Raw genomic sequence first — 52889 nt, 5'->3', positions numbered from 1 at the left:
CGCATCCGGCCTCGACCACGCATCGCCAGCTTTCCCCGGCGGAACTGGCGCAGGCCGGCGTGAGCGAGGATACGGTGCGCCTGTGCATCGGCATCGAACATGTCGACGACCTGATCGCGGATCTGGAGCAGGCGCTGGCACGGGCCTGAGCGGCGAAGCCGGCGGGTCGGGCGGCTGGCCGGGGCTGGCAACGGCCGCTTGCCGCAGTCACGGCGGAAGAGGTCTGGTCGCCGGCATGCGCGATGCGACGGACATCGCGCTGCGTCCGGCGCCGCTCGCGAGCGGCATTCAGATAAAGCGCTCCCGCAGCATCGCGACGCCCGCGCTCGCCGGCAGGCGCAGCTGCTCGCTGGCGTACGCGCTCACCGCACTGTCGACAGGATTGACCTCGATGACCTGCGCACGCCGTTGCCGCGCGCGCAGCGGCAGCGACGCGGCCGGATGCACCAGGCCGGACGTGCCGACCACCACCAGGACATCGCAACCGTCGATCGCGGCGCATGCGCGCGCCCACGCGTCCTCCGGCAGCGCCTCGCCGAACCAGACCACGCCAGGCCGGAACGGGCCGCCGCACAGGGGGCAGGCGGGTGGCGTCTCCCGGGCCCCATGCCGACCCCGCCGTGCTTGAGCGATTGGTGGCGGAATGGGCGCCGCGGGGCGTGCGCTCCATCGACTTGCCTAAAGCCGAACTCCCGGTGTGGCAGGCATATTTCGCCAACGGCGAACGCGCCTACTTCGGGCCGGACGACGGCACCTTGCTGCTGCGACGTGGCCCCGACAACGACGTGCTGATGTGGCTGCACGAATGGCATGTGGCGCTGCTGGCCCACGACACGGGCAAGCAGGTACTCGGCATTATCGGCTGGATCTCGCTGGGGCTGCTCTTGAGCGGTTTGTACCTGTGGTGGCCCAAGCCTGGGCGCTGGCGATCGCACTTGAAGGTACACGCACAGCCCCCGGCGCGAAGGTGGGCGACCTGGCACCGCAGTAGCGGCGCTTTGTTGCTGCCGCTTCTGCTGATGGCCACTGTGACCGGTGTAGGGATGGTCTATGGCAAGGGTTTCCATGCCGTGCTGACGGCGGCGTTCGGTGGTGCCGCGCCGCCCACGCCGGTGCTGGCGGGCACAGTGGAGAAAGTGGCATGGGATCCTGTGCTGAATCAGGCGCTCCACGCACTTCCAAGCGCCCGTCTGAGCCGCGCGTCCAATGATTCCTCTGGCGTGATTCGCAAGCCACTTTGCGTGATCGGCTAGCAAACGAAGGTGGGATGCCAGTGCGGGATTCGGTGAGGGATGTCCGCTCTTGGCCGTAGCGGGACACCCGCGCGGTGTCAGGCTTCGACCCAGCCTAGCCAGCCTCCCTTCTCGCGGTAGAACAGGTAGGGCGGAGCGGTGTTGATCGATACATTAGCAACCCTCATGTACGCAAGGTTATGCCAAGTTGTAGTGAATCTTCGCGTAAAACTGAGGCGCGCCTCTTGGCAACGAGGCGATCAACTCTGCCATAGCATCAGATAGCAAACGCGCGGCGCGGCGCGTCTCCGGTGGAGGGCTGTCATCGAGCTTATCTTCGATGAGCCCTCGATGGAAATACTCGGGAGCATTGCTGAGAAACGATTCGCGTGCTGCGTTCTTGGTGTTGCCAGCGCCGACCATCAGAGTGACGCCTTCGCCCGTTGCGTAATAGTCGCAGTACGCCAAAAAGATTGATTCAGGTTTCCTTTCTGCTTCTTCAGTCGAGTCATGAATCGGCATCGAGATGACTCGGATTGACTCGGGGTCAATGCTGGAGCGGTTAGCCAGAACCTTCAGTAACAGGTCTGAGCGGCCATCTGCCAATGCTGCCGCTGGGCTTGCCCCAAGCTCCTGATCATAATCTAAGAGAAAGCGACCGAGTTTGCGCAGAAATGGCTCAGTGTCTTCCGGGACGCTAAAGATGCGCTGGCTGATCATGTAGTGCTTCGGGAAAGCATCCATGAATGCTTCAGCGACAATGCCTTCAGCTTTTCGAAGCGCGCTTTCAAATTCTGAGTCTGAGCTGTCCATGATCTAATTCCGCTGTATTGGGGTGTGCAGGTTCGCGACTTCTAAAGTGGCTCGCACGGGACTATTCCTCTGGCCAGGATAGTCGTGTAGATCGCCTCAACGGGCCGTAACGAAGGTCTTCAGACCATGCAGGGCATTCACTTGGTGGTGCCAGTCCGATGCCAAGTCCGGACGAGTGTCGGAATATGGCCATCGTCGAGACGTCTTCTATGGTTGGGAAGTGGCGAGCGATGACCACCGCGCTACGCCTAATGTCAACGGACAATCTCTTATCCCTTGCCAACTCAATCAGGAAACCTCCAGCCCATAGCAGGGCCCTTGTTCGTTCGTCTGGCATGGTCATTGCGGACCCTCTTAGATGCTTGCGTTCGAGAAGCATCTTTCAGAGCCGTCGCACAAGGTGCGATCATGCTTCCGCTGCGTATTCGCTGCAACGCGCGGGTTGGCTAAGTTGTGGTTTACTGAGTTGGAATAATGATGGGTGTACGCACAGGATCCTCTGAAATCCGGTGCTGCGCCAGACCCCATCTAGGGAAGATAGAACTTTATTTCCCTGTGGGTTCGCCCCCGACAGCTGTGCCACGATAGAACTTTAGGAGTTGCACCCATTCGGCGGTGACCGCGAATCAATTAGTTACATTCGTTTCAGGATGAGACTTTGTTCTACATCCATAAGGAGCACAGCCTGCAATTGGGGATGCAGATGTGCCTCGGGCTCCTCAATGATCAGGCCTCGATAGCTGGCTTGCGGGTTCTTGGTCAGCTCGCTGAGAACGACCGCCATGAAGATCAGATTGTTGAATCCGAGCCCGTTTTGCTCAAGCTCGAACAGATCAACGGTAAGGGAGAGACGCGAAGCCAGGCGTTGGAAATCGCTGACGCTAACCCCCAGCTCGAGCAGCTGGGACAGCTGTGGCCCCAACATCTCGGAATGGCGAGTGGTTATCGCCTTATGGGTGCTCACAATCGGCGCTTTCGTCTTGAGCTCATCATCCAGCAGCTTCAGTGCCTTATTGATCTCGATCTTGCCATCGTCATCAACGAGCAGCTGAAACAGTCGGGACAGCTGGCTTGTGCGGCCGGGTCTAAGAGCCTGAGAAGCATCGCGCAGGGGCTGTAGATAGACGCCACGAAGGTTCTCCATCATGTCCGTTGTCAAGCCGACATCATCATGGTCTCCGCACCAGCGCTTCGCTCTAAGTCGCCCCGTCTTATCCGCCTCGGAGAAGCTGATGGTGATATGCGCCTCCATCTGCCCGTCCTTGGCAGGTTTCAGGGCAGTCATGAAGTCAGCTTCATCATCGGGGCTCAACCCTCGGAAGATGTACTTGAACACGATGTTGCCGCTAGGCGATCCTGTCTTCGGCCTATGAATATCGTCCGAGTCCAACCGCGGGTACGGTTCATCGTGCCCGGCAAGGAGAGACCTCAACGCATCGACAATGGCGGTCTTGCCCGCGTTATTCGCACCAACCAGAACGTTCAGTCCACTTTGGAAGTGCAGTACTGCGTTGTTGATCTTGCGGAAGTTCGAGATAGACAGCTCTGCCAAGTACACCCTGATGTCTCCTTGTGCTCATGGCGGCGTAGCCGCCTCCTGTCCCTAGCTGCAGCACGACGATGGCCGGCTGACAGCCCCTATCTACCTGGGCAGATTCTAATCAAATCAGGGGAATTGGACGTTCCGGCAACCCTCGTACGCGCATCGCCTTTTGGTTCCCCGGCCCCTCAGGCAAGTAAGGGGCGACGTCGGATCCGTCCCCCAAGCGAAGGCAGGGGGGTACGTCTGGTAGCAGTGCCTTTCAGCGCACCGACGCGCGATGAAGTGGCAGGCCCTATTCGGTCAATGCAGTGATGGCGCTTGTACATGGTGGCGGAGTTTGATTGGCGACGGCCCTCATGAAGGACAACAGTTTGTTATTGCAATTCGTAACACTGATGTCCCCGGATCGCCAATTCTTTCGGGAACGGCCTGGCGTAGCCTTCTCTTCCAGCGGTGCTGCCCATCGGCTGCCCTGAGTCAATCAACTTCTCATATCTGGAAACTGGGCTGTGGCCACCAATCGAATTTGCAGTGTTCTCGGAATTTCAAAGCCTGTCATTCAGGCCACGCTCTCATGACTGACGGATGCGCGCCTGATGGCCGCCGACGGCCTGCAGGGCTGGCCCCAGCGCAAGCGTCGCGGGCGGTGCGCAACTCCGGCCATGACAGCGCCGGGCGTGGTCAAACTGCTTGAACGCGATTTTCTCGCGCTGGAGCCGGAAACCAAGTGGGTGACAGATATTACCGAGATCAAGACCCGACAGGGCAAGCTGCATCTGTACGACCAGCGCATCGTGGGCTGGTCAATACACGATCGACAGGATCGCCAGATGGTGACCCGGGCTGTGCAGATGGCGGTGTGGCAGCGTCAAGGAAGCGATGAGGTAATCCTGCATTCGGATTGAGGCAGCCAGTTCCGCAGCCGCGACTACCAAGGGCATCTAGCGGCTAACGGGCTGATCTGCTCGATGAGCGCTGTGGGTCATTGTGGCGACAACGCGGCCTGCGAAGCCCTCTTTGGGCCACTCAAGCGTGAGCGGATCTATCGAACGAACTGCGCCACAAAGTATGCAGCACGAGCGGATGCGTTTGACTACATAGAGCGACGCCCTAACCCAAGGATGCGACGAAGGGTCGCCAGGCAGGACCAGAAGGTTGCAGCTCTTTTAGAACCGTCCGTGATATCGGGGTAGAACCCCGCGGTTGAACAACCCGCTCGGCTGCGCAGGGAAGTGATGTCTTCTTCTGGCCTTCTTCAGCGGCACGGGAAGGGATCACCGGAAGCTCGGAAGGCCGGAGAGCGCATGGCCTTTGTAATAACAACTGCGGTCCGGGCGCACTCTCTAGCGATCTCTGCCGAAATGGCGAATCTCTTCAGAACTTCACTTGCTACGCCCCGCTCGCGCATGCCGCTCTTAAGCAGGGTCATGGACAGGGCCATAATTCTGCTCGCCATGTTCCGACCCGCAAGAAGGTCCTGGCCAGGTTGCCTCTGAAGATCTAGGTAGACGCTGAATGACGGCGCACGGTGGATAGAACTTTTTCGTTTAGAAACCAACAATAAGCTAAGGAACTGCTGGCTAGGGAACACACGCGTATTGGCCTTGCAGAGCGCGTGGAGCACGACTTCGAATTTCCTCGCCTGAGCCCCCCAGTCCTCTAGATCAAAGGCGATCTCACCGTCCACCTCATGGCTTGGAAACAATGAAGTCGATGAGGCCGGAACTGGTTCGGTCAAAATTCCGATAATGTCAACAGATTTGATGGCGGATAGGTTGAGTAGCGTTCTGAAAGTGGTAGTAGTTCGTCTGAAGCGAATTGCATCCCTCCAGAACCTGTTATGAACGATCTTCAGCCTATCCAATGTCCCATCTTGAAGGAGCCCATCAAAGAAACGTTGATAGTTCTCCGCAGGAATAACCACATCAGGGTTGGTTGCGGTCCAGCGTACGACGTCCTCGATCGAGGCGTTGGCCCAGGACTGAAGTGCGCTCGGCCTCTCGTGCGTGGTTGCGCGCGCTAGGCTGCAACCGCAATAGGCGCACGAGGCCGCGTTGCCCCTTCGCAACTGTTGACTGTTGCCGCATTCTTGGCAGCGATCAATGATTCTGACTGAGTGCAAGGAGCAATGCGAGTAGTGAAGGAAGTTCCAGATGAGCCTCTCACTTAGACCGTTACTCTCGCCAGCCTCCAGCAGGCACTCAGGACACCAGCGGCGATTGATGCCAGCAAGGCCGCCATCCCGCATCTGCAGGACATTAATGAAAGGCGAGAGCGTGCAGCCGACCAGGCGTTGGTTAGTCAGCTGCTCTAGCGCGCGCGCGCGGTTAAGGCTCACCTGCCCTGGTCCCACGAAGCTATTTCGCTCACTCAGTCCATTTCTTGGCTGACCCGCAACTTTGTCAAGCACTCCTGCGAGGTGTGTCTTTGTAAACCCGGTCGTTTCGCACATCCTCTGGAAGTACCCTCCAAGTGACTCAGTCTGGGCGGTGGCTCCGTCGATCGGTGCAATTGGCGGCAGTGCTGTCCACCGATACCGCATGTGTGCCGTAGTCATTTTCGCTCTACTCCCCCGTACCCATGCGCTTCAGGAAGTCAGCAATTCTCTTCTCACCATTCAAGGGCCTCTGATCTGCAAGCTTGTTGAAGGCCAGCACGCTGCTCCACACGGTTCCAAGCTCCTTCTCGCTTGAGGAGCTGGCGTGCAAGTGCGCTTCAGTGATGCTGTTCGCTCCCTCATTCTTTCGGCGGAGCTCAGCCCTATGGACGACGTCGATAGTGGGGCCGAACACGCCAGCACCATTGGCGTACATCAAATCAGTATTCTTAACGAGGAGCTTGGGATCGGACAGGTTGAAGCTCTGCCCGATACCCTTCAGCACTGCAACGAAATCCCGCTCGTCTTGGGAATTCTTCAGGTTATACGGCCGGATGTAGACGAACCGGGATCGATTCCAGACGTCGGGGTGTCCCGCCCACAAACTCTCCGCAGTGTGGGTAGCCAGCATCACTATGACGCAGCCGATTTCTTCAATCAGTCGCACAAGGTTCGACATGTACCCATAGCTGGTTTGATGAAGATGCACCATCGTCAAGGTTGCCGCTTCTTCCAGGAAGATGTACTTAAGTTGACGTTGTTTCGCCACAGATTCGAAGCTGTGCTGCAATCTCGGCTGCGACTGCGTTGCCCTCACTCTCTTCCACAGCTGATTGTTTACCTCTGCCTCCGCCTGGACATGGTGCGCATCAGTACTGACCGATCGGTCCTTGTTCTCCAGCCAGCCGAAGTCTGGTTCCACCACGGCGTGATGGAGGCGCAGCGTGAGATCCTTGGAGTTGAACTTTCCCCGATCATTGGCCATTGCACGCACCGATATCAAAGGAAGCGTGCCAGCTGGCCAGAGGCTCTGCTTCCCGGCAAGGACGGGAAGAATAGCTTGTCTGATCTCACTCTTGCCCGAGCCAGAAGGAGCCAATGCCCAGACGAACGTACCTGGGCGCGCACCTTGGATGGCATTCAAGAGTTCGGAGTAAGCCGTCCTCATGCGGCTATGATTCACAAAAGGAATTCCAGAGTTGCTGTCCACTATCGGTTCCTGTGAATTTGAATGACTGGCGCGGGCTTGCCCCCAATTGCACAAGCTACGGCGACTCAATATCGTCAAAGTCATCCATCGCTCGCTTCTTGATTCCGCGCAGAGCGATCTCGTCAAGAGCGTCATTTGATTGAGAAGGGAGGCTACTGGAGTCCGCCTCCCCCGGCTTGGGTTGAGCCGCGGTGTTGGGCTTCGCGTTCGCGGCTGCCGTACGCATCGCCTGAGCGTGCCTCGCGCTCTGCTTTGCTTCGCGGAGCGATGGCGCGTAGAGCTGGTCATACATACCTCTGAATGACCGCTCAATCAGGGTGGAATTAGCTAGAGGCCCGATCAAGTTGCAGAACGCCTTGAACAGTCCACGATTCGTCCTAACCCAGATGAAGCTCGGGTCCTCCGGGTCTGTTCGAAGCTGCTCAACATCGAATGACGCGTCGAGCTCCCTCAGTTCATTGGAGTGAAAGTACCGACCATTCACCTCGAACCCTCGTCCGGGTACATACTTGTTATTGCTGTGCGGGATCGCGGTTCTGAAGAGGAATTCTTCGTCAACCAATGCGTGCAGGCCGGCACTAGGAAAGAGAAGATCTGCGTGGGCTGCCCGTTCGGCCGGACTTGCGAAGCCTTGTACAGGGACGCTCGGGAAGTGCTCATAAAGCGTTTCCCTGGCAACCGTATGAACGGTTTCAAAGCGGTGCTTGGCAGTTTTGTAGCTCTTGAACTTCCCATCCACGCCTCGGCCCGCCTTGTCGGGATCGGTGCTACCGACAAGCTCATGGCTGACCTGGGAATTGAACCTTCCAAAGTAGCGTTCTACGTCCGAGTTGAACCTCGAACCTGCCGTTGGGCAGATATGGATTGAGAACTGATATCGCAAAGCCAGAGCAGTGAGAAAGTGTGACTGATTCTCCGTTCCTCGATCGACAAAGATGCTGTTGAACAGTCGTCCATGTCTGCGGACGTAGTCACGTATCAGGATGGCCAAACCATCGCGCCGTGCTGGCCCGAAGACAATGGAATGCGCCATCGGCAGATCAGTCGCCTCATCTGTCCCTAGATAAATCAGAGGGGACTCTGCGCTTGCTTCCATTCCATCGTCGCTCACCACCCTCACGTCGACTTTGGTACTGTCCACGTGCAGGACTGCATGTTTAGCTAAGGCTGTACCCGACCGGTCGCGCGCGTCCGAGCGCGGCCGTTGCTTTTGGTAGCCACGCATTCCCTGCGTTGCAAGGACCTTACGCAGCTCCAGGCGCGGATCAGCGAGCCTGCGTTCGAAGGCCTGGCGGCTCTGTGGCGACTCGCCGTCAGATTCACAGGCCTCCTTGAGCGCAGCGTATGCGTCCTTCTTCTGTGAATACTTGCCTGCGGCGTATGCGCGAATTGCCTCAGCCGTCCGCTTCTCCTGAACGGGGGTAAGCCGGCTCATTCGGTTTCCGCTTGCATGAAACCTGGTAAGGCACTGCTCGAGTTCGTTGTCACCTCTGCTTCGCGCCTCGATCACCTTCCGCGCTATCTCACGCAGGTGTTTGGGGACGGCTGTACCCTTCGCATGCGCGGATTGAATCAATGCGAGCCGCTTTTCGGCGTTGGTGGCGTCGACTAGCGTCGCCGTTGCGAACGCAGAGTTCAGTTGATTGCGAGAGTGCCTGGCAACCTCAAAGAAGTTGCTTCCTATCTCAATAGCCTGAGCCTGATTCAAGGTCAAAAAGAAGTTGCTCGTGTCCGTGAGCGGAACATGCTCAACTGGACCGAAGGCCCAGCGGGTTCCAAGCAGAAGCGCCGCTTGGCTCACGTTGAATCCCTCGATAGTCTCGATCATCCAATCGAGGCTCTTGGGGCCGTCGGCGAGATGCGCATGGATGCGTCTGCCCAAGGCTTGAGCCTCGTTGGCGGGTACCATACGCACCTCGTTATAGATGACCTGCAGGTTCCGGAGTGGCGTGTCGACGCGGGAGGGACTGAGCCACAGGACGTGCTCCATGCCGCGCTGCCTTGCCCAAGGGCCATAGGCAAGGTTCTGAAGATTTCCATCGACGTCGACCCATTCACCGGACTTTGCCGCAAGCAAGCTGTCACGAGCGGAGCCGGCCTTGCATTCGACCAGCTCAATGCGACGGGTGCGGACGACCAGAAAATCCAAGGTGCCGCTCCTTACATGATTGCCAAGTCTCACTCCCTTACAGGCAACCTGCGGGAAGTAGCCAAGCACATCCGGATCCAGCTCCAGAGTCAGCGCGAACATATGTTCAACGGTATGACTCTCCAGCGTGATGAGCTGGCCACACTTGACTGAGTTGAAGTGGGTCACAACGTTGTTCAGCGCGCCTTTTCCTGGCTTCCGCGCTGGACTCGAGCTAGCCATCTCAAGGATGTGCTGTCGCTGTTCGACAGTTAGGCCCTCATGCTCCCGCAGACGCTGGGCCAGTTCTTCTTGATTCATGGAACCCTGCCTATCTACTGGGAGGCGGGCAGCCGCCTCCCTCCCGGAATGCCTAGGGGTTGATTCTTATCGGGGTAAGGGGGTAGATTCGGCATAGCGGTTCTCATCGCTGCGCCTTAAACAGACCCCGGCCTGCCAGCCGGGGTTTGTCTTTTCTGCCCCAGAGAGTCTTCTTAGCTCATCTGGAGGACCTCCATGGGCAGATTGGGATCATTGAGCGGTCCGCCGACTGGTTACGGGATCTGCGCCGCGTGATGCATTGAACAACCATTGGGCGAGATCCCTGGATCGGATCATGCGCCCCTTCCTGCCGGGAATGGTCGAGGTTGCTATTCCCAGGCGGTTGTCATACGCCGCGCGCCTGGCCGCGCTGATGCTGTTGTAGCCAAGCAGCATCCACACTTCTGAGAGCCGGACATAGAGCCCGTACTCCTCCGCCACCTGCTCGGCGAGCTGGTCAGGAGTCGTTGCGCGAAGTGCTAGCGTTTGTATCGACAAGGGCACCATGTAGGCGAGCATCACTCACTCTCTTTCATATTGCAAACAGCGAGCACATCTTCTTGCTTGTGGGGCGCAGATTATCTGATCACGTATCAGATCATCTGATATGCATGCTGCTACAGCGGCTGGCATGTCAGATGATTTAGTACGCAATACAGTTTGTGGATTGCGCTAGCATGGGCATGCTGCCGACTGTTGAAAGAGATGTCGGCGCACCTGTAGGCGTGGGGTTGTGCTGCGCCACGATGTGCCTCTAAGGGAGGTTGATTGGAAGATGAGTACATGATGACCATCCCTACAGATGAGCTCAGTCGCGAAGAGCTTTCAGGCTCAGCATTGAGAGCGTTCTTCAACCTCGCTGCGCGATGGCAACTGTCCGGACCTCAGCAGAGAGCTTTGCTTGGAAGCCCACCCGATGCTTTTTATGAGGCATGGGCGCGAGGGGCCTACGAGCATATCGATGCCGAGGTCCTGGTGCGGATTAGCTATCTACTCGGCATTTACAAAGCTCTTCATATCCTTCTGCCTGACCCCGTTCAGGCGGATGGCTGGATAAGGCGACCTAACATGGCGCCCATGTTTGCTGGTAACACCGTGCTGGATTTTATTTGTCGCGGAGGCTTGCGCGAACTTCGGGATGTGCGATCTTACTTGGATGGGCAGCACGTCAGCACCTAGGCAAGGGGTGCCATTTACCATGGACGCTGGAATACGGTCGTACTGCTGACTGTTGTTCATGCGCACCTGAAGCGGTCTGACTTTCGTGCAGGTCTGGCTAAAGATCAGAGGGATGTATGAGACCAACCATTCTTGCAATGGACCTAGAAGGAACGCTGATCTCAAATGCGGTCAGCCAGATCCCACGCCCTGGCCTGTTCGCGTTCCTGGAAGCGATGCGGATCAAGTTCAGTCAGCTAGTACTCTTTACGACTGTTCCGGAGTCAAGAGTGCGAGAAATCTGTAGGCTTCTCGTGGCGGAGGGTGTGGCCCCGAGCTGGTTTGGGAAGCTTCACTACGTTTCATGGTACGGACCAACTAAGGACCTGCGATTTGTTACATCTCACGCCGGGGAGGCCCTTCTGCTAGACGATCATGCGCCTTACGTACACCCCGGTCAGGAATGCTGGTGGGTAGAGGTCCCGTTGTTTGGCTCACCCTACGCCAACGATGACACGGGGTTGGATCTGGCGCGGTTAAGAATCGATGAGCGACTAGCTCAGCTCTCGCTTGGGGGAGGGCATTGAAGCAGCTCGGGAAGACTTCAAAGTTGAAAGGTTTCGCTTGGGGTGCAGTCAATTCGAATGCTATGACAGTGTCGCGCTCTCCCCCAATGACATACAGAACTTCCTTCTTGCGCCGCGCATGTGCCCGATGCAGCCGACACTAAACCGGCCTTGAAACGGCGCTAACAATGCGCGATGTGGAGGCTTAGGCAAAGGCATAGCGCTTCGCTGCGAAAGGGAGCGCTTGCAGCGGACATCGGCTTTTCGTCAAGCGGGGATAAGGTGGCTCGGTCGTCGACAAGGTCTCAACCATGTCTCAACCCAGTCGTTTGCAGGACTTTATGCCCGCTACAACGCCCGGACAGATAAGCGGGAGATTGATATGCAGCAGAACAGTGCGATGGAGGGGGTTGCCGCGCGGTGGCCAGAGCGGATCTGGGTGGTACGGCATGGCCAAAGCGCCGGAAACGTTGCGCGAGACCACGCTGAGGCAAATAACATCACCTTAATCGAGTTGGAACACCGCGACGCGGACGTGCCTCTCTCCTCGCTGGGGGAGCGCCAGTCGCAAGCACTGGGTGCTTGGGTACTGGGACTTGCCGAGCACCAACGCCCGCAAATCGTGCTGACTTCTCCATACATGCGTGCAAGGCAGACCGCCCAAGCCGTGGCCGACGCGCTTGGCCCTGGCCACCGTCTAATCATTGATGAGCGCCTGCGTGAGAAGGAGTTCGGCGTTCTGGACCGCTACACCTCCAGTGGCATCGTCGCTACCTTCCCGGAACTGGCCGCGCAGAGACGGCTGGTTGGAAAGTTCTACTTTCGCCCACCGGGCGGAGAAAGCTGGTGTGATGTCATCTTGCGGCTACGCGGCGTTGTCGGGGATCTCCAACGGAACCACGCCGGTGCACGCGTGATGATCGTCGCGCACCAAGTGATTGTGAATTGCATGCGATACCTTCTAGAAGGCATGGACGAGGATGCCATCCTCGACCTTGACCGCGAAGGCGATGTGCCCAACTGCGGGGTCACCGAGTACTACGCTGCTGAAGGTGGGCAGCTTGCCTTGGTGCATGCCAACTTCATTTCGCCTGAACTGGCCGAGGCCCCAACCACCGCTTCGTCGGATCAGCCCGCTGGAGCCAAGTAAGGTACAGCGTCGGGACCCGACCACCTAACCGCCATCTCTCTGCAGACATGCTCGCTACTCGTGCAGAACGTCCGGTTCTGGCCAGAAGCGGGCACTGAGGCAGGTTTCGGCCCGAGCGATGCTAGCCTCCAGTTTCGACTCCAGGGAGACCTCCGCTGAAGGGCTCGCTCCCGCCCTGTTCGTGGTGGGGGTATGCATGTGCTTGATACCCGGACGCAGCGGACATAAGATCGAGCGGTATCAGGGGATAGCCTGCCACAAGGTGCGCTGTGAATAATTCATTTGACCGGACTCTAGGGTCCGGCTACTAGGTAGTCAGGGTCTATGGCAGTAACTAATCCTCTGACAGAATAAGAGCTGGTCGCGCATAGGCGAGGCAAGTGGTCTGTAGCCGGAGTGCCGCATCGCGGCTGGACTTGCGTAGATATTGAGGATCTTGGAGAGCCGCAGATCGATTGCGAGATGTGCGAGTCGCAAACCATCCGCTACGTCCATCACATGGAGCACCCAGATTACCCGAACGTTCTCGAGGTTGGGTGTGTATGTGCCGGCCACATGGAAGGCGACCTGGCGGCCTCGCGAGCCCGTGAAGCCTCTATGAAAAGCCGCGCAGCAAAGCGCAAGCGTTGGACTGCGCGTGCGTGGAAAGTTTCGGCAAAGGGGAATCCGCATATCACTTCGGATGGATTCCGCATTACCGTTTACCCGCGCGGCGGAGAATGGGCCTGTACCTTGGCTGCGCTAGACGACTCAACTGTCCTGCACGCTCGCCGCAACTACAAGTCTCAAGCGGAGGCGAAACTCGCTGCCTTCGACCACATCACTCGTCTTCAATCCAAAGCTGGCGCATAGCAGTCCATTCAAGTTGAATCGCCACAAGGTTTTGTGGACTGTGATTGCTAGCATACGCGTAGGTTCCGGCCGAAAGCAGACGAGCTGGCGCCGACGACGCGATCAGGAATGCTAGGGCCCCTATTCGACCCGAAGCGAACACTGCCATGGATGCGAGGTGGCTACAGACAGGCGATCCACCCAAAGGGTGCGGTCCGGGTTGAGCATGATTTCCACGACGTCGGGGTCTTCGAGCGCGGTGGCGTTCAGCGGCCCCATTGCCGTGCGCAGCATCTGGATGCGCCGGTCGAGCGACGTGGCGCTCATGGATTGGGGAACGGCGCTCATGACGCACGCTCCCGTGCTTGAGCGGCTGCCGCTGCGTCCTCCATCCGCATCGGGTCGGGGTGCAGTTCCTCCACCACGTCACGCGCCAGGCTGCGCCCGCGCATCAGGTGGCGGCCAAGCTGCTCGGTGAACTGCTCGAATCGCGCCTTGCCCTGCGCGCGGGCCGCGTCTTGGTGCGCTTCGGGAACCGGCGTGCTGACGGTGAGGTAGTAGCGGATGAACAGAGCCAGCGTTTCGATGGCGATGTTCTGATCGCGCTCCATGCGCTCGGCTTGGCGCGACAGCCGATCCAATCGCTTGGCGATGGCTGCCTCGCGCTGGTCGGCCGCGTCCGGCGACAGCCAGGACGCCAAGGCGGCGGCGACGATGCTGGATTTGGACACGCCTTATCTGCTGCGGGTGGTCGTCAAGAACATGGCTCACTACTCTCGCTTCGTGCTCGACACGCTGCTCAAGCACCCCAGCGTGCAGGACTGCAAGACAAGCTTCGTGCTGGATCGGGTAAAGAGCACCACGGCCTTGCCCCTATGAGCATTCGGCCGATTGGTGTAGCGGGGATGCAAATAGCGCTTGACCTTCCAACCTTGGCAAGGACCAGACTTCAAACACCCAAACCCGAAAGGAGTTTTCCATGCAATTCCATCTCGAAGACATGACCTGCGGCGGCTGCGCCCGCACCGTTACGAAAACGATCCAAACGATCGACCCCAACGCTAAGATCGTCACGGACCCGCCGACCCGCCGTGTCGAGGTCCAGACCTCGGCCTCGCAAGAGCAGATCGCCGCGGCCCTGAGCGAAGCTGGCTTCCCGCCGCGCGCGTAGTAACACCGCGTCGTGGCCGGCCTGCACACAGGACGGCCGATGCGAGCACGTGCGCTGTGCCGTACCTGGCGCGGCGCTCAGTGCATCCCAAGGTAGGCGACCTTGGCCCACATCCACAGGGCCATCGCCACCATCATCAGGTTCTCGGTCAGGGACACGAAGCCCAGCGGCACGTTGCTGTCCCCGCCCACACAGGCGCACTTGAGTTCCCGGCGATCGACATAGACCGCCTTGAAAACCGACACGGCCCCGACGGTCCCGATGAACAGCGCCAACGGAATCGACACCCACATCCCCACGCCCGCGACCATCAGGACGCCTGCGATGGCCTCCGCGAACGGGTAGAAATAGGCATACCGAACCCAGCGCTTGGCCAGCAGGTCGTAGTTGAGGAACATCGTCGCGAAGCCGTCCACGTCCTTGAGCTTCTGCAGCGCCAGGAGACACATGGCAAAGGCCACGAACCACTCTGCCGCCTGAATGCTCCAGAGCTGGCCGAAGGCCGCCCAGCTCGCCGCCAGCGCCATCGCGGCCGCCATGGCGAACAGCGCGATCACAGGGATGTAGGTCACGGCGTTCTTGTCCTTCACGGACATGCCGAAGAATTTGCGCAGGTCGTCGTAGCCGCCCACGCGCCGCCCGTTTATGAAGACCTGGGGCGTGGTCTCGACGCCATGCTCCTTCTTGAACGCATCCGTCTGCTCGCGGCTCGCCAAGTGTTTGTCCTCGACCTCGTAGCCCTTGCGGTTGAGCAGATCGAGCGACTTCAGCCCGTAGGGGCAGGTATGGCCGGGCATGACCATCCGGTAGAGCGTGGCTTGTTTGGGCGCAGACATGCTGGACTTCTCCTGTGGGACTTTTCACGGGCCGGCCGCAGCGCCGACTATCACGGATTGAAGGACTTTGACGACATTTCCAGCCTAACCGGCGGTGGTGCAAGGGGGTGTAGACATCTGGCTCGCGGGTCGGTCGTCAGGCTGCAACGCCGTCAGTCCTCCGTCTGCCAGAGCAACCCCGCCGCAGGCCGGCGCGCCCGCGGCGGCACGCTGGGTCCTAGTGGTTCTCCTTGGCATGGTTGATCGTGTATTTCGGGATCTCGACGGTCAGGTCCTCGTTCGCCACGATGGCCTGGCAGCTCAGGCGCGATTGCGCCTCTAGCCCCCAGGCCCGGTCAAGCAGGTCGTCCTCGCACTCCTCGACCTCGTTGAGGGAATCGAACCCCTTGCGCACGATGCAGTGGCAGGTCGTGCAGGCGCAGCTCATGTCGCAGGCATGTTCGATCTCGATGCCGTTGTCTAGCAGCGCCTCGCAGATCGAGGTGCCGACCGGCACGTTCAGCTCGGCGCCCTCGGGCGCCAGTTCAGGATGGGGCAATACGGTGATCTTGGGCATGTCTCTCCCGGCTGCTCAGTGCGCACGCGGCTTCGTTGCCGCTGCGTTGCCACTTGTACGCCGTGGCACGGCGCCGGTGCGCGCTTCGGGCTCGTCGTCGCTGGTATCGAGTTGCTCCAGCGTGTGCAGGATCGGGCAGTCGGGCCGTTCGTCGCCGGCGCAGCACCGGATCAGCGCCTTGAGCGTCTCGGCCATCTCCAACATGCTCGCGATGCGCCGGTCCAGCTCGGAGATGTGCTGCTGCGCCAGGCGCTTGACGTCGGCACTCTGGCGCGACTTGTCGTTCCACAGTCCCAGCAGGTCCGTGATCTCGGCCACCGAGAAGCCGAGGTCGCGCGCACGCCGGATGAAGTGCAGCCGGTGTACGTCGTCCTGGCTATAGGCGCGGTAGCCCGAATCGTTCCGGTCGGCCGGGGGAATCAAGCCGATCTGCTCGTAGTAGCGGATCATCTTGGCCGAGACCTTCGAGGCCTTGGATGCTTCACCGATGTTCATGGTGTTCCTCCTTTCTCAATGAGCGGTATCCGCCGCCAGCGGCGGCTGGAAGCGGCGCAGGCGCAGCGCGTTGCCGAGCACGAACACGCTGGACAGCGCCATCGCTCCGGCCGCGAAAATTGGGGACAGCAGCACACCGTATGCGGGGTATAGGACGCCAGCAGCTACCGGGATCAGGGCCGTGTTGTAGCCAAACGCCCAGAACAGGTTCTGGCGGATGTTGCCGATGGTGGCCTTGGACAGCGCGATGGCGTTGGGCACACCCTGCAGGTTGCCGGACATCAGCACCACGTCGGCCGACTCCACCGCCACGTCGGTGCCGGTGCCGATCGCCAGGCCCACGTCGGCCTCGGCCAGCGCCGGCGCATCGTTGATGCCGTCACCCACGTAGCCGATCTGGCCGTGGGTGGCCTTTAAGCGGCGCACGGCTTCGACCTTGCCCTCGGGCAGCACTTCGGCCACCACCTCGTCGATGCCCAGTTGCTTGGCGATGGCCTGCGCGGTACGCGCGTTGTCGCCGGTGATCATCGCCACCTTCAGGCCGAGCTGGTGCAGCGCGGCAATGGCCACGGGCGTGCTGGACTTGATCGGATCGGCCACCGCGATGATGGCGGCCAGTCGGCCGTCGATCGCGGCGTACAGCGGCGACTTGCCCTCATTGCCCAGGCGCTCGGCCGTGCGAGCGAAGCCGCTCACGTCCAAACCCAGCTCACGCATGAAGCGATCGGCACCGACCTCGACACGCGCGCCGTCCACGGTGGCACGCACACCCATGCCCGTGACCGAATCGAAGTCGGTCATCGTCGGCAGCGCGATGCCACCTTCCACGGCCGACTCGACGATGGCGCGTGCGATCGGATGCTCCGAGCGCGATTCGACAGAGGCGACCTTCGCCAGCACCTGGTTGCGGTCAAAGCCGTCGGCAATCTCCAGGTCGGTCAGGACCGGGCGGCCCTCGGTCAGCGTGCCGGTCTTGTCCACGGCCACCACCTTGGCGTCCTTGAGCAGTTGCAGGGCTTCACCCTTGCGGAACAGTACGCCCATCTCGGCGCCGCGGCCCGTGCCGACCATGATGGAGGTCGGCGTCGCCAGACCCATGGCGCACGGGCAGGCAATGATCAGCACCGCCACGGCATTGACCAGCGCGAAGGACAGCGCGGGCGACGGGCCGAACACCAGCCAGACCAAGAAGGTCAGCACGGCGGCCAGCATGACGGCGGGCACGAACCACAGTGTCACCTTGTCCACCACGGCCTGGATCGGCAGCTTGGAACCTTGCGCCTGCTCGACCATGCGGATGATCTGCGCCAGCATGGTCTGACCGCCCACGGCGGTGGCACGCAGCGTCAGCGCACCCTTCTGGTTGACGGTGCCGCCGACCACGGTGCTGCCTTCCGCCTTTTCGACGGGAATCGGCTCGCCGGTGATCATCGACTCGTCCACGAAGCTGCGGCCCTCGGTCACTTCACCATCGACCGGCACGCGCTCGCCGGGGCGCACTTCCACGATGTCGCCCTGCGCCACGTCGTTGATCGGGATGTCCACGATGCGGCCGTCGCGCAGCACGTGCGCCTCCTTGGCCTGCAGGCCGACCAGGCGCTTGATGGCCTCGGAGGTGCGGCCCTTGGCCCGTGCCTCAAGAAAGCGGCCCAGCAGGATCAGCGCCACGATGACGGCGGCCGCCTCGTAGTACACGTTCACCGTGCCGGCCGGCAGCAGACTGGGCGCGAATGTGGCGACCATCGAATAGCCGAAGGCCGCGGCCGTGCCGACCGCGACCAGCGAGTTCATGTCGGGACCCAGGCGGAACAGCGCCGGGAAGCCCTTCTCGTAGAAGCGCCAGCCCGGAATGGCGAGCACCAGCAGGGTCAGCACGAACTGCAGATACCAACTCTGCTGGATGCCGATGGTGGAAGCCACCCACTCATGCATGCCGGGAATCATGTGCGAGCCCATTTCGAGCACGAACACAGGCAGCGCCAGCACGGCGGCCAGGGTCAGGTCGCGCTTGAGTTCGGCGCGCTCGGCGTCCTTCTTCTCGGCGGCTTCCTCGTCGGCCTGCGCGCCGGTATCCACCGGGTTGGCCTCGTAGCCGACCTTCTCGATGGCCGCGATCAGGTCCGCCACGGCGGCCACGCCGCGCACGGTGGCACGCTCGGTCGCGAGGTTGACCGTGGCCTCGGTGACGCCGGGCACGGCCTTGAGTGCCTTCTCGACGCGGCCCACGCAGGAGGCGCAGGTCATGCCCTCGACCGCCAGTTCGACGGTGCCAGCCGGCACGTCGTAGCCGACCTTCTCGACCGCCTGGATCAACGCGATGCGATCGACAGGACCGGCCAGGCGGATGTCCGCCCGCTCGTTGGCGAGATTGACGGAAACGCTGTCCACGCCCGGCACCTTGGCCAGGGCGGCCTCGACTCGGCCGACGCAGCTCGCGCAGGTCATGCCCTCGATGGGTAGGCTGATCGCTGCTGCGGTGGCACGAGCATCACTCGTTATTGGCATGCTCATGGTTGTTTCCCATAGTTGATATTCGACACGGGGGGAGCTTGGGGTTTACCATCGTGGGAAGGTCAAGCGCTTTTTTCGGGTACTGTCAGGTTTCAGAAATGGCCCGGCGCACGGGGGAAACGAGGGGCCTTGGTCGCCAGGCTCGCCCTGGTCCCGGGCTGTGCGCGCGCTCAAGCGGTCGCAGCCTCGTTGATCCTGAAGGGCACGAACAGCCGTTCGAGGGTAGGAATTTTTGAGAGATGACTCCACGCAAACCAGTCAGTGCCCCACCGAAGGGCCCAAGCACCGATCTGGCCTCCCTGTCACAGAATGACGTGACCATCCTGGCCGAGACTTTCCGGCTCCTGGGCGATCCGTCGCGGCTCAAGGTCATGCTGTGCTGCATGAAGGGGTCCACGTCGGTAAGCGACATCGCGGAAGCCGTCGAACTCTCGCAGTCGTTGGTCAGCCATCACCTTCGACTGTTGCGTGGAGCCCGTCTGGTCAGGGGCGTGCGCCAGTCCAAGCAGATCTTCTATGAGGTAGCGGACAAGCACGTGAGCCAGGTGCTGCTGGACATGGCCATCCACATCGTTGAGGACAACAGCGACGACTAGCCTTGGTGCGAAACAGCCCTTACCGCGTCCCGTGAGGCCTATCCTTTCGGTCAGATCCGGTGCAAGTCATCCACGACCAGCACGTGATGGTGCCCGCCTTGGTTCGCGTGCTGACGCAAGTGGGGGTGATCCGCCGACAGGTTCGGATGGTCATGGGCCAAGTCCGACGGGTCGCTGGCCGGCCACAGCCGAAGCGCCAGCGCCACGCCAGCCAGGCCGATCAAGGACATGACGACGAACGTCGATTGCAGCCCCGTGGCCGCGCCGAAGCGTCCGGCCAGCGGGTAGCAGATGAGCCAGCAGGCGTGCGACAGCGCGAAGTGGGCCGCGAAGATCGCTGGACGGTCCTCGGCGTGGGCCGAGCGGCGCAGAAGACGGCCGGATGGCGTCTGCGCCACGCTGTAGCCAAAGCCGATCACCAGCCACAGCGGCAGCAACAGCACATAGCTCGGCAGCAGTGCGCCGATCGCCGTGCCCACGACGAGGACAGCGGCGCCGGTGAGCATCGCGGGTCGGTCGGCTACTTTCTCCAGTAGGGACGGCAAGACGAAGGCGGCCACCATCGAGCCGCCTCCGAACGCCGCCAGTGCCCACGCCACCTCGACTTCGCCCAGGCCGAAACGCGCCTTCACGAGCACCACCGTGTTCACGAACACCATCGCGCCTGCCGCCGAGACGGCCAGGCTGATCGCCAGCAGGCCCCGCAGGCGTGGCGTGGCGAGGTAGATGCGCGTGCCGCGCGTCGTTCGCTCCCAGATGCCGCGGCGCCGGCCGGGGACGGACGTGGGCAACCGCACGCTGACCACGAGAGCGGCTGAAACGAGGAAACCGAGCACCGTTCCTGCGAACAGGTTGTGAAAGTTGATGACGGTCAGCAGCGCGGCGGCCAGCATCGGGGAAATCAGGCTTTCCAGGTCGTAGGCCAGCCGGGACAGCGACAGCGCCTTCCTGTAGTCCTCTTCGTCGGGAAGGATGTCCGGGATGGTGGCCTGGAAGGTCGGCGTGAAGCCGGCGGACGCCGCCTGCAGAACGAAGATCAGCAGGTAGATCTGCCAGACCTCGGTGACGAAGGGCAGGGACAGCGCGACGGCCGCTCGCACGAGGTCCAGCGCCACGAGCAGCGAGCGCCGCGGGAGCCGGTCGGCGAAGGCCTGCGCGACCGGCGCGACCCCCGCGTACGCCAGCATCTTGATGGCCAGCGCCGTCCCGAGCACCGCGCCTGCATCCGCGCCGGCCAGCTCGTAGGCCAGCAGGCCGAGCGCCACCGTCATCAGGCCGGAGCCGACGAGCGCAATCACCTGGGCGGTGAACAGGTGGCGGTAGGTGCGGTTCTTCAGCACGGAGAGCATCGGACGGCCTCAGAGCAGTTTGGTCAGCGCCTTCATTTCGGTCAGAACGGAGTCCTCGTCATGGGACAGGCAGTGGTCGATGTGGTCGTGGATCAGGACGCGCTTGGCCGCCGTCACCGCGCTTTCCACCGCCGCGAGCTGGCGGGCGATGTCGAGGCAGGTTTCTCCCCCTTCGATCATCCCGATGACGTGCCGCAGATGCCCCTCGGCGCGCTTGAGCCGCTTCACCAGGTCGGGATGGGTGGTGTGCTTATGCATGTCTTCCATGCTGAAATCATATCCCCCCAGGGGGGATATTGCCACTGGATGTTAGATCAACGGCTGCTTGCCAGGCGTGGGGAATGGTCGCCGAGCCAGGCTAAGGCAATTGCCCGGAGCGGCATCCCGGCCGTGGTGAGACGCGGACACAAATGTGCAAATCAATTCACATGAACACATATTCATGTGTTATATTTTGAGCCACAGTCAAAGACCCAGTTTCCCGAGGCCCCATGTCCCAATCCCACGCACATGACCATGGTCACGATCACGATCACGACCATGATCATGACCACACCCCGACCGTGACCAGCGCCAACGAGCGCAAGGTCCTGCTGTCCTTTTTCCTGATCTTCGGCTTCATGGTTGTGGAGGCCGTCGGAGGCGTGCTGTCGGGCTCGCTGGCCTTGCTGGCCGACGCGGGCCACATGCTGACCGACGCCGCGGCGCTCGCACTGGCCTACGCAGCATTCCGGTTCGGCCGCCGCGCGGCCGACAGCAAGCGCACCTTCGGCTACCTGCGCTTCGAGGTCATCGCCGGTTTCCTGAACGCCGTGACCCTGTTCGCGATCGTCGCCTGGATCGCCTACGAGGCGTGGGAGCGGCTGCAGGCGCCGCCCGTGATCCTTGCCGGCCCGATGATGATCGTCGCCGTGCTCGGCCTGCTGGTGAACGTGCTCGTGCTGTGGATCATGACCCGCGGAGAGACCGATCACGTCAACGTGAAGGGGGCCATCCTGCACGTGATGGGCGACCTGCTCGGCTCGGTCGGCGCCATCGTCGCTGCGATCGTCATCTACCTCACGGGCTGGACGCCGATAGATCCCATCCTGTCGGTCCTGGTGGCGGCGCTGATCCTGCGCAGCGCATGGAAGCTGCTCGCCAAGTCGATCCACATCCTGCTGGAAGGCGCGCCGGAGGATGCTTCGCCGGAGAAGGTGGAGCAAGGCCTGATGGGCGCCGTGCCGGGCCTGGCGGCCGTCAGCCACGTTCACGTGTGGCAGCTCACCTCCGGGCGCACGATGGCCACGCTGCACGTTCGCCCCAACGTGGACGAGGAAGCACGCGCCGTGGTCAAACGCGTCGAAGCGGTGCTTCGAGAGCAATTCAGCATCGAACACGCCACGGTCGGGATCGACTGGAACTCGGGCACCGACGAGAACGTCTGCAGCTTGCAGCCCACGTCGGAGCGTCAGGACCACAGCGGCCACGATCACAGCGGTCATGACCACAGCGGTCATGACCACAGCGGCCATGATCATGGCAATCACAAGCATGGCGGCGGGCACAGCCACGGCCATGACCACGACCATTCCGCTCCTGGTCACAGGCATTGAGGCCGCGCGAGCCGGCTCGCACTCCACTTGAGGATTTGCATCCATGACGTCCCGCGAAACCACCAGCGCCGACACCGCGCAATGCTCGACCACCAGCCACGACGCGGCGACCGATGCCCTCGCAATGTCGCAAAGTGACGTCGCTGTTCTGGCCGAGACCTTCCGCCTGCTGGGCGACCAATCGCGATTGAAGATCCTGCTGCAGTGCATGCATGGCTCGGTCGCCGTGGGGGACATCGCCGAAGCGCTCGACCTGTCGCAGTCTCTGGTCAGCCATCACCTGCGGCTGCTGCGCGGAGCGCGCCTCGTGCGCGGCGAACGCCAAGCCAAGCACATCTTCTACAGCATCGCGGACCAGCACGTCAGCCAGGTGCTGCAGGACATGGCGGTCCACATTTCCGAGGACAAAGCCGACGACTGACCAGGCCCAAGCACCCAGGCGAATGGCAGGTTGCGAGGCGCCGGTACCCACGCCGCCGGTTAGCCTCAAGGACGTCCTCGATGCGGCCTGGGCGCAACAGCCTGAATCGCGGGCCCTGCCTGGGCGCCGGGATGCCGCGCAGGCACAGCAATGGGCGGCGGCAGCTTGGACGCCTGAGCCTCCCGCGCTCGCAATCACCCACAAGACCGACCGGTTCAACCGCATAACGGCATTCGTGAGCTGGATGTCGGAGTGGCCACGGCGACGACGCGGGGTTCCCCACCACCTTGTCCATGCAGCCTGCCCGCTAGGGCAACCCAAAGGGCTTGACCTTGCCTTCGTTGTAACGCCCAGCCTCCACACAAATTTCTGCAGAGCGCTTCGGAAGGGCCGGAGTCCTGCATCCAAGAAAGGGGCACTTCCATGCGTAAAAAAATCAGAATCGTTGTGGTGGCAGGCGTCATCGCAGCCGTCGGGGGCATAGCGATTGCCGCCCGCGACGCCAAGGACGAGGGCAAGGCCGCGGCACCCCCGGCGGACGCGCCGATGGCGCCGCAGGTGCCCGTGGCCGAGGTCATCACCCGCACGGTCGCGCCATCGGCCGAGTACACCGGCTTCCTGGCCGCGCCCAAGACCGTCGAGCTGCGCTCGCGGGTCGGCGGCGCCGTCGATGCTGTGAGCGTCCCCGAGGGCAGACTGGTGCGCAAGGGACAACTGCTGTTCCAGATCGACCCCCGGCCGTTCCAGGTCTCGCTCGACACGGCTGCGGCGCAACTGCAACAGGCCGAGGTGCTGGCCAGTCAGGCCCAGGCCGACTTCGACCGCGCCGAGCGCCTGGTGGCGACCGGCGCTGTCGCGCGCAAGACCTACGACGATGCCGTCTCCGCGCGCAGTGCGCGCCAGGCCCAGGTGCAAGCGGCCAAGGCCGCCGTCGCTGCGGCGCGGCTGGATCTGTCCTACGCCCGCGTCACGGCGCCCATCGCCGGGCGCGTTGACCGCGTGCTCGTGACCGAGGGCAACCTGGTCAGCGGCGGTGTCGCCGGCGCGGCCACGCTGCTGACCACGGTCGTGTCCATCGACCCGCTGCACGTGTACTTCGACATCGACGAAGCCACGTACCTCAACGTCGTGAGCCGCTCGCGGCCCGCTGCGGGCGCCGGCGGCAAGGCCTCGCTGCCCGTGCAGGTCGGGCTGACCACGGACAAGGGTTTCCCGCACAGGGGCGCGCTCGACTTCGTGGGCAACACCATTGACCGAAGCACCGGCACGATCCGCGTGCGCGCCGTTGTGCCCAATCCGGATGGGCGCATGGCACCCGGCATGTTCGTCCGGGCCAAGCTGTCCACCGGCGCGGCGCGCGAGGCCGTCCTGATCGACGATCAGGCCGTGGGCACCGACCAAGGGCGCAACTACGTGCTGGTTGTGGGCGAGAACAACCAGGCCCAGTACCGGCCCATCGAACTGGGGCCGGTGGTGGACGGGCTGCGCGTCATCAACGGCGGCCTGCAGGCCGGTGAGAAGATCATCATCAAGGGCCTCGTGCGCCCCGGCATGGCGGTCACGCCGCGCATGGTGCCCATGCAGGCGCCCGCGGCACCGGCCGCAGGCGCGGCCGGCGCGACCAAGGCTGCGGCAAACGCTCCGGCTCCCGCTGCGGCGCCTGCCAAGGCCGGTGGCGCGGACCCCGCCAAGGCTGACGGCGCGGCCGGCTCGGCGGAGGCCCGCAAATGAATTTCCCCCGCTTCTTCATCAACCGGCCGGTCTTCGCCATCGTCCTGTCGCTGCTGATGCTGATCGCGGGCGCGATCAGCTACTTCCAGCTGCCGCTGAGCGAATACCCGCAGGTCACGCCTCCCACGGTGCAGGTCACCGCTAGCTATCCCGGTGCCAACCCGCAAGTGATCGCCGATACCGTGGCATCACCGCTGGAGCAGGCGATCAACGGCGTAGAAGGCATGATGTACATGCAGTCTCAGATGTCCACCGACGGGAAAATGGTGCTCACCGTCTCCTTCGAGCAGCATATCAACGCCGACATTGCGCAGATCCAGGTGCAAAACCGGGTCTCGCGGGCGTTGCCGCGCCTACCGCCTGAAGTTCAGCGCATCGGTGTTGTCACCGAGAAAACGTCGCCGGACGTTCTCATGGTGGTGCATTTGCTTTCGCCTGGAGGTCGATATGATCCGCTGTACGTCTCCAACTACGCCACACTTCATGTGAAGGATGAGCTGGCTCGTACGCCAGGCGTCGGCGATGTCCTAGTCTGGGGCGCCGGGGAGTATTCGATGCGGGTCTGGCTCGAACCCGCCAAGGTCGCTGCTCGTGGGCTGATCGCGAGCGACGTGGTTGCCGCCATCCGCGAGCAGAACATACAGGTTGCCGCTGGTTCGGTTGGTCAGCAGCCGGATGCCTCGGCGGCGTTCCAGGTCACGGTCAACACTCTGGGCCGACTGTCGAGCGAGGAGCAATTCGGCGAGATCGTCGTGAAGACGGGCGCCGACGGCCAGGTAACTCGCCTGCGGGATGTCGCCCGCATCTCGATGGGGGCCGATTCCTACTCTTTGCGCAGCCTGCTCAATGGCGAGCCGGCGGTGGGGATACAGATCATCCAGAGCCCGGGCGCGAACGCGCTGGATGTGTCTAGCGCGGTGCGCGCGGCAATGGACCGACTTCAAGCCAAGTTCCCCGACGGCATTGAGTATAGCGTCGCCTACGACCCCACGGTCTTCGTGCGCGCCTCGCTCCAGTCCGTCGCCGTCACGCTGCTGGAGGCCATCTTCCTGGTGGTGATCGTGGTGGTGCTGTTCCTGCAATCCTGGCGCGCGTCGATCATCCCGCTGATCGCCGTGCCGGTCTCGCTGGTCGGCACGTTCGCGGTGATGCACATGTTCGGTTTCTCGCTGAACACACTGTCGCTGTTCGGACTGGTGCTGTCCATCGGCATCGTGGTGGATGACGCCATCGTGGTGGTGGAGAACGTGGAGCGCCACATAGCGCTGGGCGAATCACCCAAGGACGCGGCGCGCAAGGCGATGGATGAAGTGACTGGCCCGATCCTGGCCATCACCTCGGTGCTGGCAGCGGTCTTCATCCCCTCGGCGTTCCTGTCGGGGCTGCAGGGCGAGTTCTATCGCCAATTCGCGCTAACCATCGCGTTCTCGACCATCCTGTCGGCGATCAACTCGCTTACGCTGTCGCCAGCGCTGGCCGCCATCCTGCTCAAGCCGCACCACGGCGCGGCCAAGCCCGATCGCGTCACGCGCATCATCGATGGCGTGTTCGGCGGCTTCTTCCGCCGCTTCAACAGCTTCTTCGACCGCGCCTCGAATTCCTACGTCGGGGGCGTGCGCCGCGCGGTGCGCGGCAGCGCCATCGTGCTGCTGCTCTACGTCGGCTTCCTGAGCCTGACCTGGCTGGGCTTCCACAAGGTGCCTGCGGGCTTCGTGCCCGCCCAGGACAAGTACTACCTCGTGGGCATCGCCCAGCTTCCGACCGGCGCCTCGCTGGATCGCACCGAGGCGGTCGTCAAGGAGATGACCAAGATCGCACTGGCTGAGCCGGGCGTCGAGAGCGTGGTGGCCTTCCCGGGCCTGTCGGTCAATGGACCGGTGAACCAGCCGAACACCGCGCTGATGTTCGCCATGCTCAAGCCCTTCGATGAGCGCAAGGACCCGTCGCTGTCGGCCTTCGCCATCCAGGGCAAGCTCATGGGCAAGTTCAGCCAGATCCCGGACGGCTTCGTCGGCATCTTCCCGCCGCCGCCGGTGCCGGGCCTGGGTTCTATGGGCGGCTTTAAGCTGCAGATTGAGGACCGGGCGGGCCTGGGTCCCGAGGCGCTTGCACAAGCACAGGGCCAGATCATGGGCAAGGCCATGCAGGCGCCCGAGCTGGCGAACATGCTCGCCAGCTTCCAGACCAATGCGCCGCAGTTGCAGGTGGACATCGACCGGGTGAAGGCCAAGTCGCAGGGCGTGTCGCTGACCGAGGTGTTCGACACCCTGCAGGTCAACCTTGGCTCGCTCTACGTCAACGACTTCAACCGCTTCGGTCGCACCTACCGGGTAATGGCCCAAGCCGATGCGCAGTTCCGCATGCAGGCTGAGGACATAGGCATGCTCAAGGTGCGCAATGCAGCGGGCGACATGATCCCGCTGAGCGCGATCGCGACCATCGAGCGCAGTTCCGGCCCCGACCGGGTGATGCATTACAACGGCTTCCCCTCGGCCGACATCAGCGGCGGGCCAGCGCCGGGCTACTCATCCGGCCAGGCCACCGCCGCGATTGAGAAGATCGTGAGCGAATCGCTGCCGGACGGTATGACCTACGAATGGACGGACCTGACTTTCCAGGAAAAGCGAGTTGGCAATACTGCTATCTATATCTTCGCGCTGGCGGTGCTGCTCGCCTTCCTGTTCCTGGCGGCCCAGTACAACAGTTGGTCGCTGCCGTTCGCTGTGCTGCTGATTGCACCCATGGCGCTGCTCTCGGCGATCGCCGGCGTCTGGCTCTCTGGGGGGGACAACAACATCTTCACGCAGATCGGTTTCGTGGTGCTGGTCGGCCTGGCCGCCAAGAACGCGATCCTGATCGTGGAGTTCGCCCGCGCGAAGGAAAGCGAAGGGGCCGATCCGCTGGCAGCCGTGCTTGAAGCCGCGCGCTTGCGGCTGCGCCCGATCCTGATGACGTCGTTCGCCTTCATCGCTGGCGTGGTGCCGCTGGTGCTGGCCAGCAGTGCGGGCGCCGAGATGCGCCACGCCATGGGCATCGCGGTGTTCGCCGGCATGCTGGGCGTGACGGTATTCGGCCTGGTGCTGACGCCGGTGTTCTACGTCGTGGTGCGCAAGCTGGCGCTGCGCCGCGAAGCGCGCCATGCCCGTGTCGGCATGACCGACCAGCACGCATGACGGCCAGGAGGACATACGACATGAAAACATCTTTCGCATTCACACGACCCGCCAGGACGCTGGCGCCGCTCGCCCTCGCGGCGGCGTTGACTGGCTGCTCCATGGCACCGAAGTATGACCGGCCCGCAGCGCCGATCGACACGGCTTATCCCTCGGGCGCGGCCTATGTGGAACCGGCGGCCGCGACGCCCGACGACGCGATCACGGCCGAGATCGGCTGGCGGGACTTCTTCCGCGACCCGCTGCTGCAGCAGTTGATCGGCATTTCACTGGAGAACAACCGCGACATGCGCAAGGCCGCGCTCAACGTGGAGGCGGCTCAGGCGCTGTACCGTATCCAGCGTGCCGAGATGCTGCCGAACCTGGGCGTTTCCGCCCGCGGCGCGTCAGAGCGCGCACCGGCCGACCTCAGCACCACGGGGCAAAGCGACGTGCTCCGGCGCTACGACGTGGCCGGGGTGACGGCCGCCTGGGAACTGGACCTGTGGGGCCGCGTCCGCAGCCTCAGCGACCGGGCGCTGGCGTCCTACCTGGCCCTCGACGAGACCCGCATCGCCACGCAGATGAGCCTGGTGTCCGAGGTGGCCAGCGCCTACCTCACGCTGCGTGCCGACCAGGAACTGCTGCGCCTGACGAGCGACACCCTCGCCACGCAGAAGCGCTCCTACGGGCTGACCACCCAACTGGTGGAAGCGGGCAACTCCACGCAGCTCGACCTGCGCCGCGCAGAGATCGCGCTGCGCACCGCCGAGGCCAACCATGCCGCCTACACGCGGCAGGCGGCCAAGGACCGCAACGCGCTGGTGCTGCTGTTGGGCCAGCCGCTGACGCCGGAGCTGTCCCGGCAGCTTGACGAGGCCATGGCGCTGCCGGACGACATCGTGCCGACCGGCCTGCCGAGCGGCCTGCCGTCCGAACTGCTCGCGCGCCGGCCGGACATCCGCGCCGCCGAGCAGATGCTGATCGGCGCCAACGCCAACATCGGCGCGGCGCGGGCCGCGTTCTTCCCGATGATCAGCCTCACGGGCTCGGCGGGCACGGCCAGCGCTTCGCTGGACGGCCTGTTCGATTCGGGCTCGCGGGCCTGGAGCTTCCTGCCGCAGATCACGCTGCCCATCTTCCGCGGCGGCGCGCTGCGCGCCAACCTGGACGTGGCGCACGTACAGAAGCGCATCGAGATCGCCAACTACGAGAAGTCCATCCAGGCGGCCTTCGCCGAGGTGGCCGACGGCCTGGCGGGCAAGCGCACGCTCGATGAGCAGATCCGCGCGGAGCAGCTCCTGGTGGCGGCCAGCCAGAAGGCCTACGAGCTGGCCGAGCAGCGCTTCCAGGAGGGCGTGGACAACAACCTCACTGTACTCGACGCGCAGCGCACGCATTACGGCACGCAGCAGACCCTGGTGCGCACGCGCCTGACGCGGCTGAACAACCTCATCCATCTGTACAAGGCGCTGGGCGGCGGCTGGACTGAGCACACGGTGCAATCGGGCGCCACGGCGCAGCAGCCCGCCCGGTCGCCGGGATGAGGGCCGGCGCGCAGCGGTGGCGTCCCCCATCGCTGCGCGCGGAGAGCTGGATGAGGATTGGTGAACTCGCGCGCTTGACCGGCACGCCCCTGAGAACATCAGGTTCTACGAACGGGAGGGCCTGCTGCCCGCTCCCGAGCGGTCCCGCAACAACTACCGGCGCTATGGCCCGGCCCATGTCGAGCGGCTTTACCTGATTCGCAACTACCGCGCGCCGGGCATCGGCCTGGATGACATGCGCAACTTGCTGGGCTGGACGCATCGCGAGTCCCCGGAACCCGAGCTGCTGACGCAGGCTGTCCGGGACCATCTCGCCTGTGTCGAGGAACGCATGGCGCAACTGACCCGGGTGAAAGAGCACCTGCTCGCATTGGAACGGCAGGCTGTTCCTTCTGCCGCTCGGGAGATTTGCGAGGAGCGACCAGGCTGCGGCGGTTCATGAGCATCGTATGGCCGAATCATGGTCTAATAACTGAACATATATTCATGCGTGTAATAATTCCGGCCAGACAAACGAACAAGAAGGACCGCCCATGACCGACCAGAGCATCACGCGCCGAAACATCGGCGTTCTCACCGCCGCGCAGGCGCTCGGTGGCGCCAGCGCGCCCATCGTGATGTCGCTGGGCGGGCTGGTCGGCCAGCAGCTTGCCAAGGACTCGGCCTCGATCACCTTGCCTGTGAGCCTGTTCGGCCTGGGTCTTGCCATCGGCACCTTGCCTGCGGCGTTCATCATGCGGCGCCATGGCCGCCGCAACGGATACGTGGTCGGGGTCGGCTTCGGCGTGGCCTCGGGCCTGATCGCCGCGCTGGGCATCATGCTGGCCTCGTTTTGGATCTTCTGCGCCGGCACCTTCCTGGCGGGCTTCTACGGCGCGTATGTGCAGAGCTACCGCTTCGCAGCCGCCGACACCGCCGAGGACGCGCTCAAGGCCAAGGCGATTTCCTGGGTGATGGTGGGGGCTCTCGCGGGTGCCATCATCGGGCCGCAGTTGGTGATCTTCACGCGCGACGCGGTAGCGGGCACGCCCTACGTCGGCAGCTTCCTCAGCCAAGCGCTGCTGCCGCTGATCGCCCTGCCGATCTTGCTGATGCTGCGCACGCCGCGCCAGACCCCGGCCGAAGCCGCCGCCGACAGCGGCCGCACGGTGCTGCAGCTCCTGGCGATGCCGCGCTACGCGCTGGCCGTGGCCGCAGGCGTGGTGTCCTATGGGGTGATGGCGTTCGTGATGACCGCCGCGCCGGTGGCGATGGTCAACCACGGGCATTCGGTGGACAACGCCGCCCTGGGAATCCAGTGGCACCTGCTGGCGATGTTCGGGCCGAGCTTCTTCACTGGGCGGCTGATGGTGCGCTACGGCAAGGAGCGCGTGACCGCCGTGGGCATGGTGCTGCTCGCCGCCTCCGGGGTGGTGGCCCTGGGCGGGCTCGGCCTGTCCCACTTCTGGGGCTCGCTGGCGCTGCTGGGCATCGGCTGGAACTTCAGCTTCATTGGCGCGACGGCGATGGTCACCGATTGCCACACCCCGGCCGAGCGCAGCAAGGCGCAGGGCATGAACGATTTCTTCGTCTTCGCCGCCACGGCGGCCGTGTCGTTCCTCGCGGGATCGATCCTGCACAACTCGGGCTGGCAGGCGGTCAACTGGATGATCTTCCCGGCCCTGGCGCTGATCTTGGTGCCGCTGCTGTGGCAGACCGCGCGAAAGCCGGTGCGGCTAGGTCCGGGCTGATCGGGCCGATGCGGAAGGTGTTCCATCTAGCGGTCACCTCAGGCGCTACATCACCTGCCTCCACCGCTGCAGCTTCGACAGCGCGTTGTCGTAGGCGGCGGAAGTGAAGGACTGGATCTTGCGCCGAGGGTTTTCATCGGCATCAACGGCGAAATGAGGGCCTTGACCTTCCAACAATGGGAGGCCCTACAGTGACTCCATCAACCTCATTCAAGGAGTTTTTCATGAGAGTCAACAAGTTCAGCCTGTTGTTCATTGCGGGCGCCGTCGTGGTCGCCATCGGCCTGAGGGCCGTTCAGAAGAAGGTGGTCCCGTCGGGTGAAGTGATGCAGGCCAATGCGAGCGGAGGTCACCATGGGCACGCGATGCCCTCCAGCGCCTCGGCCAATGACAGTCCTTCCACGACCGCGTATCGCGCCGTGAACGACCAGATGCACGCGGGGATGGGAGCGCAGTTCACTGGAAACGCCGACGTCGATTTCATGCGCGGCATGATCCCGCACCACCAGGGCGCGATCGACATGGCCAAGGTGGCGTTGCAGTACGGCAAGGACCCGGAGGTCCGCAAGTTGGCCGAGGAGGTTATCTCTGCGCAGGAAGGCGAGATCGCCATGATGAATAAGTGGCTTGGAGAACGCGGCCAACAGGCGGGGACCGGCAGCTCGGGCGACGCCTCGACGACCGCCTACCGTGCCGGCAATGACCGCATGCACGCCGACATGATGATTGACTTCAGCGGCGATGCCGATGTGGACTTTATGCGCGGCATGATCCCGCATCACCAGGGCGCGATCGACATGGCCAAGGTGGCGTTGCAGTACGGCAAGGACCCGGAGGTCCGCGAGTTGGCTCAGGAGGTTATCTCTGCGCAGGAAGGAGAGATCGCCATGATGAAGAGCTGGCTTGCCGCTCGGGGAAAGTGAAGGCACGACCATGAACCAAGCCAGCACCCCGCGCATCATCATCTATAGCACTCCAGCCTGCCCGGACTGCCGGGTGCTGAAGGAGTGGCTGTCCCAGCAGAGCATCGTGTTTGAAGAACGCGACCTGACCGACCCGAAGATTTCTGCGGAAGCCAAGTCACGAACCGGCGTGCGCGTGGCTCCGATCACGCTCATCGGTAATGAGGTCTTCTATGGCACCTTTGCGAGCCAGAAGCCGGGGCTGATGAAGGCGCTCGGCCGTTCGACAAGTAGATGAAGGGTCTCAAGAAATACTTGGCCCGCGCTGCCGTCCAAGCTCCCAAGATACGCCGCCACCGCGCACCACGGCGGCGATATGCTGCCCCAGCCGCTGCTCGATCATCGGCCGCCACGGCACCAACCTGAATCCCATGCCGTCGTCCAGCATCGCGTAGCGCCCGCTGGCGAGCATGACGCTGCGCCGGTAGATGCCAGCCACACGCTGCCCGTCGGCCACCGGGCGATGCTCCAGGCCGGTTTCAGCGGCAATGTCCTTCGCGGCCTGTGCCAGTTCCCGGTTGCGCAGCGTGCCCAGCAGGTTGCGCGCCAGGATCACGCGCTGCCCGCGCCGCTCGGCCAGCGCCTGTTCGGCCAGGAAGTCGGCGCGCTGTTGCATGGCCTGGCCTCGCCACCAAAGCCTAGGTCGCCCAGGCCCGAGCCGCCGCCGATCAACTGCTGGTCGAGCCACGTGGCCCCGATCACGCGGGCCTGCCGCTCGATGGGCAAGTGCGATTTCAGCTCCACGGCCACGCCGCCCAGGCGCTGCGCGTCGTACTGGCGGCCACGCTCGGCCAGGTCGTCCGGCACCTTCCATAGCCCTTCGGCAACGCTCCACAATGCCGGCCCGACGCAGGGCCCATTTAGTAGATGGAGTGCCGCCGGTCTTAGCCGCATGCAGCGTTAAGGCGGGCTTGATATTAAGGCCTCTGAGAAGCGTCGGAGGTAGCCTAGCGATGTCAGCTTCTGGCATGAAGCAGCCGTGAACTTCAAGAGGAGCGAGGCGCGTCAGCGTACGGCCCGTAGCGGACGAGACTCTAGCGATGTCGACCACTACTAGTCCTGAGTCGCTAAGGCCAACCGCATGCTTCGTCCGACTCCCCGCGAACCCTCGTAGGGCACATAAAGGGGCTCCTTACTTGTTAAGGACCGACAAGGTTGGACCGATGTCACGGCGGCGCTTGCCTCCTGGGCTGTTGGCGAGGGCCAATCAGCCGCGGACGTCAGCTCTGCCCCTAAGTCACTGCAACCATAGGTTCTCAGCCCTTGCGCAACCATAGGTTCAGCCAAAACGCAAACCTATGGTTGCCCGTCTACTGTCGACCAGCGCCAGAGTTCCCTGAACAGCAACTTCATTCATGTACCGGTTAGTTCAATATTCAGGGCTGATTTCGCCAACAAACGGATAATTCACACCTGTCGACCGCCTCTCCTCTCTCCCCCTCCCGGGAGGCGGTCGACGAAACCAAAATAATTAAAGGTGTGTCCCGATGAACAAGAATTCGCTGCTTGCCCTGGGTCTGCTGGCTGCCCTGCCGTTCGCTGCATCGGCTGCCGATGGCCTGTCGTACAACTACGTTGAAGGCGGCTATGTGAACACCGATGCCAAGGGCGGCGACGCCGATGGCTGGGGCGTGAAGGGCTCGGTGGCCGTCCACCCGAACTTCCACATCTTCGGCGACTACAGCGCGCAGGAAACCGACCGCTTCAAGAATGACGTCGACCAGTGGCGCCTGGGTGTCGGCTACAACTACGGCATCGCACCGAACACCGACCTGGTGGCCCGCGTGGCCTATCAGAAGTACGACGAGAAGCGCGGCCTGGACTTCAATGGCTACTCCACTGAAGTGGGCGTGCGCACCGCGTTCAACCCGTACCTGGAAGGCTACGCGCTGGCCGGCTACGAAGATTTCAGCAAGAAGCACGGCTACAACCCGGACGGCGAGTTCTACGGCCGCGTCGGTGCCACCGCCAAGTTCAACCAGAACTGGGGCCTGAGTGGCGAAGTGAAGCTGGCCAAGGCGGGCGACCGCGAGTGGTTCGTCGGCCCGCGCTTCACCTGGTAAGAAACGCTCTGTCGTTAGTGCGTGTAACTGGCGTGTGACTCTCTCTCTCTCCCGCACGCCATCGAAGCCCGGCCTCGCGCCGGGCTTCACTTTTCTGCGCCCCAAGCGGCTGGCGCGCGACTGAGAACCGCTCCGTCGCAGCGGAAGCCGTTCCGCTATGATCGCCCGCACATCGCCGCGCCATGCGCGATGCGCCCGCCTCAAGCCCGCAGGAACTGCCGTGAATTCCCAGCCCGCACCGATCACCGCCCTCAATCACACGCTCGACAACGAGCCGCAGCAGATCACTGCGCCGTTGACCCACTCGGCCGCCTTCCTGGTGCTTAAGGTGAAGGATGATGCGGACTCGATCGCGAAGGTGCGCGACGTGCTGGCCAGCACCGATGACCTGATCAAGAACACGGCCATCCGGGAGATCGAACGGACCTTCACCTGCAATGTGGCGATCGGCCACCGTGTGTGGCAGCCGCTGGTTGGCAGCACGCCGCCGCGCGAGCTGCATCCGTTCCGCGAGATCAAGGGCGCCACCCACACCGCGGTGTCGACCCCGGGCGATCTGCTGTACCACATCCGGGCACGCACGATGGACCTGATCGTGGCGTTCGAGCGCAACCTGCTGATGGCGTTCGGCGATGCGGTGGAGACGGTCGATGAGGTGGCCGGCTTCCGCTATTTCGACGGCCGCGACCTGCTCGATTTCGTTGACGGCACGGCCAATCCCGAAGGGTTGTCGCTGCCGGAAGCCACGATCGTCGGCGACGAGGATCCCGCGCATGCCGGCGGCAGCTACGTGGTGGTACAGAAGTACCTGCACAACCTCGACGCATGGCGCGCGCAGAAGACCGAGGTGCAGGAGGCGATCATCGGCCGCACCAAGCACGACAACACCGAGCTGGACGATGCACCGGCCGATGCGCAGAAGTCGCACAAGACGCTGTGCACCATCGAGGACGCCGACGGCGAGCACGACATCCTGCGCGACAACATGCCCTTCGCCAATCCGGGGCGCGGTGAGTACGGTACGTACTTCATCGGCTACACGCGCCGCCTGTGGGTGATCGAGAAGATGCTCGAGCGCATGTTCATCGGCAACCCTGCGCCGCTGCATGACCGCATCCTGGACTTCTCTACCGCGATGACCGGCGTGACCTTCTTCGCGCCTTCGCGCAAGGTGCTGGCCGACCTGGGCGGGTAATGCCTGCCCGCCATCTGCCTGTCATCCGCGCCGCCGACGATGGAGCGCTGGACGACTGCATGAGGGTACCGCCATGGAATCCATACTTCGCGCCGACCGCCGCCGCTGGTGGCGACCGCTGGCGTCGCTGATCGGCCTTCTGGCGCTGGGCGGCGCCGGGGCCGTCTCGGCCGAGGAGGCTCCACCGCACTGGATGGCCTACGCCGCCACGGCAGGCAGTGAGCTACAGCAGCGCCTGCAGCAGGAGCAGAACCCGAAGGTGCAGCGCGTGCTGGCCTGGCTGCAGACGCACCCGCAGGTGCCCACGCCGCTGCCGGTCAGCCTCTGGATCGCAGCTGATGGCCGCATCTCGAAACTGGAATTCGACAGCCTCGGCGATGCACAGGCGGACGCGGATCTGCGCGCGACGCTGCAGTCGGCGCCGCTGTCGTCGGCGCCACCGGCCGACATGCGCCAGCCGTTGCGGTTGGGGCTGGTGCTGCAGCCGAAGTGAAGTGCACTGCGCGGCACTACCGCGCCGGCAGCAGCTCGCGCTCCCGCGCCGCCGCACTCCAGGCGCGCAGGCCGAATACCGCCAGCCCCAGGAAGAACACATACAGCGCGGCCGTGACGTGCAGCGACTTGAACAGGTACGCGCCCACATAGACCACGTCCACCCCGATCCACACCCACCAGCACGCCACATGGCGACGCGCCTGCCACCACTGGCCGACCAGGCTCAGGGCGGTCAGCATCGCGTCCAGCCATGGCAGCGCCGCATCGGTGAAGGTGTGCATGACCGTGCCCAGCGCCACGCCACCGCACAGGCCGATGATCAGGTCACGCAGCAGTTTTCCGCGTGCCAGGGGCACGATGCGGATGCTGCCCTCGTCGGCGGCGTGCTGGCGCCAGTTGATCCAGCCATAGACCAGGAAGCCGGCGAAGGCGACCTGCAGCAGCGTGTCGGAGTACAGCCTGGCCTCGGCGAACACCAGGCCGTACAGCGCCACCGACAGCAGGCCAACCGGCCACGCTGCCAGCCGCCGGCGCGCCATCAGCCATACGCCCAGCACGCTGCACAGCGCGGCGGTCCACTCGAGCACGGCGCCGCTCACAGCGCGAACGTCACCGACAGGCGTGCCTGTCGCGGTGCGCCGGGGAACAGGTAGTAGTCACCGCCGCTGCTGCCGGTGTCGCGCCAGTAGAAGCGGTTGAACACGTTGTCCACCGACAGGTTCCAGGTCACGGCGCGCTCATGCACGCGGTGGCGGAAGCGCAGGCCGGCATCGAACACCGAATAGTCCGGCGCGCGTACGCCGCCGTCGGCACGGGCCACATTGGCGGCGGCATAGCGCCAGCCACCGGTGACATCCAGGCCCTGCACGAACGGCAGTGCGTAGGCCAGGTGCACACTGGCACGCACCTTCGGCACGTTCACCAGCTGATGGCCTTCCTGGCCCGGCGTGCCGGTATCGCGTGCACGCGCCTGCAGCACGCTGGCGCTGGCGACGATCTGCAGCGCATCGGTCAGCTGGCCGTTGGCGGTCAGCTCCAGGCCGGTATGGGTCTGCGTGCCGCGCTCGACGAAGGTGTAACCGGCATCGCTGTCATCCGGCATGGCGTACTGGTAGGGCTGCGAGATGCGGAACAGCGCGGCGCCCAGGGTGAGCGAGGCAGCTGGCACGTACTTGACGCCGGCTTCCAGCTGCCGTGACTGCACCGCCGGCAGGAAGGCATCGGCGTTGGAGGTCCAGAACGGTGCCTCCTGGCCCAGCGCAATGCCGCGCACATAACTGGCGTACGCGTTGAGCTGGTCGGTGGCCTTCCATACCAGCGCGGTCTGCGGCAGGAAGCGCGACAGCCGGCTGTGCCGCTGCGGCGTGCCGCGCTTGTCGTACGCGCGCTCGTCCAGACGGACGAAGCGGCCACCAGCCAGCCACTGCCAGTCATCGCCGAACTGCATGCGGTCCAGCGCGAACACGGCGGTCTGGCGGCTGTCCAGGCGCCGCGCGGACGGGCCGGGCATCAGCGGCGAGGGCTCGTACACCGGCACCTGCGTGTCGTGGATGTTGCTGCTGCCTACGTACTCGTTGACGCTCGGTCGCCTGTCCACCGTGCGGCGGAACGTGTCGGCGCCGACCGTCAGCTGGTGGCCGACGCTGCCGGTGTCGAAGCGGCCACGCAGCTCGGCGCGTGCCTGCTGGTTGCGGCGGGTATCGTCCGGACTGCGGTAGTCATAGATGTCGTAGTCGCCGTTGGGGGCGAAGTAGTTGCCGGGCACGCTGCCATCAGCGCACGCGTCGGCGTAGTAGCAGCCATAGGCGAAGGCGACGTTGTCGTCGATCACCGAGCGGCTGTGGCCCACCGACAGCCGCGACTGCCAGCGCTCGTTGAAGTCGTAGGTGTGTACGGCGGTGATGTTGGTGCTGGCCATCTCCACCGGGCGCTGCCACGGCTGATAGCCCAGCAGGTGCTCGCGGTCGACGCCACGGGGCAGCTCCCGTGCGCCCAGCAGCTGGTAACCGGACACCGAGCGCTGCGAACTGGTCTGGTAGTTGGCGTCCACTTCCAGCTTGCCGCGCTCGCCGATCAGCCAGTCCGCTGCAAGCGAATAGAAGTTGCGGCGGCCGTCGGCATGCTCGACGTAGGACTCGCTGCCCTCCCAGGCGGCATTGAGGCGGATGCCGAAACGCGGCGTGATCCAGTGGCCGACATCGACGGCGGCATAGCGCGAGCCTTCCGAATCGGTGCCAAGGGTAGCCGTGCGCACTTCCGCCGGGCGCTTGCCGATGTAGTTGATGATGCCGCCGGGTGCCATCACCCCCGCGGCGAGGCCGGCTTCACCCTTCAGGATCTCCACCGCCTGCACGTTCTCCAGCGCCAGCCGCTGTTCGCCGGCGATGGCCAGGCCGTTGAAGCGGTAGCCGGTGGCGGCATCGAGCGCGAAGCCGCGGATGGCGACATTCTGGTAGTAGCCCACCGGCGCGTAGGCATCACCGAGCGAGGCGTCATTGCTGGCCAGTTCGGACAACGAGCGCACCTGTCGACGGTCGAGGTAGTCGCGTTCGAGCACGTTCACCGAGGCCGGGGTGTCCTTCCAGGAGCCGGCGCCGAATGCACTGACCCGCGCGCTGTCGGCCGCCGGCCTGCCGGCCTGCACGCGGACCGCTGCCAGCTCGGTGGGCGAACGTTCGCCGCTGTCGGCTGCCACGTCGGGGGAAGCTCCAGCCTCGCTGGCATGCAGTGGCAGCGCGGCACAGAGGGCGAGAGCGAGCAGGGTGGGACGCAGGCAGCGGTTCATTCGATTCGTCTTCGGACAACAGGGGAGACGAAGCGACGGCGCGCAGGTGCACCGGCCCGGAACGGGGGTGTGGCTGCGGCTCAAAGCTCCCTACGCCGGTGCAAACCGGATCAGGTTCCAAGGGACTCTCTCAGCCTGCAGATCCAGGCACCCCCGCTTCAGGCCGCTATTTCACTACAGATGGCAGGGATTTGCGAGCCGATGCCCTTCAGGCGGCGGCATGCAGCGCCTGCAGCAGGGCCTGGCCGGGTGCGCTGGCGAACCACGCGGCATGGCCCAGCATGAAGGGATACCAGGCGACATCGGCGTTCGCCGTCGAGCCGGTGATGCCTTCGAAGTACTCCACTTCGGACAGTGCGAAGTCGAAGTGGACCATCGGCAGCAGGTCCGCCAGCAGGTGCAGGCGGGTGGCCGACAACGGCAGCACTTCGCGGTAGCCGTCGAGCAGCGCCAGCGCGATGTCGATGCGCACCGCCTCATGGCCCCGCTCCAGCTCCAGCCAGGCCACGGCATTGCGCTCGATCGCGGTGGCCAGGTCGAACAGCGCGCTGGTGGGTGAGGCGAGGCCGAAATCCAGCACGGTGCTGACGTCGTCGTCGCGCCACAGCAGGTTTGAGACATGCCAGTCGTTGTGCGCCCACAGCGGCGGCTCGGCGGACAGGCGCTCGGCCAGGCCGGCATGCCAGGGCAGGACGTCGCGGCGCAGCTGCGCCTGCCACGGAATCCGCGCCAGGTAGCGCGCCAGTCCCGGGCGGTCGGGAAGACGCGCTTCCAGCGCGCTGATGGGGTCGGCGGCGCGGATCAGCTCGTCGCGTGCCACCAGGACATGCGTGCTGCGCTGTGGGGCCTGGTAGCTGGCGGCGGCCTGATGCAGCCGGGCCAGCATGCGTCCGGCAGAACGCGCCCGTGCGGTGTCTGTCAGCAGCGTCCAGGAGGCGGCGTCGCGGTACAGATCGTCACCCACCCCCGGTGAATGCAGTTCATAGGTCCACGGCCCATGCTCGATGGCGCTGTCGCCTCCGGCGGTGGGCAGAACCTTCACCACCGGCACGCCGGCAGCGTCCAGATGGGCGATGAAGCGGTGCTCCTCCTGCAGGCAGGCGGCACTGCGCACGCTGCGGTGGTGGCGCTTGATGAACACCCGGCCGCGGGTACCCTCGACCAGCGCGGCGGCCGACAAGGGCCGGGGGCTGTGCCAACGCAGGGCGCTGTCCGCGTCCAGCACCGGATAACGGCGGGCCAGCCAGGCAACCTCGGCTGCATCGATCGCGGGCCAGTCGGCAGCGACCTCATCGTTGTTGAGGCCCTGCACGCGGTGGGCGGTGGAGGTCATGCGGGGGCCGGGGGCAAAGGAGTCATCCAGGGCTGCGCATTCAACGCCATGGACGGCCCGGACGCAAACGGGCGGGTCATCGACCCGCCCGTTGCCGGTGATGCCGGGCAGTGCCGGCGAGGGTTACCAGCCGCGGTGGCGACCGCGGTCGTGGTAGTAGCGGCGGTCGCTGTCGCGCCAGCGGCGGTCATGACCGCGGTCCCGATAGCCATAGCCCCGGTCGTAGCCGCGGTCGTAGCGGCGGTCATAACGACGGTCGTGGCGGTCCGGGGTGGTCAGGTTGCCGATCGCGCCGCCGGCCACGGCACCGCCGACGGTGGCGGCCGGATCGCCATTGGAGATCAGGTGGCCGGCGACGCCGCCCACCACCGCACCGACGACGGTGCGCTTGTCCTTCCTCGACATGGCGCTGGCGTCGCTGACCACGGCGACACCGGCCAGCAGGGCCAGGGCCATCGCCACGCCACGGAAGCTGGGAGCGGAAGTACTGAGCATGTTCGGTTCTCCTGTAGGCGCATGCCACGGTGGGCAGGGAGGGCGCGGGCGCCCTGGCTGCCGTAGTGACCACGCTGGCGCCCGGAGATTGCCGGAACATTGCGTGGGCCACTGGGCGGCGTGCGTATTCATCTAGCGTCAGGCGGCATGAAGCCTGCCTGAAAGTTCAATGGCCGGATGGACAGGATTCAGATTTTGCCGTCACGCAGATAGTCGAACAGCTCCGCATCGCCTTTCAGGCCCAGCTTCAGCATCGCATCGCCCTTCTGCCGGCTGATGGTGCTGACGCTCTTGTGCAGCTGCACCGAGATCTCCTTCACCGTCATGCCGGTGCCGAGCAACCGCAGCACTTCCAGTTCGCGCGGCGACAGCGGTTTGCCGTCGCCTTCGCGCATGCGCCAGCTGCCGGCGGCCTCGACCCGCTCGCGCAGACTGCGGCTGATATAGAGCTGGCCGCGGTTCACCGCCTGGATCGCCTGCGGCAGCTCGTCCATCGACGAACTCTTGTCGACCAGGCCGAGCACGCCGCTGTCGAGCACCATGCGCAGGATCGCCAGGTTGCTGGAAACGCTGAGCATCAGCACCTTGAGGTCGGGATGGCGGCGCCGGATCATGCCGATCATGGCGAAGCCATCGGCCTGGGGACTGCCGGGCATCGAATAGTCGGTGACCAGCAGGTCGCATGGCTGGCTGGTCAGCAGCGCCATCAGCGCCTGGGCGCTGTCGGCCTCACCGACGACCTGGCCAACGCCGCTGGACTCGATGACGGCGCGGGTTCCGATACGGACCACGGGGTGGTCGTCTGCGATGATGATGCGCAAGCTCATGCTCTAGTATGACCACCGGGCACGCCGGACCGCGACCATCGCGGCTCCTGGCAGGATTCTAGGAGATCAACGCCGATGCGTAGCTGGGCTGTTCGCGGGCGGGTCCTGCTGCTGGCCATGTTGGGTCCTGCCGTCGCTTGGGCGCAACTCGCGCCCGGCCCATTGCCGTTAAGTCCCCTGCAACGCGAATACCTGACCGCGCACCCTCGCATCGTCGTCGGGCAGTATGACAGCGGTTGGCCCCCTTTCGAGTCGATCCACGAAGGCCAGCAGGTCGGCCTGGGACCGGACTACTTGTCGCTTTTGGCTCGTCGTTTGGGCGTGAAAGTCGAGGCACGCCGCTATCCGGACTGGACATCCGTGCTGGACGCGGCATGCCGGGGCGAGATCGATGTGGTCATGAACATCGGCCTGAGTGCCGACCGAACCCGTTGCATGGTCTACACCTCGGCCTATGTCGAAGCGCCACTGGCGGTGGTCGGACGACCTGGAGACCTGCGTGCTTCGGAGATGCCGGATCTTGACGGGCTGCGCGTCGTGATCGAGCAGGATTTCCTGACCGCACCGCAGGTGCGTGCACGATTTCCACGCGCTCGACAACTTGTCGCAAATGGCACTTTGGCGGCGTTGCAGATGGTCAGAGACGACAAGGCCGACGTCTATATCGGTAATGCCTATGTCGCCACCGAGCTGATCGCGGCCCATCAGCTGAAGGGAGTGGTGCTGCTGCGGCCCAGCGATCTGCCGCCGGAGCGGGCGCACTTCGGCGTCCCCAACAGCAAGCAACCGCTGGCCGAGGCATTGGATCTTGCGCTGGCTGCCACCAGCCAGGCGCAGCGGGACGCGCTGGCCCAGCGCTGGCTGCGGCCTCCGGAATGGTCCGCGTCGGCGCAGCTGGCCCTGAGCCAGGCCGAAAAGCGCGTGCTGCAGCAGCCGTTGAAGATCACCTTTGCGCCCAATGCCGCGCCGCTTTCGTTCACCGACGACGACGGCCAGCCCAGCGGCCTGACCAGCGAGTACCTGCGGCGGCTGATCCAGGTCGGCGCCAACCTGCAGGTGGAAACCAGCCATGACTGGTTCGAGGTGCGCGAGAAGGCGCTGCGGGGTGAAGTGCAGGCGGTGATGGGCATTCCCACCGATTCGCGCTACCTGGGGCCGGACTGGGTGTTCAGCCAGCCCTTCATCAGCGTGCCGAGCGTGATCGTCGGCACGCGCGACAGCCCGGCGATCCTGGGGCTGGCCGATCTGCAGGGCAAGCGCGTGCTGCTGTCCGACCCGGAACGCCTGCGCGGCTACGTGCTGCAGCAGGCGCCACGGGCAAAGATCATTCCCGCGCGCAGTGGCGAGCAGGCGTTGCAGCGGCTGGCCGACGGCGAGGCCGATGCCTACGTGGGCAACCTGGTCCTGGTCGATCACCTGTTGCGCAACCGCTTCCCGGGCCGTCTGCAGATCCTTGCGCCGGCCGGATTCGGCGACCAGCTGGCGCTGGCTGTCGACCATCGCCATGCCGCCCTGGCGACCACCTTCGACCGCCTGCTGCTGCAGATGTCACCGCGGGAGCATGAGGCGCTGCGGGGCGACTGGCTGGCCGTGGAGTATCGCAGTGGCGTGGACTGGGACGCCGTGCTGCATTGGGGGCTTCCGCTGCTGCTGGTGCTGCTGACCGGGGCGGTGGTGCATGGCGTCGGTCACTGGCGGCTGCGCCGGGAGGTGGCCGGTCGCCGCCATCTGGAGCAGCGCCTGGCCGAGGTCGCCGCCATCTGGAGCAGCGCCTGGCCGAGGTCACCGACAATCTGCCTGCGGTGGTCTACCAGGCACGTCGCGACGCGGACGGCAGCCTGGCCTTCCCCTTCATCGCCGGCGACCTGCAGGCACTGTTCGGCATTCCGCGGCAGCGTGCCGAGCAGGATGCGCAGGCGCTGCTGGCGCGGATCGAGGACACCGACCGCCAGGCCGTGCTGCAGGCCATCGACCAGGCGGCCCGCCAGTTCGCGCCGCTGGCCTTCGAGTTCCGCCTGCTGCCGGGTGATGACGGCACGCCCGCGCGCTGGGTACGCAGCCAGGCTCACCCTTACGCCACCGAGGCCGGTGCCGTCACCTGGAGCGGCTACTGGGTGGACGTGACCCAGGCACGCGTACAGGCCGATGCGCTGGCGGCGGCCAAGATCGAGGCGGAACAGGCGGCCGAGGCCAAATCACGCTTCCTGGCCACGATGAGTCATGAGATCCGCACGCCGATGAGCGGTGTACTGGGCATGCTGGAAGTGCTGGCGCACTCGCCGCTGGATGCAGAACAGCAGCGCATCCTTGCCGTGATCGAGGATTCTGCGCAGATGCTGCGGCAGATCCTCGATGACATCCTCGACTACTCGCGCATCGAAGCCGGTGCGCTGCGCCTGGAACCGGTGCCATTGTCACTGCGGACCCTGCTGGAAGGCGTGTGCCGGCTGATGTCGGCGCAGGCCAGCGCGCGTGGCCTGGCCCTGCACGTGCAGATCGATCCGCAGCTGGCTGCGGCGCATGAAGTGGATGGCGTGCGCCTGCGGCAGATCGTCTTCAACCTGCTCAGCAATGCCATCAAGTTCACCGCACAGGGCGATGTGTGGCTGCGGCTGGAGGTGCTCGGGCCGACCACCGCCGATGGCAGTCAGCCGTTGTGCCTGAGCGTCATCGATACCGGCATGGGCATCGCGCCGGAACAGCTGCAGCACCTCTTCGCGCCGTTCACCCAGGCCGGTGCATACATCCAGCGCGACCACGGCGGAACCGGCCTGGGCCTGAGCATCTGCCAGCGGCTGGTGCAGATGATGGACGGCACGTTGACCCTGCAGAGCACGCTTGGCGAGGGCACCCGCGCGGAGGTGCGTCTGTCGCTGGTGGAAGCCGGCATCGAGGACGTCGCCGTGCTGGCGAGCGAGCACGAGCAGGCGGCGCTGCTGCCGACCGCGCTGCGCCAGAGCCGCGTGCTGGTGATCGAGGATCATCCGACCAACCAGGCGATGATGGCCTGGCGGCTGCAGCAGCTGGGCCTTCCGCACGTGCTGGTGAGTGATGGCCAGCAGGCGCTGGACCGGTTGGCGTCGGAACGCTTCGACCTGGTGATCACCGATTGCCGCATGCCGGTTCTCGATGGCTTTGCGTTCACCCGCCTGCTGCGCGAGCGCGAAGGCCGCCAGGGCCAGGCGCGCATGCCGGTACTGGCATTGACGGCCAGCGTGCTGGACGACGACGCGCGACGTTGCCGCGAGGCCGGCATGGATGAGGTGCTGGCCAAGCCGTTGTCGCTGGCTACGCTGCGCGCGGCGTTGATGCGATGGCTGCCGCAGGCGTCCGTGGCACCGGAGGCGACCGCCGAGTCGTCCGCAGCGGTGGAGGGCGACGCATCGCTGGACCTGGCGGGCCTGCAGCGGCGCTTCGGTTCGCATGCGGTCGCCGTGCAGCTGGCCGCCACCCTGCTGCAGGCCAGCGAGGTGGATATCGCGGCCGTGCAGCGTGCGGTGCAGGCCGGCGACCGCGAGGCCGCCGCCCTGCACCTGCATCGCCAGGCCGGGGGGCTCGGGGCGGTGGGTGCGCATGCGCTGGCAACGCAGGCCAATGCCCTGGTCGAACGCCTGGAAGACGCCGGAGAAGTGGACAGCGCGCCGTTGTTCGCCGAAGTCCAGGCGTTCCTGTCACGCCTGCAGCAGCAGCTGCAGGGGCTGTCTCACTGAGCGGACTGCTGCTGCAGGTAAGCGATCACCAGCGCACGTCGTTCGGCGCTGGGAAACGCGTTGTACATGCGCGTGCCGGGCACCTGCTGCGTTGGTGACTGCAGGAAGGCATCCAGGGTCTGCGCGGTCCAGACGATGTCGGCCCGGCGCATGCCCTGCGAATAGCCATAGTCGGGCAGGCTGCCAGCGCGGCGTCCGATCACACCGTGCAGGTTGGGGCCGAACCGGTGGATGCCACCGGCCTGCACCGTGTGGCAGCCCGCACACAGTTCGAATGCGCGCTGCATCGCCTGTTGTCGCGCCTGCTCAGGCGTGGCCGGTGGCGTGGCCGTGCGCTGGCAGCCGCTGCACGCCAGCAGCAGGACGAGGGCAGGGAGCAGACGGAAGGCACGCATGGGCGGAGAGGATAGCCGTGGCCGCCGCGGGCCGGGCTGCGACACGCGGTCGCAGCCCTCTGCGGTCACATGCCCGAGTAGTTCGGGCCGCCGCCGCCCTGCGGGGTCACCCAGACGATGTTCTGGGTGGGATCCTTGATGTCGCAGGTCTTGCAGTGCACGCAGTTCTGCGCGTTGATCTGCAGGCGTGCGTTGTCGGCTTCGCCAACGAACTCGTACACGCCGGCCGGGCAGTAGCGCGCTTCCGGGCCGGCGTACTCGGCCAGGTTCACCTTCACCGGAATGCTCGGATCTTTAAGGGTCAGGTGGCTGGGCTGGTTCTCGTCGTGGTTGGTGCTGCTCAGGAACACCGAACTGAGACGGTCGAAGGTCAGCACCCCGTCCGGCTTCGGGTAGCTGATGCGGGTGTGCTGGGCCGCCGGCTCCAGGCAGGCGTGGTCCGGCTGCGTACGGTGCAGCGTCCACGGCGGGTTGCGCACGCCCAGCTTGGGCAGCAGCCACTGCTCCACACCGGTCATCAGCGTGGCCACGGTCTGGCCCTTCTTGAACCACTGCTTGAAGTTCTTGGCCTGCTGCAGTTCGGTGAACAGCCAGCTGGCTTCGAAGGCCTGCGGATAGGCGCTCAGTTCATCGTGCTGGCGATCGGCGGCCAGCGCGTCGAACGCGGCGTCGGCGCACAGCATGCCGGTCTTGATCGCGGCATGGCTGCCCTTGATGCGGCTAGCGTTGAGATAACCGGCCTCGCAACCGACCAGCGCGCCACCGGGGAACACCGTCTTCGGCAGCGACAGCAGGCCGCCGGCGGTGATCGCACGCGCGCCGTAGCCGATGCGGGTACCGCCTTCCAGGTGCTTGCGGATCTGCGGATGGGTCTTGAAGCGCTGGAATTCCTCGAACGGGCTCAGCCACGGGTTCTTGTAGTCCAGGCCGACCACGTAGCCGATGGCGACCTTGCCGCCGTCGGCGTGGTAGAGGAACGCGCCGCCGTAGGTGTCGCTGTCCAGCGGCCAGCCGGCGGCGTGCACCACCAGGCCCGGCTCATGCCTGGCCGGGTCGATCTGCCACAGTTCCTTGATGCCGATGCCGTAGGCCTGCGGGTCCTTGCCTTCGTCCAGCTTGTAGCGGGCGATCAGCTGGCGGCCGAGGTGGCCGCGCGCGCCTTCGGCGAAGACCGTGTACTTCGCATGCAGCGCCATGCCGCGCTCGAAGGCCGGGCCGATGCTGCCGTCCTTCTCGATGCCCATGTCGCCGGTGGCCACGCCGATCACTTCGCCGTTGTCGCCGTACAGCACCTCGGCGGCGGCGAAGCCGGGGAAGATCGCAACCTCCAGCGCCTCGGCCTGCTGCGCCAGCCAGCGGGTCACTTCGCCCAGGCTGATGATGTAGTTGCCTTCGTTGTGGAAGCACTCCGGCAGCAGCGCATTGGGCGTGCTGCGCGACCCGGTCTCGCTGAGGAACAGGAACTCGTCGCGGGTGACCTTCTGCTTCAGCGGTGCGCCGCGTTCGGCCCAGTCCGGGAACAGTTCGGTCAGGGCGCGCGGGTCCATCACCGCACCGGACAGAACATGTGCACCGGGCTCGGAGCCCTTCTCCAGCACGCACACCGACAGTTCGCGGCCGGCTTCGATCGCACGCTGACGCAGGCGGATCGCGGTGGCCAGCCCGGCTGGGCCGGCACCGACGATCACCACGTCGAACTCCATTACTTCACGCGGGGGCAGGGCGTTGGCTTCAGCGCTCATCGATTGCATGACTCGTGGGTAGTGCCGGTAGCAGGGCCACCGGCGGTTGCCTGGAAATCGCGCGTGCAGCCACGGCGAAACGGTTGTTTGAATGTGTCAGGGTACCGGGACGGGCGTGATCGAGCTAGATCGCCGATGTTCACGTCGTGATTGCTGCAGTGCAGCGTACGCCTGCAGCCGGATGGGAGCCGACCTTGGTCGGCACGCGCTGCCCGGATGACCGACAATGGCCGGGTCCCGACTGCGTGTGAGTGCCATGGCCCTGGATCCGTACGACCTGTTCGATGTCCGTTCCCTGCTCAGCGAGGAAGAGCGCGCAGTACAGGACAGCGTGGCGCGTTTCACCAACGAGCGCGTGCTGCCGATCATCGGCGATGCCTTCGACCAGGCGCGCTTCCCGGCCGAACTGGTACCGGAGATCGCATCGCTGGGCCTGCTGGGCGCGACACTGCCGGCCGAATACGGTGGCGGTGGCCTCGGCGCGGTCAGCTATGGCCTGATCTGCCAGGAGCTGGAGCGCGGCGATTCGGGCCTGCGCAGCTTCGTTTCGGTGCAGAGCTCGCTGTGCATGTATCCCATCTACGCGTACGGCAGCGAGGAACAGCGCCAGCAGTGGTTGCCGGCGATGGCACGCGGCGAACTGATCGGCTGCTTCGGCCTGACCGAGGCGCACGGTGGGTCCGACCCGGCCAGCATGAAGACCCGAGCGGTACGCGACGGCAGCGACTGGCGCATCAGCGGTAGCAAGATGTGGATCACCAGCGGCCCGGTGGCCGACCTGGCCATCGTCTGGGCACAGACCGAGGACGGCATCCAGGGCTTCGTGCTGGAGAAGGGCATGGCCGGTTTCACCACGCAGGAAATCAAGCACAAGATGAGCCTGCGCGCCTCGTTGACCGGCGCGCTGTTCTTCGACGATGTGCGCGTGCCCGACAGCCACCGCCTGCCGAACGTGAAGGGCCTGAAGGGGCCGCTCGGGTGCCTGACCCAGGCGCGTTACGGGATCAGCTGGGGCCCGATCGGCGCGGCCATCGCCTGCCTGGATGAAGCGCTGGGCTACGCCAAGGAGCGCGTGCTGTTCGGCCGCCCGCTGGCCGCCACCCAGAGCGCGCAGATCAAGCTGGCGGAAATGGCCCGCCGCATCACCACCGCCCAGCTGCTGGCCCTGCAACTGGGCCGGCTGAAGGAAGCCGGCCAGCTGCAGCCGCAGCAGGTCAGCCTGGCCAAGTGGAACAACTGCCGCATGGCCATCGACATCGCCCGCGAGTGTCGCGATCTGCTCGGTGGGGCTGGCATCACCACCGAACACGTGGCGATCCGGCACGCGCTGAACCTGGAATCGGTGATCACCTATGAAGGCACCGAGACCGTGCACCAGCTGGTGATCGGCCGCGAACTGACCGGCATCAACGCGTTCTGACAGCGGGTTCCGGTGGGTGCCAACCTTGGTCGGCACATTTCTTCGGCGCGCATCCGGGCATCGGTGCGGACCAAGGTCCGCACCCACCATAAGCAGGTCACACGTACGTGTAGAGCCGAGCCCATGCTCGGCTGCTTCCTCTCACGCGCCGCCGGCAAACCCGTGCTGCCGCCAGGCTTCATACATCACCACGGCAACGGTGTTGGAAAGATTGAGGCTGCGGTTGTCCGGCCGCATCGGCAGGCGCAGGCGGCGGCCATCCGGCAGTGCATCGAGCACGTCCTGCGGCAGGCCGCGGCTTTCCGGGCCGAACAGGAAGGCGTCGCCCTCTTCAAAGGCCACGCTGTCGTAGCGCACGCTGGCGCGGGTACTGAGTGCGAACAACCGATTCGGTGCGATCCGCGCCAGCGCGGTGTCCAGATCAGGATGCACCTGCAGGCGCGAGTACTCGTGGTAGTCCAGGCCGGCGCGCTTGAGCTGCTTGTCTTCCAGTGCGAAGCCGAGTGGCTCGACCAGGTGCAGCTGCGCGCCGGTGTTGGCGCAGAGCCGGATCACATTGCCCGTGTTGGGCGGGATTTCCGGTTGGAACAGGATCACGTGGAACGGGGGTGCGGCATTCATCGGCGCAGTGTACCTGCGACGGCGGCCTGCTTTACGGCGCGCGCCCTGCGCGGGGCAGGGCGGCACCGCTTACGGGCGCAGCAGGACCTGGGCGGTTTCGGTGGCCAGGGCCTGCAGGTCGGCCGCGCTCGGACGCACCTGCAGGGTCGGCAGGTTGACGATCACCTGGTTGGCGACGCTGGTGGCGGCGGCGGCCAGGGTGGCGGCGTAGCGCTGTGCTTCCAGTTCGGCGGCCAGGGCGACGCGCTGTTCCAGGCTCGGGCGCACTTCCACCGCGGCCAGGGTGGTGATCGGCAGGGCGGCGGCGACGGGGGCGGCGGTGAAGCCGTCGCGTTCGGCCAGCTGGTCGGCGCTGGGGCGCACTTCCACGGTGGCCAGGGTCGGAATGCCGCTGGCCTGTTCCCAGGCCTGCTGGGCCAGCTGGTCGGCGGCCGGGCGAACCTGCACGGTGGCCAGGGTCTTGATGGATTCGGAGGCCTGCACCGACGAAACAACCGCGGTGCCGGCGATCAGGGCGATGGCGATGGCAATGGTCTTGGCGTTCATGACGGGGCCTGTTTAGTGTTGTTGAGCGGTGGTGTGGTAGTAAGGTAGAACACCAATTCGGGGGATGCAAGGGAAATTTTCGATTTCTTGCATTTGTTCAGTCTTCAGTCAGCTTTTGTCTGAAGCCCTTCTTGGCGCAGGAAGTACCAAGCAAACCCCGTGCCAACTTTTAATCATTGATTTGAAAGGGTTTTTCTCCCGTCGGAAAGTGTCCGCGGGGCGGACACCTGTCCATCCGAGGGGGCGCGGACACTGTCCGGACGCAGGGGCGGGGGAGACGTGACTGCTGTCGGGGGCCGCCGACAAGGCCCTGAACGGCTACGGGGGCAAACACCCCCAGTGACTGCTGGCGGATTCCGGGCCCCGGATGGGCGCGCTAGGATCGGGCTTCACCAACGTGACCAAGGATCCGGAAATGTCTCTCGCCCTGCGCCCGCGTGCTGCACTGCTCGCTGTTGCCCTCAGCACTGCCCTGGGCACGCTCGCGCCCACTCCTGCACTGGCGGCCAAGACGGTCACGCCGGCCAAGGTCGATATTCCGTTCGAGCAGTTCACCCTGCCCAACGGGCTGCGCGTGATCGTGCATACCGATCGCAAGGCGCCGATCGTGGCGGTCAACGTCTGGTATCACGTCGGCAGCAAGGACGAGCCTGCGGGCCGCACCGGTTTCGCCCACCTGTTCGAACACCTGATGTTCCAGAGCAGCGAAAACCACGACGGCGAGTATTTCGAACCGTTCAAGCAGGTGGGTGCCACCGGCCAGAACGGCACCACCAATACCGATCGCACCAATTACTTCGAGAACGTGCCGACCACCGCGCTGGACATGGCGTTGTGGATGGAGTCGGACCGCATGGGCCATCTGCTCGGTGCGATCGACCAGGCGGCGCTGGACGAGCAGCGTGGCGTGGTGCAGAACGAGAAGCGCCAGGGCGAGAACCAGCCCTACGGCCAGGCCTGGGAGAAGCTCAACCGTGCGATGTACCCGGCCGGCCACCCGTATCACCACAGCGTGATCGGCTCGATGAACGACCTCAACGCGGCCTCGCTGGATGACGTCAAGACCTGGTTCCGCACCTGGTATGGCCCGAACAACGCGGTGCTGGTGCTGGCGGGCGATATCGACGTGGCCACCGCCAAGGAGAAGGTGGCCCGTTACTTCGGCAGCATCCCGGCCGGTCCGAGCATGGCGCAGCCGAAGGTCGACGTGGCCAAGCGCCCGGCCGACACCCGCGAGACGATGACCGACAAGGTGCCGCAGTCGCGCATCTACCGCGCCTGGAACGTGCCGCAGGTCGGCACCACCGACGTCGACCAGCTGCAGCTGCTGGCCTATGTGCTCGGCGGCGCCAAGTCCTCGCGCCTGAGCCAGCGACTGCAGCACCAGGACAAGCTGGTGGACAACATCAGCGCCGGCGCCTACGCCTCGCAGCTGGGTTCCAACTTCATCGTCATGGCCACGGTGAAGCAGGGCCAGGATCCGGCCAAGGTCGAGAAGATCATCGACGAAGAACTGGACCGGTTGATCAAGGAGGGCCCCACGGCCGACGAGCTGGCGCGTGCCAAGACCGGCTCGCGCGCAGCGTTCATCCGCGGCATCGAGCGCATCGGTGGTTTCGGTGGCAAGGCCGACGCACTGGCCGAATGCGCGGTCTACACCGGCGACCCGGGCTGCTTCCGCACGTCGCTGGCCAACATCGACAAGGCGACCGCGGCCGACCTGAAGCGCCTGGGCGCACAGTGGCTGGACGTCGGCAGCCACACGCTGGTGGTCGAACCGGGCGAGCGCGTGGCGCTGAAGGAAGATCCCTCACAGGCGCCGAAGCCGTTCAACGTGCCGGCGGTGGACCCGAAGTACAGCACTCTGCCGGAGCAGGTGGACCGCAAGGCCGGCGTGCCGCAGACCCGTGAATTCCCGCAGCTGAAGTTCCCCGCCCTGCAGCGCGCCACGCTGAAGAACGGCACCCAGGTGGTGCTGGCCGAGCGCCACGAGATTCCGGTGGTGCAGTTCAGCTACCAGTTCCCGGGTGGCTTCACCGCCGACCAGGGCCGCAAGCCGGGCACCGCCAACTTCACCATGAACCTGATGACCGAAGGCGCCGGCAAGCTCGGCTCGCTGGCCTTCGCCGATGCCGCCGATGCGCTGGGTGCCAGCCTGGACGCCGGTGCCGGCCTGGATTCGGTGACCGTGGACCTGTCGGCACTGAAGGAGAACCTGGTGCCATCGCTGGCCCTGTACCGCGATCTGCTGCGCGAGCCGCGCTTCGAACAGGCCGAGATCGACCGGGTCAAGGCCACCTGGATCGCCGGCATCCAGCAGGAGAAGGTCAACCCGAACGCGGTGGCCATGCGCGTGCTGCCGCCGCTGCTGTACGGCAAAGGCCATCCGTACGCCATTCCGTTCACTGGCAGCGGCGATGAAGCGGCCATCAGCAGCCTCACCCGCGAGGATCTGGTCGACTTCCACCGCGACTGGCTGCGCCCGCAGGATGGCACCCTGATCGTGGTTGGCGATACCACGCTGGCCGAGATCGTGCCCCTGCTGGACAAGCAGCTGGGCGACTGGAAGGCCACGGGCGATGCGCCGCAGGTGAAGGCGGCCACCGATGTGGCGCTGCCGAAGGGCCCGCGCGTGTTCCTGATCGATCAGCCGGGTGCGGTGCAGGCAAACCTGTTCGCCGGCCAGGTGGTGCCGCCGTCCAGTGACGCCAGCTCGACCCGCTTCGATATCGCCAACGGTGTGATCGGCGGTGACTTCACCTCGCGCCTGAACATGAACCTGCGCGAGGACAAGCACTGGTCCTATGGCGCGCGCAGCAGTGCGCCGAACTCGGTCGGACAGCGGCCGTGGGCGGCCAGTGCCCCCGTGCAGATCGACAAGACCGGCCCGGCGCTGGCCGAGATGCAGAAGGAAATCGTCGAGTTCAGCACGGGCAGCAAGCCGGCCACCGCTGCCGAGGTCAACCGCATCCGCAACATCCAGACGCTGAGCCTGCCGGGCGCCTATGAGACCGCCAGTGCGGTGGCCGCGACCATCAGCAGCATCGTGCAGTTCAAGCGGCCGGATGACTATGTGCTGCGTCGCAAGGCCGAGATCGAGGCGATGACGCCGGCCCAGGTGCAGCAGGCTGCGGCCGAGATCAAGCCGCAGGCGCTGACCTGGGTAGTGGTGGGCGACCTCAAGCAGACCGAGGCGGCCGTGCGCGCGCTGAACCTGGGCGAGGTGACCGTGCTGGATGCCGAAGGCAAGCCGGTCAAGAAGTAAGGGACAGGCCTGCCCG

44 protein-coding genes, 6 pseudogenes and 1 riboswitch are annotated in these 52889 nt (G+C 64.6%); of the genes and pseudogenes, 24 read left to right on the top strand and 26 right to left on the bottom strand.

Annotation, left to right across the window (positions count from 1 at the left end; genetic code table 11):
• Positions 1–149: PLP-dependent transferase (locus tag N7367_RS12640; protein ID WP_252745261.1), on the top strand; the 149-nt coding region annotated here is incomplete at its 5' end.
• 139 nt (positions 150–288) lie between these two features.
• On the opposite strand, the gene N7367_RS12635 is transcribed toward N7367_RS12640, so the two are convergent.
• On the bottom strand, positions 289–633 hold the full coding sequence (locus tag N7367_RS12635) for a Sir2 family NAD-dependent protein deacetylase (protein WP_258392666.1): 345 nt from the start codon (positions 631–633) through the stop codon (positions 289–291).
• On the opposite strand from N7367_RS12635, the gene N7367_RS12630 reads away from it, so the two are divergent.
• Positions 588–1253 carry a PepSY domain-containing protein gene (locus N7367_RS12630; RefSeq protein ID WP_171974407.1) on the top strand — a complete coding sequence of 222 codons (666 nt, stop codon included), beginning with the start codon at positions 588–590 and terminating at the stop codon, positions 1251–1253. The genes N7367_RS12635 and N7367_RS12630 overlap by 46 nt on opposite strands.
• A gap of 177 nt (positions 1254–1430) precedes the next feature.
• Here the strand turns inward: N7367_RS12630 and N7367_RS12625 are convergent, their stop codons facing one another.
• From N7367_RS12625 to N7367_RS12620, 3 genes are all read right to left on the bottom strand, one after another.
• Positions 1431–2045: a hypothetical protein gene (locus N7367_RS12625; protein WP_111172658.1), complete on the bottom strand. Its 615-nt coding sequence runs from the start codon at positions 2043–2045 to the stop codon at positions 1431–1433.
• A 61-nt stretch (positions 2046–2106) separates the two neighbouring features.
• Entirely contained in the window at positions 2107–2382 is a 276-nt protein-coding gene (locus N7367_RS19390) for a BPSL0761 family protein (RefSeq protein WP_289852717.1), read from the bottom strand.
• A gap of 297 nt (positions 2383–2679) precedes the next feature.
• Complete coding sequence (locus tag N7367_RS12620; RefSeq protein WP_254005097.1) at positions 2680–3597, bottom strand: AAA family ATPase; 918 nt, start codon at positions 3595–3597, stop codon at positions 2680–2682.
• 578 nt (positions 3598–4175) lie between these two features.
• Here N7367_RS12620 and N7367_RS12615 point away from each other — a divergent pair.
• Positions 4176–4781, top strand: a pseudogene (locus N7367_RS12615) (IS3 family transposase); the annotation flags it as partial.
• A 62-nt stretch (positions 4782–4843) separates the two neighbouring features.
• Here N7367_RS12615 and N7367_RS12610 read toward each other — a convergent pair.
• The 4 genes from N7367_RS12610 to N7367_RS12595 all read right to left on the bottom strand — a co-directional run bounded on the left by N7367_RS12610 (position 4844) and on the right by N7367_RS12595 (position 10143).
• Positions 4844–6130, bottom strand: coding sequence for a TniQ family protein (locus N7367_RS12610; RefSeq protein ID WP_224481874.1), 1287 nt, complete (start codon positions 6128–6130; stop codon positions 4844–4846).
• 22 nt (positions 6131–6152) lie between these two features.
• On the bottom strand, positions 6153–7175 hold the full coding sequence (locus tag N7367_RS12605; protein ID WP_223224734.1) for a transposition helper protein: 1023 nt from the start codon (positions 7173–7175) through the stop codon (positions 6153–6155).
• Between the two features lie 55 nt (positions 7176–7230).
• Complete coding sequence (locus N7367_RS12600) at positions 7231–9624, bottom strand: transposase (protein WP_223224733.1); 2394 nt, start codon at positions 9622–9624, stop codon at positions 7231–7233.
• Between the two features lie 210 nt (positions 9625–9834).
• On the bottom strand, positions 9835–10143 hold the full coding sequence (locus tag N7367_RS12595; RefSeq protein ID WP_049462213.1) for a hypothetical protein: 309 nt from the start codon (positions 10141–10143) through the stop codon (positions 9835–9837).
• Positions 10144–10407: 264 nt separating this feature from the next.
• Here N7367_RS12595 and N7367_RS12590 point away from each other — a divergent pair, with 264 nt between their 5' ends.
• Together N7367_RS12590 and N7367_RS12585 are read left to right on the top strand one after the other, a co-directional pair.
• A complete protein-coding gene (locus tag N7367_RS12590) occupies positions 10408–10803 on the top strand; it encodes a hypothetical protein (RefSeq protein ID WP_134950773.1) in 396 nt (131 codons plus the stop codon).
• A 921-nt stretch (positions 10804–11724) separates the two neighbouring features.
• Entirely contained in the window at positions 11725–12498 is a 774-nt protein-coding gene (locus tag N7367_RS12585; protein ID WP_049462236.1) for a histidine phosphatase family protein, read from the top strand.
• A gap of 1017 nt (positions 12499–13515) precedes the next feature.
• On the opposite strand, the pseudogene N7367_RS12580 reads toward N7367_RS12585, so the two are convergent.
• Together N7367_RS12580 and N7367_RS12575 are read right to left on the bottom strand one after the other, a co-directional pair.
• Positions 13516–13677 (bottom strand): annotated as a pseudogene (locus N7367_RS12580) (P-type conjugative transfer ATPase TrbB); the annotation flags it as partial.
• A pseudogene (locus tag N7367_RS12575) lies at positions 13674–14072 on the bottom strand (CopG family transcriptional regulator); the annotation flags it as partial. The pseudogenes N7367_RS12575 and N7367_RS12580, both read right to left, overlap by 4 nt.
• Between N7367_RS12575 and N7367_RS12570 the strand changes: the two are divergent.
• On the top strand, positions 14044–14208 hold the full coding sequence (locus N7367_RS12570) for an Lrp/AsnC ligand binding domain-containing protein (protein WP_161802498.1): 165 nt from the start codon (positions 14044–14046) through the stop codon (positions 14206–14208). The pseudogene N7367_RS12575 and the gene N7367_RS12570 sit on opposite strands and share 29 nt — an antisense overlap.
• Before the next feature lie 100 nt (positions 14209–14308).
• Entirely contained in the window at positions 14309–14500 is a 192-nt protein-coding gene (locus N7367_RS12565) for a heavy-metal-associated domain-containing protein (RefSeq protein ID WP_049462211.1), read from the top strand.
• Between the two features lie 77 nt (positions 14501–14577).
• On the opposite strand, the gene N7367_RS12560 is transcribed toward N7367_RS12565, so the two are convergent.
• From N7367_RS12560 to N7367_RS12545, 4 genes are all read right to left on the bottom strand, one after another.
• The gene (locus N7367_RS12560) at positions 14578–15336 is read right to left on the bottom strand and encodes a glutaredoxin (protein WP_049462210.1); all 759 of its coding nucleotides are present in this window, start codon (positions 15334–15336) and stop codon (positions 14578–14580) included.
• A 217-nt stretch (positions 15337–15553) separates the two neighbouring features.
• The gene (gene fdx / locus N7367_RS12555) at positions 15554–15892 is read right to left on the bottom strand and encodes an ISC system 2Fe-2S type ferredoxin (protein WP_008786744.1); all 339 of its coding nucleotides are present in this window, start codon (positions 15890–15892) and stop codon (positions 15554–15556) included.
• Between the two features lie 15 nt (positions 15893–15907).
• Entirely contained in the window at positions 15908–16387 is a 480-nt protein-coding gene (gene cueR, locus N7367_RS12550) for a Cu(I)-responsive transcriptional regulator (RefSeq protein ID WP_049462209.1), read from the bottom strand.
• A 15-nt stretch (positions 16388–16402) separates the two neighbouring features.
• The gene (locus tag N7367_RS12545; protein WP_134950776.1) at positions 16403–18898 is read right to left on the bottom strand and encodes a heavy metal translocating P-type ATPase; all 2496 of its coding nucleotides are present in this window, start codon (positions 18896–18898) and stop codon (positions 16403–16405) included.
• Between the two features lie 239 nt (positions 18899–19137).
• On the opposite strand from N7367_RS12545, the gene N7367_RS12540 reads away from it, so the two are divergent.
• On the top strand, positions 19138–19494 hold the full coding sequence (locus N7367_RS12540) for a metalloregulator ArsR/SmtB family transcription factor (RefSeq protein WP_049462207.1): 357 nt from the start codon (positions 19138–19140) through the stop codon (positions 19492–19494).
• A 50-nt stretch (positions 19495–19544) separates the two neighbouring features.
• Here N7367_RS12540 and N7367_RS12535 read toward each other — a convergent pair whose 3' ends face one another.
• Both N7367_RS12535 and N7367_RS12530 read right to left on the bottom strand, forming a co-directional pair.
• Positions 19545–20843: an MFS transporter gene (locus tag N7367_RS12535; RefSeq protein ID WP_149909468.1), complete on the bottom strand. Its 1299-nt coding sequence runs from the start codon at positions 20841–20843 to the stop codon at positions 19545–19547.
• 9 nt (positions 20844–20852) lie between these two features.
• On the bottom strand, positions 20853–21110 hold the full coding sequence (locus tag N7367_RS12530) for a metal-sensing transcriptional repressor (protein WP_019396551.1): 258 nt from the start codon (positions 21108–21110) through the stop codon (positions 20853–20855).
• 224 nt (positions 21111–21334) lie between these two features.
• On the opposite strand from N7367_RS12530, the gene N7367_RS12525 reads away from it, so the two are divergent.
• From N7367_RS12525 to N7367_RS12480, 10 genes and pseudogenes are all read left to right on the top strand, one after another.
• The gene (locus N7367_RS12525; protein ID WP_224481872.1) at positions 21335–22438 is read left to right on the top strand and encodes a cation diffusion facilitator family transporter; all 1104 of its coding nucleotides are present in this window, start codon (positions 21335–21337) and stop codon (positions 22436–22438) included.
• Positions 22439–22481: 43 nt separating this feature from the next.
• Positions 22482–22859, top strand: coding sequence for a metalloregulator ArsR/SmtB family transcription factor (locus N7367_RS12520; RefSeq protein ID WP_134952144.1), 378 nt, complete (start codon positions 22482–22484; stop codon positions 22857–22859).
• A gap of 423 nt (positions 22860–23282) precedes the next feature.
• A complete protein-coding gene (locus N7367_RS12515; RefSeq protein WP_164171306.1) occupies positions 23283–24590 on the top strand; it encodes an efflux RND transporter periplasmic adaptor subunit in 1308 nt (435 codons plus the stop codon).
• Complete coding sequence (locus N7367_RS12510; protein ID WP_134952122.1) at positions 24587–27763, top strand: efflux RND transporter permease subunit; 3177 nt, start codon at positions 24587–24589, stop codon at positions 27761–27763. The genes N7367_RS12515 and N7367_RS12510 overlap by 4 nt, the downstream gene beginning before the upstream one ends.
• A gap of 20 nt (positions 27764–27783) precedes the next feature.
• Positions 27784–29289 (top strand): efflux transporter outer membrane subunit, encoded by a 1506-nt coding sequence (locus tag N7367_RS12505; RefSeq protein ID WP_149909466.1) that lies wholly within the window; start codon positions 27784–27786, stop codon positions 29287–29289.
• A 97-nt stretch (positions 29290–29386) separates the two neighbouring features.
• Positions 29387–29479 (top strand): annotated as a pseudogene (locus tag N7367_RS12500) (MerR family DNA-binding transcriptional regulator); the annotation flags it as partial.
• Positions 29480–29524: 45 nt separating this feature from the next.
• Positions 29525–29731, top strand: a complete 207-nt coding sequence (locus tag N7367_RS12495; protein ID WP_239518967.1) for a hypothetical protein — start codon at positions 29525–29527, stop codon at positions 29729–29731.
• A gap of 91 nt (positions 29732–29822) precedes the next feature.
• The gene (locus tag N7367_RS12490) at positions 29823–31019 is read left to right on the top strand and encodes an MFS transporter (protein ID WP_049462200.1); all 1197 of its coding nucleotides are present in this window, start codon (positions 29823–29825) and stop codon (positions 31017–31019) included.
• Positions 31020–31243: 224 nt separating this feature from the next.
• Positions 31244–31942 (top strand): DUF305 domain-containing protein, encoded by a 699-nt coding sequence (locus tag N7367_RS12485; RefSeq protein WP_071228802.1) that lies wholly within the window; start codon positions 31244–31246, stop codon positions 31940–31942.
• Between the two features lie 10 nt (positions 31943–31952).
• The gene (locus N7367_RS12480; RefSeq protein ID WP_008786730.1) at positions 31953–32219 is read left to right on the top strand and encodes a glutaredoxin family protein; all 267 of its coding nucleotides are present in this window, start codon (positions 31953–31955) and stop codon (positions 32217–32219) included.
• Positions 32220–32225: 6 nt separating this feature from the next.
• On the opposite strand, the pseudogene N7367_RS12475 reads toward N7367_RS12480, so the two are convergent.
• Positions 32226–32837 (bottom strand): annotated as a pseudogene (locus tag N7367_RS12475) (DUF3363 domain-containing protein); the annotation flags it as partial.
• 631 nt (positions 32838–33468) lie between these two features.
• Between N7367_RS12475 and N7367_RS12470 the strand changes: the two are divergent.
• The 3 genes from N7367_RS12470 (at position 33469) to N7367_RS12460 (ending at position 35732) form a co-directional block, all read left to right on the top strand.
• On the top strand, positions 33469–34044 hold the full coding sequence (locus tag N7367_RS12470) for an Ax21 family protein (protein ID WP_065174160.1): 576 nt from the start codon (positions 33469–33471) through the stop codon (positions 34042–34044).
• Positions 34045–34264: 220 nt separating this feature from the next.
• A complete protein-coding gene (locus N7367_RS12465) occupies positions 34265–35239 on the top strand; it encodes a Dyp-type peroxidase (RefSeq protein ID WP_074902309.1) in 975 nt (324 codons plus the stop codon).
• A 73-nt stretch (positions 35240–35312) separates the two neighbouring features.
• Positions 35313–35732, top strand: coding sequence for a hypothetical protein (locus N7367_RS12460; RefSeq protein WP_279942496.1), 420 nt, complete (start codon positions 35313–35315; stop codon positions 35730–35732).
• Between the two features lie 16 nt (positions 35733–35748).
• On the opposite strand, the gene pnuC is transcribed toward N7367_RS12460, so the two are convergent.
• The 5 genes from pnuC to N7367_RS12435 form a co-directional block, all read right to left on the bottom strand.
• Positions 35749–36321, bottom strand: a complete 573-nt coding sequence (gene pnuC / locus N7367_RS12455) for a nicotinamide riboside transporter PnuC (protein WP_053518445.1) — start codon at positions 36319–36321, stop codon at positions 35749–35751.
• Positions 36322–36329: 8 nt separating this feature from the next.
• A complete protein-coding gene (locus tag N7367_RS12450; RefSeq protein WP_279942495.1) occupies positions 36330–38519 on the bottom strand; it encodes a TonB-dependent siderophore receptor in 2190 nt (729 codons plus the stop codon).
• 70 nt (positions 38520–38589) lie between these two features.
• Positions 38590–38684, bottom strand: a riboswitch (TPP riboswitch).
• A 43-nt stretch (positions 38685–38727) separates the two neighbouring features.
• A complete protein-coding gene (locus tag N7367_RS12445) occupies positions 38728–39852 on the bottom strand; it encodes a phosphotransferase (RefSeq protein WP_279942494.1) in 1125 nt (374 codons plus the stop codon).
• Between the two features lie 123 nt (positions 39853–39975).
• On the bottom strand, positions 39976–40347 hold the full coding sequence (locus N7367_RS12440) for a glycine zipper 2TM domain-containing protein (RefSeq protein WP_279942493.1): 372 nt from the start codon (positions 40345–40347) through the stop codon (positions 39976–39978).
• Between the two features lie 188 nt (positions 40348–40535).
• Complete coding sequence (locus N7367_RS12435) at positions 40536–41174, bottom strand: response regulator transcription factor (RefSeq protein ID WP_053518414.1); 639 nt, start codon at positions 41172–41174, stop codon at positions 40536–40538.
• 75 nt (positions 41175–41249) lie between these two features.
• On the opposite strand from N7367_RS12435, the pseudogene N7367_RS19385 reads away from it, so the two are divergent.
• Positions 41250–44884 (top strand): annotated as a pseudogene (locus tag N7367_RS19385) (transporter substrate-binding domain-containing protein).
• Here N7367_RS19385 and N7367_RS12420 read toward each other — a convergent pair.
• Entirely contained in the window at positions 44878–45279 is a 402-nt protein-coding gene (locus tag N7367_RS12420) for a c-type cytochrome (RefSeq protein WP_053518416.1), read from the bottom strand. The pseudogene N7367_RS19385 and the gene N7367_RS12420 sit on opposite strands and share 7 nt — an antisense overlap.
• Positions 45280–45344: 65 nt before the next feature.
• Positions 45345–47021 carry an electron transfer flavoprotein-ubiquinone oxidoreductase gene (locus N7367_RS12415; protein ID WP_128989300.1) on the bottom strand — a complete coding sequence of 559 codons (1677 nt, stop codon included), beginning with the start codon at positions 47019–47021 and terminating at the stop codon, positions 45345–45347.
• A 256-nt stretch (positions 47022–47277) separates the two neighbouring features.
• Here N7367_RS12415 and N7367_RS12410 point away from each other — a divergent pair, with 256 nt between their 5' ends.
• Positions 47278–48441: an acyl-CoA dehydrogenase family protein gene (locus tag N7367_RS12410; RefSeq protein WP_053518446.1), complete on the top strand. Its 1164-nt coding sequence runs from the start codon at positions 47278–47280 to the stop codon at positions 48439–48441.
• Between the two features lie 141 nt (positions 48442–48582).
• Here the strand turns inward: N7367_RS12410 and N7367_RS12405 are convergent, their stop codons facing one another.
• Together N7367_RS12405 and N7367_RS12400 are read right to left on the bottom strand one after the other, a co-directional pair.
• Positions 48583–49062, bottom strand: coding sequence for a tRNA (cytidine(34)-2'-O)-methyltransferase (locus N7367_RS12405; protein WP_065182053.1), 480 nt, complete (start codon positions 49060–49062; stop codon positions 48583–48585).
• A 69-nt stretch (positions 49063–49131) separates the two neighbouring features.
• Positions 49132–49608, bottom strand: a complete 477-nt coding sequence (locus N7367_RS12400) for a hypothetical protein (RefSeq protein ID WP_065182052.1) — start codon at positions 49606–49608, stop codon at positions 49132–49134.
• 415 nt (positions 49609–50023) lie between these two features.
• Between N7367_RS12400 and N7367_RS12395 the strand changes: the two genes are divergently transcribed.
• Positions 50024–52873, top strand: a complete 2850-nt coding sequence (locus tag N7367_RS12395) for a pitrilysin family protein (protein ID WP_053518421.1) — start codon at positions 50024–50026, stop codon at positions 52871–52873.
• Positions 52874–52889: the final 16 nt, after the last annotated feature.

Origin of the sequence: Stenotrophomonas sp. GD04145 (assembly GCF_029835135.1) — a bacterium.
In the GTDB taxonomy this organism is placed as follows: Bacteria; Pseudomonadota; Gammaproteobacteria; order Xanthomonadales; family Xanthomonadaceae; genus Stenotrophomonas; species Stenotrophomonas maltophilia_P.
The sequence above is the reverse complement of the archived record's forward strand: the minus strand, read 5'-3'. Positions and strand labels throughout refer to the sequence as shown.

What these genes read in the sequence shown, in the direction of transcription:
- N7367_RS12625 (WP_111172658.1), bottom strand. Translation starts at nt 2,045, where the DNA reads ATGGACAGCTCAGACTCAGAATTTGAAAGCGCGCTTCGAAAAGCTGAA.
- N7367_RS19390 (WP_289852717.1), bottom strand. Translation starts at nt 2,382, where the DNA reads ATGCCAGACGAACGAACAAGGGCCCTGCTATGGGCTGGAGGTTTCCTG.
- N7367_RS12610 (WP_224481874.1), bottom strand. Translation starts at nt 6,130, where the DNA reads ATGCGGTATCGGTGGACAGCACTGCCGCCAATTGCACCGATCGACGGA.
- N7367_RS12600 (WP_223224733.1), bottom strand. Translation starts at nt 9,624, where the DNA reads ATGAATCAAGAAGAACTGGCCCAGCGTCTGCGGGAGCATGAGGGCCTA.
- N7367_RS12595 (WP_049462213.1), bottom strand. Translation starts at nt 10,143, where the DNA reads ATGCTCGCCTACATGGTGCCCTTGTCGATACAAACGCTAGCACTTCGC.
- N7367_RS12590 (WP_134950773.1), top strand. Translation starts at nt 10,408, where the DNA reads ATGATGACCATCCCTACAGATGAGCTCAGTCGCGAAGAGCTTTCAGGC.
- N7367_RS12570 (WP_161802498.1), top strand. Translation starts at nt 14,044, where the DNA reads ATGCTGGATTTGGACACGCCTTATCTGCTGCGGGTGGTCGTCAAGAAC.
- N7367_RS12565 (WP_049462211.1), top strand. Translation starts at nt 14,309, where the DNA reads ATGCAATTCCATCTCGAAGACATGACCTGCGGCGGCTGCGCCCGCACC.
- N7367_RS12560 (WP_049462210.1), bottom strand. Translation starts at nt 15,336, where the DNA reads ATGTCTGCGCCCAAACAAGCCACGCTCTACCGGATGGTCATGCCCGGC.
- fdx (WP_008786744.1), bottom strand. Translation starts at nt 15,892, where the DNA reads ATGCCCAAGATCACCGTATTGCCCCATCCTGAACTGGCGCCCGAGGGC.
- cueR (WP_049462209.1), bottom strand. Translation starts at nt 16,387, where the DNA reads ATGAACATCGGTGAAGCATCCAAGGCCTCGAAGGTCTCGGCCAAGATG.
- N7367_RS12545 (WP_134950776.1), bottom strand. Translation starts at nt 18,898, where the DNA reads ATGAGCATGCCAATAACGAGTGATGCTCGTGCCACCGCAGCAGCGATC.
- N7367_RS12540 (WP_049462207.1), top strand. Translation starts at nt 19,138, where the DNA reads ATGACTCCACGCAAACCAGTCAGTGCCCCACCGAAGGGCCCAAGCACC.
- N7367_RS12535 (WP_149909468.1), bottom strand. Translation starts at nt 20,843, where the DNA reads ATGCTCTCCGTGCTGAAGAACCGCACCTACCGCCACCTGTTCACCGCC.
- N7367_RS12530 (WP_019396551.1), bottom strand. Translation starts at nt 21,110, where the DNA reads ATGGAAGACATGCATAAGCACACCACCCATCCCGACCTGGTGAAGCGG.
- N7367_RS12525 (WP_224481872.1), top strand. Translation starts at nt 21,335, where the DNA reads ATGTCCCAATCCCACGCACATGACCATGGTCACGATCACGATCACGAC.
- N7367_RS12520 (WP_134952144.1), top strand. Translation starts at nt 22,482, where the DNA reads ATGACGTCCCGCGAAACCACCAGCGCCGACACCGCGCAATGCTCGACC.
- N7367_RS12515 (WP_164171306.1), top strand. Translation starts at nt 23,283, where the DNA reads ATGCGTAAAAAAATCAGAATCGTTGTGGTGGCAGGCGTCATCGCAGCC.
- N7367_RS12510 (WP_134952122.1), top strand. Translation starts at nt 24,587, where the DNA reads ATGAATTTCCCCCGCTTCTTCATCAACCGGCCGGTCTTCGCCATCGTC.
- N7367_RS12505 (WP_149909466.1), top strand. Translation starts at nt 27,784, where the DNA reads ATGAAAACATCTTTCGCATTCACACGACCCGCCAGGACGCTGGCGCCG.
- N7367_RS12495 (WP_239518967.1), top strand. Translation starts at nt 29,525, where the DNA reads ATGCGCAACTTGCTGGGCTGGACGCATCGCGAGTCCCCGGAACCCGAG.
- N7367_RS12490 (WP_049462200.1), top strand. Translation starts at nt 29,823, where the DNA reads ATGACCGACCAGAGCATCACGCGCCGAAACATCGGCGTTCTCACCGCC.
- N7367_RS12485 (WP_071228802.1), top strand. Translation starts at nt 31,244, where the DNA reads ATGAGAGTCAACAAGTTCAGCCTGTTGTTCATTGCGGGCGCCGTCGTG.
- N7367_RS12480 (WP_008786730.1), top strand. Translation starts at nt 31,953, where the DNA reads ATGAACCAAGCCAGCACCCCGCGCATCATCATCTATAGCACTCCAGCC.
- N7367_RS12470 (WP_065174160.1), top strand. Translation starts at nt 33,469, where the DNA reads ATGAACAAGAATTCGCTGCTTGCCCTGGGTCTGCTGGCTGCCCTGCCG.
- N7367_RS12460 (WP_279942496.1), top strand. Translation starts at nt 35,313, where the DNA reads ATGGAATCCATACTTCGCGCCGACCGCCGCCGCTGGTGGCGACCGCTG.
- N7367_RS12450 (WP_279942495.1), bottom strand. Translation starts at nt 38,519, where the DNA reads ATGAACCGCTGCCTGCGTCCCACCCTGCTCGCTCTCGCCCTCTGTGCC.
- N7367_RS12445 (WP_279942494.1), bottom strand. Translation starts at nt 39,852, where the DNA reads ATGACCTCCACCGCCCACCGCGTGCAGGGCCTCAACAACGATGAGGTC.
- N7367_RS12440 (WP_279942493.1), bottom strand. Translation starts at nt 40,347, where the DNA reads ATGCTCAGTACTTCCGCTCCCAGCTTCCGTGGCGTGGCGATGGCCCTG.
- N7367_RS12435 (WP_053518414.1), bottom strand. Translation starts at nt 41,174, where the DNA reads ATGAGCTTGCGCATCATCATCGCAGACGACCACCCCGTGGTCCGTATC.
- N7367_RS12420 (WP_053518416.1), bottom strand. Translation starts at nt 45,279, where the DNA reads ATGCGTGCCTTCCGTCTGCTCCCTGCCCTCGTCCTGCTGCTGGCGTGC.
- N7367_RS12415 (WP_128989300.1), bottom strand. Translation starts at nt 47,021, where the DNA reads ATGAGCGCTGAAGCCAACGCCCTGCCCCCGCGTGAAGTAATGGAGTTC.
- N7367_RS12410 (WP_053518446.1), top strand. Translation starts at nt 47,278, where the DNA reads ATGGCCCTGGATCCGTACGACCTGTTCGATGTCCGTTCCCTGCTCAGC.
- N7367_RS12405 (WP_065182053.1), bottom strand. Translation starts at nt 49,062, where the DNA reads ATGAATGCCGCACCCCCGTTCCACGTGATCCTGTTCCAACCGGAAATC.
- N7367_RS12400 (WP_065182052.1), bottom strand. Translation starts at nt 49,608, where the DNA reads ATGAACGCCAAGACCATTGCCATCGCCATCGCCCTGATCGCCGGCACC.
- N7367_RS12395 (WP_053518421.1), top strand. Translation starts at nt 50,024, where the DNA reads ATGTCTCTCGCCCTGCGCCCGCGTGCTGCACTGCTCGCTGTTGCCCTC.